This is a genomic window from Paenibacillus uliginis N3/975 (assembly GCF_900177425.1).
Lineage (GTDB): Bacteria > Bacillota > Bacilli > Paenibacillales > Paenibacillaceae > Paenibacillus_AQ > Paenibacillus_AQ uliginis.
Genome location: NZ_LT840184.1, coordinates 6,101,156 through 6,158,826 on the forward strand (window position 1 = coordinate 6,101,156; position 57,671 = coordinate 6,158,826).

The 57,671-nt window shown below is 45.2% G+C and carries 65 protein-coding genes and 1 pseudogene (1 of these 66 cut by a window edge); 11 read left to right on the forward strand and 55 right to left on the reverse strand.

Annotated features, from left to right (window positions below):
• Window positions 1-122: 122 nt before the first annotated feature.
• The 6 genes from B9N86_RS28285 to B9N86_RS28310 all read right to left on the reverse strand — a co-directional run bounded on the left by B9N86_RS28285 (window position 123) and on the right by B9N86_RS28310 (window position 6,520).
• On the reverse strand, window positions 123-392 hold the full coding sequence (locus tag B9N86_RS28285; RefSeq protein ID WP_007133000.1) for an HPr family phosphocarrier protein: 270 nt from the start codon (window positions 390-392) through the stop codon (window positions 123-125).
• Window positions 393-493: 101 nt separating this feature from the next.
• Window positions 494-1,423, reverse strand: coding sequence for a DNA-binding protein WhiA (whiA, locus tag B9N86_RS28290; RefSeq protein ID WP_208920895.1), 930 nt, complete (start codon window positions 1,421-1,423; stop codon window positions 494-496).
• A gap of 5 nt (window positions 1,424-1,428) precedes the next feature.
• A complete protein-coding gene (locus B9N86_RS28295; protein WP_208920886.1) occupies window positions 1,429-2,370 on the reverse strand; it encodes a gluconeogenesis factor YvcK family protein in 942 nt (313 codons plus the stop codon).
• 57 nt (window positions 2,371-2,427) lie between these two features.
• Window positions 2,428-3,333 (reverse strand): RNase adapter RapZ, encoded by a 906-nt coding sequence (rapZ, locus tag B9N86_RS28300; protein ID WP_208916486.1) that lies wholly within the window; start codon window positions 3,331-3,333, stop codon window positions 2,428-2,430.
• Between the two features lie 153 nt (window positions 3,334-3,486).
• The gene (locus tag B9N86_RS28305) at window positions 3,487-4,437 is read right to left on the reverse strand and encodes an ROK family glucokinase (protein WP_208916488.1); all 951 of its coding nucleotides are present in this window, start codon (window positions 4,435-4,437) and stop codon (window positions 3,487-3,489) included.
• A gap of 379 nt (window positions 4,438-4,816) precedes the next feature.
• Complete coding sequence (locus B9N86_RS28310) at window positions 4,817-6,520, reverse strand: glycoside hydrolase family 13 protein (protein WP_208916490.1); 1,704 nt, start codon at window positions 6,518-6,520, stop codon at window positions 4,817-4,819.
• A gap of 262 nt (window positions 6,521-6,782) precedes the next feature.
• Here B9N86_RS28310 and B9N86_RS28315 point away from each other — a divergent pair, with 262 nt between their 5' ends.
• The 5 genes from B9N86_RS28315 to B9N86_RS28335 all read left to right on the forward strand — a co-directional run bounded on the left by B9N86_RS28315 (window position 6,783) and on the right by B9N86_RS28335 (window position 11,209).
• Window positions 6,783-7,709, forward strand: coding sequence for an ABC transporter ATP-binding protein (locus B9N86_RS28315; RefSeq protein WP_208916492.1), 927 nt, complete (start codon window positions 6,783-6,785; stop codon window positions 7,707-7,709).
• A 2-nt stretch (window positions 7,710-7,711) separates the two neighbouring features.
• A complete protein-coding gene (locus B9N86_RS28320; protein ID WP_208916494.1) occupies window positions 7,712-8,455 on the forward strand; it encodes an ABC transporter permease in 744 nt (247 codons plus the stop codon).
• Between the two features lie 12 nt (window positions 8,456-8,467).
• Window positions 8,468-9,616 (forward strand): sensor histidine kinase, encoded by a 1,149-nt coding sequence (locus B9N86_RS28325; RefSeq protein WP_208916496.1) that lies wholly within the window; start codon window positions 8,468-8,470, stop codon window positions 9,614-9,616.
• 32 nt (window positions 9,617-9,648) lie between these two features.
• Window positions 9,649-10,218: a response regulator gene (locus B9N86_RS28330; protein ID WP_244563179.1), complete on the forward strand. Its 570-nt coding sequence runs from the start codon at window positions 9,649-9,651 to the stop codon at window positions 10,216-10,218.
• A 355-nt stretch (window positions 10,219-10,573) separates the two neighbouring features.
• A complete protein-coding gene (locus B9N86_RS28335; RefSeq protein ID WP_208916500.1) occupies window positions 10,574-11,209 on the forward strand; it encodes an NAD(P)-dependent oxidoreductase in 636 nt (211 codons plus the stop codon).
• An 86-nt stretch (window positions 11,210-11,295) separates the two neighbouring features.
• Here B9N86_RS28335 and B9N86_RS28340 read toward each other — a convergent pair whose 3' ends face one another.
• From B9N86_RS28340 to B9N86_RS28360, 5 genes are all read right to left on the reverse strand, one after another.
• Window positions 11,296-11,730 carry a CBS domain-containing protein gene (locus tag B9N86_RS28340; RefSeq protein WP_208916502.1) on the reverse strand — a complete coding sequence of 145 codons (435 nt, stop codon included), beginning with the start codon at window positions 11,728-11,730 and terminating at the stop codon, window positions 11,296-11,298.
• Between the two features lie 259 nt (window positions 11,731-11,989).
• On the reverse strand, window positions 11,990-13,195 hold the full coding sequence (locus tag B9N86_RS28345) for a 3'-5' exonuclease (RefSeq protein WP_208916504.1): 1,206 nt from the start codon (window positions 13,193-13,195) through the stop codon (window positions 11,990-11,992).
• A gap of 244 nt (window positions 13,196-13,439) precedes the next feature.
• Window positions 13,440-14,261: an ABC transporter ATP-binding protein gene (locus B9N86_RS28350; protein ID WP_208916506.1), complete on the reverse strand. Its 822-nt coding sequence runs from the start codon at window positions 14,259-14,261 to the stop codon at window positions 13,440-13,442.
• On the reverse strand, window positions 14,258-15,262 hold the full coding sequence (locus B9N86_RS28355) for a FecCD family ABC transporter permease (RefSeq protein WP_208916509.1): 1,005 nt from the start codon (window positions 15,260-15,262) through the stop codon (window positions 14,258-14,260). The genes B9N86_RS28350 and B9N86_RS28355 overlap by 4 nt, the downstream gene beginning before the upstream one ends.
• Window positions 15,263-15,280: 18 nt before the next feature.
• A complete protein-coding gene (locus B9N86_RS28360) occupies window positions 15,281-16,393 on the reverse strand; it encodes an ABC transporter substrate-binding protein (RefSeq protein ID WP_208916511.1) in 1,113 nt (370 codons plus the stop codon).
• 182 nt (window positions 16,394-16,575) lie between these two features.
• On the opposite strand from B9N86_RS28360, the gene B9N86_RS28365 reads away from it, so the two are divergent.
• A complete protein-coding gene (locus B9N86_RS28365) occupies window positions 16,576-17,217 on the forward strand; it encodes a phosphate starvation-inducible protein PhoH (protein WP_208916513.1) in 642 nt (213 codons plus the stop codon).
• Complete coding sequence (locus B9N86_RS28370) at window positions 17,214-17,819, forward strand: hypothetical protein (RefSeq protein ID WP_208916515.1); 606 nt, start codon at window positions 17,214-17,216, stop codon at window positions 17,817-17,819. The genes B9N86_RS28365 and B9N86_RS28370 overlap by 4 nt, the downstream gene beginning before the upstream one ends.
• 452 nt (window positions 17,820-18,271) lie before the next feature.
• Here B9N86_RS28370 and B9N86_RS28375 read toward each other — a convergent pair whose 3' ends face one another.
• The 16 genes from B9N86_RS28375 to B9N86_RS28450 all read right to left on the reverse strand — a co-directional run bounded on the left by B9N86_RS28375 (window position 18,272) and on the right by B9N86_RS28450 (window position 29,395).
• Window positions 18,272-18,745: a DIP1984 family protein gene (locus B9N86_RS28375; RefSeq protein WP_244562877.1), complete on the reverse strand. Its 474-nt coding sequence runs from the start codon at window positions 18,743-18,745 to the stop codon at window positions 18,272-18,274.
• Window positions 18,708-19,490 carry a class I SAM-dependent DNA methyltransferase gene (locus B9N86_RS28380; protein ID WP_208916517.1) on the reverse strand — a complete coding sequence of 261 codons (783 nt, stop codon included), beginning with the start codon at window positions 19,488-19,490 and terminating at the stop codon, window positions 18,708-18,710. Before B9N86_RS28380 ends, B9N86_RS28375 begins: the two co-directional genes overlap by 38 nt.
• Before the next feature lie 38 nt (window positions 19,491-19,528).
• Window positions 19,529-20,284, reverse strand: a complete 756-nt coding sequence (locus B9N86_RS28385) for a DUF3891 family protein (protein ID WP_208916519.1) — start codon at window positions 20,282-20,284, stop codon at window positions 19,529-19,531.
• A gap of 24 nt (window positions 20,285-20,308) precedes the next feature.
• Window positions 20,309-20,518 carry a DUF4177 domain-containing protein gene (locus B9N86_RS28390; protein ID WP_342193425.1) on the reverse strand — a complete coding sequence of 70 codons (210 nt, stop codon included), beginning with the start codon at window positions 20,516-20,518 and terminating at the stop codon, window positions 20,309-20,311.
• Between the two features lie 41 nt (window positions 20,519-20,559).
• The gene (locus B9N86_RS28395; RefSeq protein ID WP_208916521.1) at window positions 20,560-21,099 is read right to left on the reverse strand and encodes a hypothetical protein; all 540 of its coding nucleotides are present in this window, start codon (window positions 21,097-21,099) and stop codon (window positions 20,560-20,562) included.
• Window positions 21,100-21,146: 47 nt separating this feature from the next.
• On the reverse strand, window positions 21,147-21,602 hold the full coding sequence (locus B9N86_RS28400; protein WP_208916523.1) for an NUDIX domain-containing protein: 456 nt from the start codon (window positions 21,600-21,602) through the stop codon (window positions 21,147-21,149).
• Between the two features lie 161 nt (window positions 21,603-21,763).
• Entirely contained in the window at window positions 21,764-22,198 is a 435-nt protein-coding gene (locus B9N86_RS28405; RefSeq protein WP_208916525.1) for a hypothetical protein, read from the reverse strand.
• 77 nt (window positions 22,199-22,275) lie between these two features.
• On the reverse strand, window positions 22,276-22,698 hold the full coding sequence (locus B9N86_RS28410) for a hypothetical protein (protein ID WP_208916527.1): 423 nt from the start codon (window positions 22,696-22,698) through the stop codon (window positions 22,276-22,278).
• Between the two features lie 13 nt (window positions 22,699-22,711).
• Window positions 22,712-23,293, reverse strand: a complete 582-nt coding sequence (locus tag B9N86_RS28415; protein WP_208916529.1) for a hypothetical protein — start codon at window positions 23,291-23,293, stop codon at window positions 22,712-22,714.
• A 174-nt stretch (window positions 23,294-23,467) separates the two neighbouring features.
• Complete coding sequence (locus B9N86_RS28420) at window positions 23,468-24,559, reverse strand: VanZ family protein (RefSeq protein WP_244562878.1); 1,092 nt, start codon at window positions 24,557-24,559, stop codon at window positions 23,468-23,470.
• A gap of 139 nt (window positions 24,560-24,698) precedes the next feature.
• Window positions 24,699-25,667: a DUF4367 domain-containing protein gene (locus tag B9N86_RS28425; RefSeq protein ID WP_208916531.1), complete on the reverse strand. Its 969-nt coding sequence runs from the start codon at window positions 25,665-25,667 to the stop codon at window positions 24,699-24,701.
• Between the two features lie 2 nt (window positions 25,668-25,669).
• Entirely contained in the window at window positions 25,670-26,233 is a 564-nt protein-coding gene (locus tag B9N86_RS28430) for a sigma-70 family RNA polymerase sigma factor (RefSeq protein WP_208916534.1), read from the reverse strand.
• A 289-nt stretch (window positions 26,234-26,522) separates the two neighbouring features.
• A complete protein-coding gene (locus tag B9N86_RS28435) occupies window positions 26,523-27,950 on the reverse strand; it encodes an erythromycin esterase family protein (RefSeq protein WP_208916536.1) in 1,428 nt (475 codons plus the stop codon).
• 42 nt (window positions 27,951-27,992) lie between these two features.
• Window positions 27,993-28,190 carry a helix-turn-helix transcriptional regulator gene (locus B9N86_RS28440; protein ID WP_208916538.1) on the reverse strand — a complete coding sequence of 66 codons (198 nt, stop codon included), beginning with the start codon at window positions 28,188-28,190 and terminating at the stop codon, window positions 27,993-27,995.
• 22 nt (window positions 28,191-28,212) lie between these two features.
• Window positions 28,213-28,722 (reverse strand): DUF6773 family protein, encoded by a 510-nt coding sequence (locus B9N86_RS28445; protein ID WP_244562879.1) that lies wholly within the window; start codon window positions 28,720-28,722, stop codon window positions 28,213-28,215.
• Window positions 28,723-28,894: 172 nt separating this feature from the next.
• Window positions 28,895-29,395 (reverse strand): YcxB family protein, encoded by a 501-nt coding sequence (locus B9N86_RS28450; protein ID WP_208916540.1) that lies wholly within the window; start codon window positions 29,393-29,395, stop codon window positions 28,895-28,897.
• Between the two features lie 347 nt (window positions 29,396-29,742).
• Here B9N86_RS28450 and B9N86_RS30535 point away from each other — a divergent pair, with 347 nt between their 5' ends.
• Entirely contained in the window at window positions 29,743-30,084 is a 342-nt protein-coding gene (locus B9N86_RS30535) for an RNA polymerase sigma factor (protein WP_244563180.1), read from the forward strand.
• Window positions 30,036-30,674, forward strand: a complete 639-nt coding sequence (locus B9N86_RS30540; RefSeq protein ID WP_244562880.1) for a hypothetical protein — start codon at window positions 30,036-30,038, stop codon at window positions 30,672-30,674. Before B9N86_RS30535 ends, B9N86_RS30540 begins: the two co-directional genes overlap by 49 nt.
• 86 nt (window positions 30,675-30,760) lie before the next feature.
• Here B9N86_RS30540 and B9N86_RS28460 read toward each other — a convergent pair whose 3' ends face one another.
• The 12 genes and pseudogenes from B9N86_RS28460 to B9N86_RS28510 form a co-directional block, all read right to left on the reverse strand.
• On the reverse strand, window positions 30,761-32,410 hold the full coding sequence (locus B9N86_RS28460) for a DUF4179 domain-containing protein (protein WP_208916542.1): 1,650 nt from the start codon (window positions 32,408-32,410) through the stop codon (window positions 30,761-30,763).
• Window positions 32,397-32,930 carry an RNA polymerase sigma factor gene (locus tag B9N86_RS28465; protein WP_208916544.1) on the reverse strand — a complete coding sequence of 178 codons (534 nt, stop codon included), beginning with the start codon at window positions 32,928-32,930 and terminating at the stop codon, window positions 32,397-32,399. Before B9N86_RS28465 ends, B9N86_RS28460 begins: the two co-directional genes overlap by 14 nt.
• A 273-nt stretch (window positions 32,931-33,203) precedes the next feature.
• On the reverse strand, window positions 33,204-34,013 hold the full coding sequence (locus B9N86_RS28470) for an inositol monophosphatase family protein (RefSeq protein WP_208916546.1): 810 nt from the start codon (window positions 34,011-34,013) through the stop codon (window positions 33,204-33,206).
• 176 nt (window positions 34,014-34,189) lie between these two features.
• Window positions 34,190-35,191: a phosphotransferase gene (locus tag B9N86_RS28475; protein WP_208916548.1), complete on the reverse strand. Its 1,002-nt coding sequence runs from the start codon at window positions 35,189-35,191 to the stop codon at window positions 34,190-34,192.
• 54 nt (window positions 35,192-35,245) lie between these two features.
• Window positions 35,246-35,413 (reverse strand): hypothetical protein, encoded by a 168-nt coding sequence (locus tag B9N86_RS30055; RefSeq protein ID WP_210190623.1) that lies wholly within the window; start codon window positions 35,411-35,413, stop codon window positions 35,246-35,248.
• 2 nt (window positions 35,414-35,415) lie between these two features.
• On the reverse strand, window positions 35,416-35,916 hold the full coding sequence (locus B9N86_RS28480) for a GNAT family N-acetyltransferase (protein WP_208916550.1): 501 nt from the start codon (window positions 35,914-35,916) through the stop codon (window positions 35,416-35,418).
• 217 nt (window positions 35,917-36,133) lie between these two features.
• On the reverse strand, window positions 36,134-36,997 hold the full coding sequence (locus B9N86_RS28485) for an alpha/beta fold hydrolase (protein WP_208916552.1): 864 nt from the start codon (window positions 36,995-36,997) through the stop codon (window positions 36,134-36,136).
• Between the two features lie 240 nt (window positions 36,998-37,237).
• Window positions 37,238-37,755 (reverse strand): annotated as a pseudogene (locus B9N86_RS28490) (GrpB family protein).
• A 266-nt stretch (window positions 37,756-38,021) separates the two neighbouring features.
• Window positions 38,022-38,630 (reverse strand): CPBP family intramembrane glutamic endopeptidase, encoded by a 609-nt coding sequence (locus tag B9N86_RS28495; protein WP_208916555.1) that lies wholly within the window; start codon window positions 38,628-38,630, stop codon window positions 38,022-38,024.
• A gap of 280 nt (window positions 38,631-38,910) precedes the next feature.
• Complete coding sequence (locus B9N86_RS28500) at window positions 38,911-39,477, reverse strand: DUF6933 domain-containing protein (RefSeq protein ID WP_244562881.1); 567 nt, start codon at window positions 39,475-39,477, stop codon at window positions 38,911-38,913.
• Window positions 39,478-39,786: 309 nt separating this feature from the next.
• Window positions 39,787-40,803: a FecCD family ABC transporter permease gene (locus tag B9N86_RS28505; RefSeq protein ID WP_244562882.1), complete on the reverse strand. Its 1,017-nt coding sequence runs from the start codon at window positions 40,801-40,803 to the stop codon at window positions 39,787-39,789.
• Entirely contained in the window at window positions 40,796-41,803 is a 1,008-nt protein-coding gene (locus B9N86_RS28510; RefSeq protein ID WP_208916557.1) for a FecCD family ABC transporter permease, read from the reverse strand. The genes B9N86_RS28505 and B9N86_RS28510 overlap by 8 nt, the downstream gene beginning before the upstream one ends.
• A gap of 204 nt (window positions 41,804-42,007) precedes the next feature.
• Here B9N86_RS28510 and B9N86_RS28515 point away from each other — a divergent pair, with 204 nt between their 5' ends.
• On the forward strand, window positions 42,008-43,006 hold the full coding sequence (locus B9N86_RS28515) for an ABC transporter substrate-binding protein (protein ID WP_208916559.1): 999 nt from the start codon (window positions 42,008-42,010) through the stop codon (window positions 43,004-43,006).
• 89 nt (window positions 43,007-43,095) lie between these two features.
• Here the strand turns inward: B9N86_RS28515 and B9N86_RS28520 are convergent, their stop codons facing one another.
• Complete coding sequence (locus tag B9N86_RS28520; RefSeq protein WP_244562883.1) at window positions 43,096-44,145, reverse strand: CotH kinase family protein; 1,050 nt, start codon at window positions 44,143-44,145, stop codon at window positions 43,096-43,098.
• A gap of 162 nt (window positions 44,146-44,307) precedes the next feature.
• Entirely contained in the window at window positions 44,308-44,727 is a 420-nt protein-coding gene (locus tag B9N86_RS31105) for a hypothetical protein (RefSeq protein ID WP_208916561.1), read from the reverse strand.
• Window positions 44,728-45,040: 313 nt separating this feature from the next.
• Here B9N86_RS31105 and B9N86_RS28530 point away from each other — a divergent pair, with 313 nt between their 5' ends.
• Window positions 45,041-45,454 carry a GNAT family N-acetyltransferase gene (locus B9N86_RS28530; RefSeq protein ID WP_425298559.1) on the forward strand — a complete coding sequence of 138 codons (414 nt, stop codon included), beginning with the start codon at window positions 45,041-45,043 and terminating at the stop codon, window positions 45,452-45,454.
• A gap of 121 nt (window positions 45,455-45,575) precedes the next feature.
• Here B9N86_RS28530 and B9N86_RS28535 read toward each other — a convergent pair whose 3' ends face one another.
• From B9N86_RS28535 to B9N86_RS28600, 14 genes are all read right to left on the reverse strand, one after another.
• On the reverse strand, window positions 45,576-46,034 hold the full coding sequence (locus tag B9N86_RS28535; RefSeq protein ID WP_208916563.1) for a hypothetical protein: 459 nt from the start codon (window positions 46,032-46,034) through the stop codon (window positions 45,576-45,578).
• A 169-nt stretch (window positions 46,035-46,203) separates the two neighbouring features.
• On the reverse strand, window positions 46,204-46,422 hold the full coding sequence (locus tag B9N86_RS28540) for a hypothetical protein (RefSeq protein ID WP_208916565.1): 219 nt from the start codon (window positions 46,420-46,422) through the stop codon (window positions 46,204-46,206).
• 169 nt (window positions 46,423-46,591) lie between these two features.
• Entirely contained in the window at window positions 46,592-47,545 is a 954-nt protein-coding gene (gene trxB, locus B9N86_RS28545) for a thioredoxin-disulfide reductase (protein ID WP_208916567.1), read from the reverse strand.
• An 88-nt stretch (window positions 47,546-47,633) separates the two neighbouring features.
• Complete coding sequence (locus tag B9N86_RS28550) at window positions 47,634-49,301, reverse strand: tetratricopeptide repeat protein (RefSeq protein ID WP_208920915.1); 1,668 nt, start codon at window positions 49,299-49,301, stop codon at window positions 47,634-47,636.
• A gap of 143 nt (window positions 49,302-49,444) precedes the next feature.
• Complete coding sequence (locus B9N86_RS28555; protein WP_208916569.1) at window positions 49,445-50,392, reverse strand: ribose-phosphate diphosphokinase; 948 nt, start codon at window positions 50,390-50,392, stop codon at window positions 49,445-49,447.
• Window positions 50,393-50,596: 204 nt separating this feature from the next.
• Window positions 50,597-51,421, reverse strand: coding sequence for a histidinol-phosphatase HisJ (hisJ, locus tag B9N86_RS28560; RefSeq protein ID WP_208916571.1), 825 nt, complete (start codon window positions 51,419-51,421; stop codon window positions 50,597-50,599).
• Window positions 51,422-51,436: 15 nt separating this feature from the next.
• The gene (hisIE, locus tag B9N86_RS28565; RefSeq protein ID WP_208916573.1) at window positions 51,437-52,138 is read right to left on the reverse strand and encodes a bifunctional phosphoribosyl-AMP cyclohydrolase/phosphoribosyl-ATP diphosphatase HisIE; all 702 of its coding nucleotides are present in this window, start codon (window positions 52,136-52,138) and stop codon (window positions 51,437-51,439) included.
• Window positions 52,135-52,893: an imidazole glycerol phosphate synthase subunit HisF gene (gene hisF / locus B9N86_RS28570; protein ID WP_208920917.1), complete on the reverse strand. Its 759-nt coding sequence runs from the start codon at window positions 52,891-52,893 to the stop codon at window positions 52,135-52,137. Before hisF ends, hisIE begins: the two co-directional genes overlap by 4 nt.
• Window positions 52,894-53,059: 166 nt before the next feature.
• Entirely contained in the window at window positions 53,060-53,791 is a 732-nt protein-coding gene (hisA, locus tag B9N86_RS28575) for a 1-(5-phosphoribosyl)-5-[(5-phosphoribosylamino)methylideneamino]imidazole-4-carboxamide isomerase (RefSeq protein WP_208916575.1), read from the reverse strand.
• Window positions 53,792-53,814: 23 nt separating this feature from the next.
• Window positions 53,815-54,435, reverse strand: coding sequence for an imidazole glycerol phosphate synthase subunit HisH (hisH, locus tag B9N86_RS28580; protein ID WP_208916577.1), 621 nt, complete (start codon window positions 54,433-54,435; stop codon window positions 53,815-53,817).
• Window positions 54,436-54,437: 2 nt separating this feature from the next.
• Entirely contained in the window at window positions 54,438-55,043 is a 606-nt protein-coding gene (hisB, locus tag B9N86_RS28585; protein WP_208916580.1) for an imidazoleglycerol-phosphate dehydratase HisB, read from the reverse strand.
• 32 nt (window positions 55,044-55,075) lie between these two features.
• Entirely contained in the window at window positions 55,076-56,374 is a 1,299-nt protein-coding gene (gene hisD, locus B9N86_RS28590) for a histidinol dehydrogenase (protein WP_208916582.1), read from the reverse strand.
• A gap of 48 nt (window positions 56,375-56,422) precedes the next feature.
• Window positions 56,423-57,073, reverse strand: a complete 651-nt coding sequence (gene hisG / locus B9N86_RS28595) for an ATP phosphoribosyltransferase (protein WP_208916584.1) — start codon at window positions 57,071-57,073, stop codon at window positions 56,423-56,425.
• Between the two features lie 30 nt (window positions 57,074-57,103).
• Window positions 57,104-57,671 carry the end of an ATP phosphoribosyltransferase regulatory subunit gene (locus B9N86_RS28600; RefSeq protein WP_208916586.1) on the reverse strand. The gene runs 611 nt beyond the window's last position, so the window shows 568 of its 1,179 coding nt (coding positions 612-1,179); its start codon lies off the right edge, out of view — the gene reads right to left on this strand; its stop codon occupies window positions 57,104-57,106.

A 57,671-nucleotide genomic window follows, 5' to 3' on the forward strand; every position in this document is an offset into this window, starting at 1 on the left:
ATTGGTAAAAGTTGCACTTCTCAAAAATTAATTAAGGCTCCTCCCGAAGCCCCTATAGATGTGTTTTAGCGCATAAAAAAAGCCTTGTTTCCAAGGCTCCCTTTATACGTCCGTATAGAACTTTATTGGTTCTCTAATTCCTCTTTGCTGACCAAATTCACTAAAGAGGTAACTGCTTGCTCAGCGTCTGCGCCTTCAGCGCTAATGTGAACTTCAGTACCAGAACTTATGGCAAGGCTCATAATTCCCATGATACTTTTTGCGTTCACTTTTTTATCATCCTTTTCCACGAAAATTTCAGATGAGTATTTATTCGCTTCTTGAACGAACAGCGCGGCCGGTCTGGCATGAAGACCCGTTTTTAACCGAACGACTACCGGGTGCTTTGTCATGGAAAATTTACCCCCTATTATCAAATCTCAAAACATTGGAAATCGATGCTATTTTATAATATTATACCATTTTACCACATAGGACACTAGAATAAAAAATCTTAACTATTCCGGAGTTTTTCAGCCAGCTCATCGATTTTACGAAGGCGGTGATTAACCCCTGACTTGCTGACAGTCCCCTTCAGCATCTCGCCGACTTCCTTCAAGTTCATATCGGGATGGGCGAGACGGACTTCAGCCACTTCACGGAGCTTGTCCGGCAGCTTATCGAGGCCCATTTCCCTCTGCAGTAGCTTGATGTTCTCGATCTGCCGCACCGCGGCTCCAATCGTCTTGTTAAGGTTGGCGGTTTCGCAATTCACAATCCGATTGACGGAGTTTCGCATGTCGCGCATAATGCGGACATCCTCGAACTTGAATAAAGCCTGATGTGCGCCGATCAGGTTGAGGAACTCGATAATCTTCTCGCCTTCCTTAATGTAGAAAATAAATCCCTTCTTACGCTCAATACAGCGGGCATTCAGATGAAATTCATTCGCAAGATCCACCAGCGCCTTGCAGTGCTCCTCATACATCGAAGCAATTTCCAGATGATACGACGAGCCCTCTGGATTATTAACGGATCCCCCAGCCATAAAGGCACCGCGCAGATAAGCCCGTTTACAGCAGTTTTTACGCACGATTTCCTCATCAATCCGGGGCAAGAATAGAAAACCTTCGGAGACAATCCGAAGCTCCTTCAAAATTCCCTGCACCCGGGCGGGAATGCGGACGATATAAACGTTATTCTTCTTCAAACGCATTTTTTTACGCACTAAAAGTTCCGTATGCGCTTGGAAATGCTTTTTAATTAAGGAATAAATGCGCCTTGCGATCGCGGCATTTTCCGTCGAAATATCCAGCACAATTTTTTTGCTCGAAACCTGAACTGATCCGTTCATACGGATAAGCGCGGACAGCTCGGCTTTTTCACAACAGTTCTGGCTTTCGACCATGGTTAGCTCTTTCTTCGTTTGTGCCGCAAAGGACAAGGGTCTCACCTCTTTCGTAAAATCCAATCTTGCACCAATTGGAAAATATGATTGCTCAGCTTGTCGGCATCATGCCGTAAGTACGTACGAAACAGCACCAGCTTGTCTGCGATCAGCTTATAACCGCGGCTGGTTACTTCATCCCGGTCAAGCTGAACAGGCTTCGCGCCCTTCTCGGCGTATTTGTCCTGCACCTGCGGTGGGATTTCACCATCGTTTACAATAACATAATCAAACAAGTGAAGGCCAATATGGTCATATACGGCCTGCAAATGATCACCGACCGTATAATTATCAGTTTCACCAGGTTGTGTCATTACATTACATACAAAAATCTTGATCGCATCAGAAGCAACAATAGCATCCGACAGCTTAGGCACGAGGAGATTGGGCAATATACTAGTGTACAAACTGCCCGGCCCGATCAATATGGCGTCGGCCTGCTGAATGGCCTCCAACGCTTCAGGCAGCGGCTCCACATTTTCCGGTTCGAGGGAAATCCGTTTGATACGCCCTCCGGCTTCCGGAATTTTGGATTCGCCCGTGACGAAGGTTCCATCCTCCATTTCAGCATGCAGAATAACCGCCTCACCCGCGGCAGGCAGCACCTGGCCGCGAACAACAAAAACCCGACTCATCTCCTTGACCGCCGTGACAAAATCACCGTGTATATCCGTCATGGCAGCCAGGATTAAATTGCCGAGGCTGTGCCCCGCCAGTCCCGAGCCGGTGCTAAAGCGGTACTTCAATATATCGGATAACAGCGGCTCGACATCTGCGAGCGCCGTCACTACATTTCGAATATCTCCCGGAGGAGGCATTTGCAGTTCACTTCGCAAAATCCCGGAACTACCACCGTCGTCTCCGACAGTTACGATCGCCGTAATGTCCAGGGGCTTCTCCTTCAGGCCACGCAGCATAACGGATAGCCCTGTCCCTCCACCCATCACGACAATGCGAGGGCGCTTTCCAGCTTGTTCAGCCACGTTTATCACTTCCCTCTATTAGTGCCGATCCCGATCAGAATCACGGTGGCTGACCGATACCGATTCTGTTTCACTGGCGCCAAGCATCTTGCCGAGATATTCTGCAATCGCAACTGAGCGGTGTTTGCCGCCTGTACAGCCGATACCGATAATAACCTGGCTCTTTCCTTCTTTCCGGTATTGCGGAATAAGAAAATGAAGCATATCCAGCAGTTTCGTTAGAAAAGCCTGCGTTTCTGGCCATTTCATCACATACTCATACACATCGCTGTTTTGGCCTGTATTTGGACGCAGATTTTCCACATAGTGGGGATTGGGTAAAAAACGGACGTCGAATACTAGATCAGCATCAATCGGTATTCCGTATTTAAATCCAAAGGATGTAATATTGATCGACAACGTATTGGTTTCCAAATGGGTAAAGCGGGAGATGATTTTTTCTTTCAGTTTTGCCGGCTTCATATTGCTCGTATCAATGACCTGTGTAGCCGAATTCTTCAGCTCATCCAGCATCTTACGTTCCAGACGGATTCCGTCGAGCGGCATACCTTCAGGAGCCAGCGGATGACGCCGCCGACTCTCCTTGTAGCGCTGGACGAGTACTGAATCCGTTGCATCAAGGAACAGAATTTCGCAATGAATTGTGAAATGATCCTTAATAAAGTTCAGTGATTCCGACAATGCGGTGAAAAATTCACGGCCGCGCAGGTCGATGACCAGCGCTACCTTTCCGATCTTACCCTTCGATTGTTCAATCAGCTCAGCAAATTTAGGAATGAGCACAGGCGGCAGGTTGTCGACACAGAAGAACCCGAGATCCTCCAGGCTTTGCACCGCCAATGTCTTTCCGGCTCCCGACATACCAGTAATGATGATCAGGGTGGCCATTGATGTTGTAGTGCTGCGATCCGCTGCTTCCAGCATCAGCTTCCCCTCCCTTATAAGTTTAAGTCTCAGCCATTTGGGTTGATATGCTTAAAATATAAAAAGTATAAATTTCATATTGTATACTTGGCTTATATTTCTTCGCGAAACGTAAGCTTTGCCTGTCAAAGACGGCGAAGCCGTTTACGCTTGTTAAGAACGCAAGTGAAGACCGGCTGCACCGACAACTCCAGCATCATTACCCAACTCTGCCGCAACAATGCGAACGCCACGCTGCAATGGTTCCGGTGTCAACTTGTTAAACACGGCACGAACTTCACTAAACAGAATTTCGCCTGCCTTAGAGACGCCACCGCCAATAATGAACACTTCCGGATTAAGTACAGCTGAGACCGATGCCATGGATTTACCGAGGTAATAAGCGGCACGGTTTACGATACGCAGAGCCACTTCATCTCCAGCTTTCGCTGCATCGAACACTTCCTTGGCCGCAATGTTGTTAACAAGTGCCAGAGAAGTGCGGTCTCCACGCTCTACAGCGTCTTTCGCCATGCGGATAATGCCTGTTGCCGAGGAAACCGTCTCAAGGCATCCCATTTTGCTGCAGCCGCACTGAATAGCTTCCAGATCAGGTACAACGGTAATATGACCCAGTTCACCAGCCATGCCGCCGAAGCCTTGATAAATTTTCCCGTTCACGATAATGCCACCGCCAACGCCTGTGCCAAGTGTATAGCAGACACAGTTATCGACCCCGCGTCCAGCACCGCTCCAAGCTTCACCCAGAGCTGCTACGTTTGCGTCGTTATCTATTTTGACTGGCTTGCCAAGGCGCTCCTCAAGCAGCGCACGAATTGGCACATCTTTAAATCCTACGTTAGGTGCCAGAATAATGATTCCTTCACGGATGTTCGTAAAGCCCGCAACGCCCGCTCCAACGCCTGCAAGCTGGTCCCAGCTGTATGGGGATTGCTCCACAATATGACGTACATACTTCTCAATATTGCCGATCACGGTGTCAACGCCCTTAGACGTTTCCGTTGGTCCCTCATACGTCTGCAGCAGTTGACCCTCTTCATTGCATATTCCGACTTTAATCGATGTTCCGCCTAAATCGACACCTACGTAGATGTTCTCAGACATGTTACAAGCCACCTTTTTCCTTCTATAATAGATTGCTCCTACTGTACCCACTATAATTGAAGGCACCCTTTCGGTCAAGAGAAGGCAAGGGGATAAAACGCCCCAGGACAATGGCTAAAAAGCCTTATAAACACAGTAACAGTGCGCTTCTGCTTACCGCTGTTCCACTGCGCTAAATAACAGAAAGCGACAGCATCTTTGCCATTCGCTGGTGGTGGATTCCACCTTATCCGTTCATGTAACAATAAATGAAACACGTACTATTTTATGAAAGGAAAAAGCCTCGCTCCCCTCAGGGAAACGAAGCCGGTGAATCAGGCATACGCATGTATACCTATATATGTGGATTTAATGACAATTATGCTCCGCTGTCTTTCTCTCAAGGTTTCACGCAATCGCCCTCCAGCAAATATACCCTCGCCTCGTAAGGCCTTAAAGTCAAATGATACCCATCTTCCCCTTGGCGTGGTTCATAGTTGGAGATCATCAGTTTCTTGTCATCCGTCTTGAGATCTTCCGGCCAATCAAATACAGGTGTCTTATCAAAAAAGTTTAGTATCACAAGCAACTTCTCATTCTCAACTTCCCGCACAAATACATAAATTTCCGTATCCAGCGGCAACAGCAGCTTGTAATCACCGTATACGATCGCTTGGCACTGCTTCCGGATCGCGATCAGCTTGCGGTAATAGTGGAAAATAGAGTCTGAATCAGCCAGCGCCTGCTTCACGTTAATGTCCTGATGGTTCTTGTTCAACTTGATCCAAGGCTCTCCCTCTGTAAACCCGGCATGCGGAGTATCATCCCACTGCATCGGCGTACGCGCGTTGTCGCGGCTCTTCTTGTGAATGGCATTCATCGTAACTTCCTCTGGCTGGCCCTGAAGTCTAGATTGCTCGTAGTAGTTCAGCGTCTCTACATCCCGGTAATCCTCGATAGAATCGAATACCACGTTGGTCATGCCGATCTCTTCACCTTGATAAATATAAGGAGTTCCCTGCAGCATGTGAATAAACGTGGCCAGCATTTTAGCCGACTGTACCCGATATTCTCCATCATTGCCGAACCGGGATACCGGCCTTGGCTGATCGTGGTTGCTCAAATAGTTCGCGTTCCACCCTTTTCGATGCAAAACAGTCTGCCATCTGCTCATGATCTTTTTGAGTTCCATCAGCGTCCATGAACGGATTTCCCACTTCCCCGTACCTTCGGAAGCGGCGTCTAGAAACATATGCTCGAACTGAAACACCATATTGAGCTCATTGCGGTCCTCGCCGACATAATCGAGCGCCTCCTCAGGCCCAAGGCCCGACGTCTCGCCAACCGTCATGATGTCGAATTCAAACAGCACTTCCTCGTTCAGCTTCTTGAGCATCGTATGCACCTGCTCCAGGTTGGAGAAGTAATGATATGCCCGTACGACGGGCAGATTGTCCGGGTTATCGGCATCAGGGAGCCCTATTTCCTTTACAATATGAGCAATCGCATCGAACCGGAAGCCGTCAACGCCTTTGGCAAGCCACCAGCGGATCATTTTGTACAGATCGTTTACCATCGCTTCGTTCTCCCAGTTCAGGTCAGGCTGCTGCTTGGCGTACAGGTGCATAAAAAACTCATCAGTCTTCTGGTCATATTCCCACACCGAGCCGCTGAAATACGATTCCCAATTGTTCGGATACTGTCCGTCCTTGCCTTTGCGCCAAATATAATAATCTCGCTTCGGATTATCCTTAGAAGAACGTGATTCAAGAAACCATGGATGCTCGTCCGATGTATGATTCAGCACGAGATCCATCATAATCTTCAGTCCGCGTTTGTGCGCTTCCTCCAGCAGCTCATCAAAATCCTCCATCGTTCCGTAACGGCTTTCAATGGCACAATAATCACTGATATCATAACCGTTGTCATGACCTGGAGACTTGTAGATCGGACACAGCCAGATCACATTCACACCAAGATACTGCAGATAGTCCAGCTTGGAAATGACGCCGCGGAGATCCCCGACACCGTCGCCGTCCGAATCTTTAAAGCTGATCGGGTATATCTGGTACACTACGCTTTCTTTCCACCACACTTTTTTCACCTGTCTGCTCCTTCCTTGTTTACTCAGCCCCACATCACTACGAATGCGGATCTTTCTTCCGATCACTGTTGTCCCCGGATTTCTTTTGAATCTTTTTGGAATTGTTGAAATCCGGGGACAAAGGCGTCTTTATTTTGTGCAATAGGGCACCACTTTATGCTAAAAATGACAATTGTCATCTCTAAGTCATGACAATCTTTACTAACCAGCCAATCCCACTCCCAATATGATAGAAGCAAGGAAATCAACGGAGGTGCGGAACATGGTTAAACAACAAATTCACGAGCCCATTGTGGAGCTTGTTCAAATCACAAAATCATACGGTGCCAAAAAAGCGGTCAGCAACATTTCTTTCACTATTGAAAAAGGCTCCATCACAGCGATCTTAGGTCCCAACGGAGCTGGCAAATCGACAACTATTTCGATGATGCTCGGTTTGATCGACCCAACCGAGGGAGAAATCCGGTTGTTCGGCAGAAGCCCGAAGGATCGGCAGGTTAAAGAAAAAATCGGTGCCATGCTTCAAGAGGTCAGTGTTATGGACAGCCTGAAAGCACGCGAGATCATTGCGCTCATTCGGGGCTATTACCCCCATCCGATGGAAATGTCTGAGCTAAAGAAACTGTCCGGTCTGACAGATGAAGAGCTGAACAAGCGCGCGACCAAAATGTCTGGCGGACAGAAACGGAAACTTAGCTTCGCTCTGGCGCTGGCCGGAAATCCAGACCTGCTGTTTTTTGATGAACCTACTGTGGGGCTGGACACCACTTCGCGACGTTTATTCTGGCGAACCGTCCGTGAACTCGCTGATCAGGGCAAGACCATCCTGTTCACTACTCACTATCTGCAGGAAGCAGACGATATGGCTAACCGGATCATTCTGTTCAATAACGGAACGATCGCCGCTGATGGCAAACCAGAGGAGATTAAAGCGAAGCTGACGCGGCGTTCGATATCTTTTGTCGTGGAAACAGATCCGCAACTCATCAAGGAACGGCTCTATAAACTTCCAGGCGTAACGGATGTGTATGAACAAGACGCCAAGATGCATGTGGTAGTAGAGAATACAGATCAGATATTGGCTGTTATTTTACGCGAAGAAATGGCTGTCCGTGATATAAGAATCGATGAGGGCAGTCTGGATGAAGCGTTTGACCAGCTGACCCAAAGACAAGAGGAGGCTGTATAACGATGACAGGACGTCTTATTATACTTCAATGCAAAATGGAACTGCTGCGCATTGCGCGCAACCCGTATTTTATATTCTGGTCGCTGGCCATGCCGATATTGTTCTATTTCATCTTCACCCGAGTCGTAAATACCGGAGCGCCAGATGCAGGATTGTGGCAGGCTCATTACTTGATCTCAATGACCACCTTCAGTGTAATGGGGTCAGCCATCATGTCGATGGGCATCCGCCTCGTACAAGAGCATACGCTCGGCTGGTCTGTCTACATGAGAGTGACACCTCTCCCGGGAGGCGTATATTTCTTCGGCAAAATGTTCGGCCAGTCCGTGATGCATTTGCTATCGATTATTGTTATCTTTATCGCTGGTTATCTGATTAACGGTATTCAAATGCCAGCTTGGCAGTGGATTACAAGCGGCCTGTGGATCATGCTTGCCTCCATCCCGTTTCTTGCGATCGGCACGTTGGTTGGAGCAATGAAGCGTGTAGAGACTGCCAGTGGTGTAAGCAACGGTATCTATTTGGCACTGGCTATTACGGGAGGCATGTGGATGCCGATGGAGATTCTGCCTAACTTCCTTCAAGCCATTGGAAAATGGCTGCCATCATATCATTTTGCAAGCGGGGGATGGGAAATTATCCGCGGAAACATGCCGGAACTCAAATCTGTTGTACTTTTAGCAGGATATTTGGTTCTCTTTATGGTAATATCCACCTATATCCGAAAAAAACAGCAAGCTGCGTAAGGATGATGGTGAATGAAACCCATTAAGTTTCAAGTATTTCCGCGTCAATTGGGATTTTTCCCTTATTTATTTCTCTTTTATTTAAGCTTGCCGATCTATCAGTTAGCTACCTTTGAAACGGGCTTGAAGCTTTACATCGGGTATATGATGGTCGGCTTGTTTCTTGTCACATATCGGCAGCTTTATTTTGCAGAGGGAAAAGGCTCTTTCCTTCCCTGGCTGATGCTTCAGATGCTCATTATTTTTATCTTTTGTATGGGGTACAGTACATCTTACTTATTTATGGGGTTTTTTTCGGCTAATTTTATCGGGTGGTATTCAGACAAGCGGAAATTCATGACAGCTTATATACTGTTCGTTCTGGTCGAGACCGTTCCGCTTATCTACCATATGAATCAGATATGGAATCCGGGCCTTCTGTACACCTTGCCCTTCATGATCATTATGATGCTGTCTCCTTTCGGGATCCGGTCCATGAACCGCAGACAGAAGCTGGAGCGGGAACTTGCACAGGCCAATGAACAAATCCGTAACCTCATTAAAGGTGAGGAAAGGATGCGGATCGCAAGGGACTTACACGATACACTCGGTCATACCCTGTCCCTGATCACGTTGAAGAGTCAGCTGGTGGAAAAGCTCGTTGATGTTAATGCAGAGCAGGCCCGGCTTGAAGCAAGGGAAATTCAAAACACCTCCCGTGCCGCACTTCGTCAGGTGCGTGAGCTGGTGTCCGATATGCGGACCGCAACCCTTACAGAAGAAATGAAAGAAGCCCGGATTATTTTGCAAAGCGCAGATATTGAGCTTACACACGAAGGCAATCCGAGATATGAAGGCATTCCGGACACAGTACACAACATTCTGAGCCTGTGCTTACGGGAGGCGGTCACCAATGTAGTGAAGCACAGTGGGGCTTCATGCTGTCATCTTAGCTTCGGCCAGTCTGAGAGTGAATGGATGCTGTCGGTAAAGGATAACGGAATTGGGGTTCCATCCGGTACCGACGGCCAAGCGACAAGGGAGAAAAATGGACTGAAGGGGATGTCTGAACGTCTTGCCTTAATCGGCGGGACGATGAAAATCATTGCAGAGGAGGGTACCCTCCTTACAGTGCGCGTCCCAATCGTCATTAAGAACCGGAAGGAGTGTGAAGCCGGTTGAGCATCCGGGTATTTATTGCAGAGGACCAGCGTATGCTGCGCGGCGCATTGGCGCTGTTACTCGATTTTGAAGAGGATATTCAGGTTGTCGGTCAAGCCGGGGATGGCAAGGAGGCACTTGATTTAATTGCCGAGCTGAAGCCGGACGTCTGCCTGCTCGACATCGAGATGCCGATAAAGAGCGGACTTGAGGTTGCCGAGGAACTACAGCGGCTGCGACTGCCTTGCAGGATCATTATTCTGACGACTTTTGCCCGGCCCGGTTACTTCGAGCGCGCCGTTCAGGCTGGTGTCCAGGGCTACCTGCTAAAGGACGAGCCAAGCGAACGCCTGGCAGAGGCCATCCGCCACATCATGGAAGGACGCCGCGAGGTGTCTCCGGAGCTGGTCTTCGGTACGGTGCGTGAAGTTAATCCGCTGACCGAACGGGAGCGCGAAATCCTGCGACTGGCAGCAGCGGGCAACAGCTCCGGCGAAATCGCCTCCATCCTGCACCTGTCATACGGAACCGTGCGTAACTATATGTCTGAAGTTCTGAACAAGCTGGAAGCCAAAAACAGGATTGAGGCTATTGCCTTAGCGGAGGAAAAAGGCTGGATTTAAACGTGTGGGCAAGTGACGCGTTGCCCATGAAATAGAATCCCCCGTGTCCATCATGAGGACGCGGGGGATTTTTGTAGCGCGCGGTCGGCGTTGCATGCCGGCGCGGCGGTCGACCGTCGACCACATGCGAAACGGACTCACGTTCCGTTATATGGAGCAAATTCGCCTATTAGAGTGAGGCAAAACTCGTCGATTGCAGCACATAGCGGAATGTAAGTCCGGAATGGGACACGCCCGGGGCCTTATCTTGTACTAATCGCTATTGATTAACGGCGATATTGAAAAATCTGGAACGACGGTCAATAAGTAACGTAACATCTAACTATATGCACTCATCAAGATTGGAGGAGATGGAATGGATCGTTCCAAAACAATCGCTATCATCGGAGGCACAGGAAAAGTAGGACTCCATGTGGCAACGAAAGCATTACAAAATGGTTATCAGGTCGTCATGCTGGCCAGAAACCCGGACAAATATATATTTAATGATCCTGGAATAGAAATCATACAAGGGGATGCTCAGAGCACAGATTCGATCCGGCTGCTGCTTAAAGATTGTGATGCCGTAATCAATACGCTGGGACAGCCGGTTAGAGATGACCCGATATACAGCAGCGTTACGAACAACATCCTTACGATCATGAATGAGTATGGAATGAATAGATACATCGGTGTTACGGGAGGGTCACTTCACGTACCCGGTGACAGCAAGAAGTTGATCAACAAAATTGGTGAGAAGCTGTTCGAGCTCTTTTTTTCCAAGATGATGATTGATAAAAAGAAGGAACTGAACCTTCTTCTAAATAGTGATAGAGACTGGACACTTATACGATTACCGTTTGTGGTTGATGGTCCTGAAACAGGGGACATCAAGGTGAAATTAACGGATATGCCCGGAACAAAAATGACGAATGGGGATATTGCGGCATTTCTTATTGATCAGGTGCTGGGCACCCAATATATCCGTAAAACCCCCTGTATTTCGAATTGATATCCTAAATATTTATCACAAAAAACCCGTATGGCCTTCACCTTAAATTAGGAAGAGCCATGCGGGTTTTTCACATTACCCCTATGTTATTGAATCGTTCCCGATCCCTTGGAAATCTGGTTCAAGGCTTCGCCCGATTCATTAATGTAAATATCCCGAACGGCAAGATCGCCAATCGCACAAATGCCGACTAAGCGGCCTTGGTTGTCCACTACAGGCAGACGTCTAATCTGATGCTGTGCTAGCATATTTGCTGCCTCATGAATTTCCGTGTGCGGCTCGCAGCATTTGACCTCGCCTGTCATCAGCTCTTCGCATGTCGTCATTCTTAAATCCTTGTTCTTGGCCACACCACGAAGCACGATATCGCGGTCTGTCATAATCCCAGTCAGCCGACCTGCCTGATCAACAATCGGTACTGCACCGACATTGCCCTGTTCCATGATTTTCGCTGCCTTCTCTACGGGGTCACTCGTTTGGCAGGTCTGTACTTGTCTGGTCATGACTTCAATGATTTGCATGTTAAGTTTAAGTCTCCTTTTAAAAAGTTTACTGATAATATGAGTTTAAAAGGAAGTCTTTATACACCCTGCAAGAACAAGAGTTGCCGTTTCCCAGCGAGGTCTGTAAAGGATATGTCGCATTCCGTCGGTCAATCGACTTCAGCTGAAGAGTCTCGATGTCTGCCACATTATGATAAGCCGGATGTATTGCCAGGGAAATATATGTATGCAGAAAATGTAAATCTATATGTCGAAGTTATATCATGCCCGAACCCGCCTAATCCTGTTTTTTTCGATTGAACCATGCCGCCACATAACCTGCAATCATCGAGCAGACCAGGCCCAAGCTATAGGTGAGAATGTTAATATAAGCGGTGTTTGTGTACTGGTTCCAATATCCCCAGCGGAAGAGCGCCGAATCCAGATTTTCAGGACCTCCACCCAGCCCCTTAAAAATATGACGATAATATCCATAAGCAAAAAAACCAAGAACCCCAGCCATTACAATCAGGAAGGTTATGATTCCACTGGAATACCATCCGTCTTTCATTTTTTCATGAAAGAAGTTTCTGAATGTCATGCCCATCAGATAAAGGAGAGCTATATATAGTGGAATAAGGAGAAACACCACCAGCATGGCAGGATTTCCATTACCCGAAAGATGCCCATTCCACCTCAGCCGGAAAGTTAACATATCGACCAGCCCGGTTAATGATGCCGTAAGCAGAAACAGGACGATGATGCTCAGAAACAAGGAGCGCTGCTGTCCCGTGGGGGCAGGGAAACGCCTTTGATATTTGCTAGATTCCGGCCGATTGGATAATGGCGGAAGCTTAAATCTTTTGACAGTGACAGGATCGCTGAATTGAAGGTGTTCTATTTTTATGGACTCAAGCTCTCTTAACATTTCCAGAAAAATCTGTCCGATCAGCAGGCTCTCTCCCAATGCATCATGTCTTTGCATCCCTTTGCTATCTAATCCGTAATAATTCAGCAGGAAATCCGTAGAAATGATATCTTCCACTTCCGGATGAAGGTACGTAAATAATGCCTTGGTGTCGATACACGGGTTAGTCGGTACAGCCAGGCTTTGACGTAAGCACTCCCTTTGAAGGAGTGGCAGATCAAACTCGTAGCCCGCATGGGTTACAAGAATACAGCCTTCAGCAAAATCCAGAAATTGTCCGTATACCTCTTCTAACCTCGGCGCATTCTCGACATCACCATTGTAAATGCCGGTTAAAGTCTCGATCTCTTGTGAAATCGGCTTGGCAGGTTTGATGTACGTGCTGAATGCCTCTTCTGAATTCACTCCACTGCTGTCCATATAAACAGCCCCAATCTGAATGATCCGCTCGGTATCCACTTGAACGCCGGTGGCCTCTAGGTTAAACACACAGAACTTTTGACGCTGTATGTCCCGAATGCTTAAACCCGATACTTCATAGGCTTGTTCCGATAGCATCTTTACCTGCATGGACATGCTTCGACCTCCCCGCTTATTTTGGATTAGATACGATGTGCCCTTCGCTATTATTCCATCTTCTCTCGTTTCTCAACTCATTGATTAATAAACAATTCTATGCCTTAAGTTAGAGTTCCTTTACTGACATGTATGGATCAAGATCGATATGGTCGCAAAACAAAAACTAAATAAGCTACCTCCGGTAGCGTACCGGAAGCAGCTTATAGCTTAGGTTTTTTATCAATGTCTATAGAAGGGGGTCTTAACCAACTTCTACACCAAAATATTTCGGGATTATAGTTTCGTATTCATATTGATCAACCTTATGATGCACCCTTTTAACTTCGATATTGAAGTAATTTAAAATGTTTTCCTCGGTCATCAACTCAGATACTGAGCCTGTAATAACCGGTTGATCTTTAGCGACCAAGAGCACCTTATCCCCAAAGTAAAATGCATGATTCGCGTAATGAGTATTGATTACACATGCTAACTCACGTTCTTTTACAAGCTTTTTAATCGTTTGTAATATGATTTTTTGCTTATTAATGTCTAGATGTGATTCAGGCTCATCCAATACTAAAATTTTAGGTTCGGATACCAATGTACGAGCAATTAATGCAAGTTGCAGCTCTCCGCCACTAACCGCTGTACATGATTGTTCTGCTAGATGTTGAATACCTACCATGTCCAGTGCATCTAGTGCGGCTTGTCTATCGGTTTCAGACGGTTGTGCATAAGCATGAATTAACGATACTCTTCCCATCGTTACCAAATCTAAAATAGAATACCCAAATGTCATTTTCGATGCCTGTGGTACATAACCAATTGTTTGCCATACTTCTTTTTTACTACAGATCGAGAGGGGCTTCCCATTTAATAAGGTCTCACCCTTCTCCCATTTTAGCAGACCCATAATACACTTTAGCATGGTTGTCTTCCCTGCACCGTTGGGACCCAGAATGGACATGATTTCTCCAGACTGGAGTTCAAAGTTGATATCGTTACGGTATAAATACGTTTGCTCTTTGTTATGTTTTGATTTTTTGTAAAAATAGTTGCCATCTTTTATTTGTAAAATCAACTCCAGCCGCCTCCTGTTCTTCGTAATAAATATGCAAAGAAAGGTGCCCCGACAATTGCCGTTAAGATAGATAATGGGATTTCTGCCGCTGTTAAACTTCGAGCTAAGTTATCAATAAGTAACAAATATATCGCACCAATGGAGATCGATGCAGGCAGTACATATTGATTATTACTACCTACAATCATTCGGGCAATGTGTGGAATAATTAAACCTACCCAGCCTATGATACCGGCTATTGCTACAGCAGCGGACGTAATTAACGTTGCCCCTAAAATGATAAGCCATTTCATCTTCGTTACCGATACTCCGAGCGATGTTGCTTCTTCATCAGAAAGCGATAAAATATTTAAACGCCAACGTAATACATATAGAATAATGATCCCCGTTAAGATCAGTGGACCACCAATCCATAAATCGGAATAACTTGCTGTTCCAAGGCTACCCATAAGCCAATAAGTAATGGATGGAAGCTTTTCTTCGGGATCGGCAAGAAATTTCACTAGTGAAATTAGAGCCTGGAACAAGGCGCTTGTCACGACCCCTGCTAACACCAGCATAAAAATAGGCATCTCTCGTTTGAAACCACTGATCAGGAATGCAAATCCTATAGCTAACATCCCCATGACCAATGAGAAAATTTGCATGGTCACGCCATTACCAAAGAGCAGTATGCCAATAGAAGCACCGAACCCGGCTCCTGCAGAAACACCTAAAATGTCAGGACTAACTAAAGGATTCGCAAACATCCCTTGGAAAGCAGCACCAGCAATGGATAGACCACCGCCGATGAGCATGGCAAGTAAAATACGTGGGAGCCGGACGTTCATGACAACCGTTTCTTCCATATGGGTCCACGTCGTTTCCATAGGAATGATTTGTGATAGCAGTATTTTAATCTGTACGATAAAATCCACATGATAACGACCGATTCCAATGGACATAAGTCCACAGATAAGTGGCAATGTCCAAAGTAATATTTTTATGAACCTTGATTTCAATTGAAAGCCACCTTCAAGTTAGTATTTTGCGGCCTCTGATGGAGGATTTAAGATCTCATGAACTTGCTCGTCCGTTAATTCATAATTATAGAAACGTTTATAATAATCCTTAATTTCCTCACTCATGTCGTATGTAAATAGCTTCGGATAATTTTTCTGTGCCATCCATTTCAGCATCAGAGGAGCATCTCCACTTGGTGGATACCAACGATAGATGCCAAGTGGCATTTTGTACACTTTTTTATCTTGTACTGCTTTTATCTGACTCCAGTCTTGTCCTTCAAAAATATTGTTATATAAATCTTCTGGTTGCGTCTCCGTGAAATTAGTAATGTAAATAATGTCTGGATTCCATTCATAGATTTGTTCCATATTGACTGCTTTAATTCCATTAATCTCATCCGCAGCGACATCAATGCCCCCGGTTGAATTTAGCCATCGGTTCCCATGCATATTAACTCCTGGTACCGAAATTTCCCCGTTACTATGATATTGCAGAAACATAACACGAGGTTTATCTTCTTCTTTTACTCCTGCAAGAGTTTCGTTGATCATGGCTTGATTTGCTTCGCCTTCTTTAATAATTTCTGCTGGTCTTTCGGTTGTACCTGTAATGTCACCGGTTAAATTCAACCAACGATTTATAGTATCAAGCGGGTTCAACGAAGTCGTTGTTGTATCCAAAGCAACGGTCGTTATACCGGTCTCTTCAAGTTTCTTTACAGTCTTTTCTTGGTTAGCAATTTCAAAATATACTTGAGGATTTAGTGATAATAGTTCCTCGACGTTGACTTCGCCATTTTCAATAAAATTCGTTTTTGCATCTAGAATGGATGGAGAAATATCTTTTAGAATCGAATGCGATGCTGCGTTATATGAATTCGGGTGCATCCCTGCAATTTCATCCGTTGAATTGGTCGCAATATACCATGTAGAGAAGTATGGAAGTATCCCCCCCATAACTACACGATCCATTTTTGCGGGGATTTCTACCTTTCGGTTTAATTCGTCGACAATTAGCTTTGTTTCTTGAGTGGGTTCGAGTTCTTTACTCACAGACGTCTCTGCATTGCCGCATCCAGCTAATAAAAACATGAACGCAGTAACAGGTAAAATTAAGTTTCTCTTCATTTTTTCTCCTCGTTATGTTAGTGTTTTAATTGATAATGATTATCATACTCATTTGTATAATGTAACTTAACGAGTTTATTTGGTCAATCTTTAATTCTTAAATTAGAGATTAAGAGGCACTGTCATTCTTTGAATTGTGATTACGAAATTTTGCATTAATTATCGATAGGAGGCCTTTTTTCGTGGCTCAAAATAAAGAAATTTTATGGCTAGATCCAGGACATGCATTTGGTCTACAGAATCGTACAAATCGGTTCATGGTAGAAAACTTTGCCCAACATGATCAGTATGACTTTGCTAAGTTAAATCTGGAACGATTCAAATGTATTATCGTCCATGATTTTATTGATCAAGAATATATGTTCAAGCATAAGGGGAAGATTTCTTCATTTTTAGACGAGGGTAAAATTGTTATTTTCTCTGGACAATTGTTTAAAGAATGGCTGCCTGGCTGTTCAATTTTCACGCCAAAAACAATACATTCTCACACAGATTATGAGATTTCTATTGCTGCACCACACCCTATTTTTAAAGACGTTCAACTAGATGATATGACTTATAACAAAGGTGTTGCAGGTTTTTTCGCTCGTGGTACTCATTCACCTGTTCCAGCCAAAGCCGAAGTATTACTTACACTTCCTGACGATATGCCGGTAACCTATATTGATCGACATTCAACCAAAGGAACCATTTTAGTTCATGCAGGTCGAGACCTTTTTGCCTATCGTATGCAAAATAAATCGACAGATCGTATTAGTACACAACTTCTTCAATGGATTCATGATGAATACGAAGCAATACAAAATTCGGGAGGAAAACAATGAGAAAAATTGCTGTAATTTATAGTGGAAATGCGCCGCATCATCGTACTTTCAACGAACCTAAGTATCGACAATATATTCAAGAACTCATTTACTTTCCTGAATTTTTAAATACCTCTTTAGAAAGTTATGATGTATTGATTGTCCCGTCTCAATTGAACGAAAAATTACTTCTTGAATCTAAGGAGAAAATGAATGATTTTGCACAGCGGGGAGGCATTGTGGTTGCATTCGGTCCGCAACCTTGGGAGTGGATACCGAACCAAAAGTGGGAAGATCGAGAAACGAATTTCTGGTGGTGGTTAGAAAAAGGAGCAAATAGCGGTCTTGTCTTGACTTCATCTGAATATGACCTCTTTAACTACATTACTTTATCGGATGCAACTTGGCATCAGCATGGCGTTTTTTGGCCAATAAAAGGTACACAAAAGCTCATCACAACAGAAGATGGCGGTGCAGTTCTGTATGTAGATAAGATAAGCACACGTGGAACTTGGATTGTTACAACACTAGATCCTGACTATCATTTTGGCTCTTACTTTATGCCTGCAACGGAGCGTTTCCTTGATGGTTTTCTTCCTTGGCTAGCAAACGGGGAAATATAAACAGAAATAGGTCATTTAAACTTGAATTTATTATATTTTTCCCATGTCCAATACTCAGATCCTTGGCATACGATCAATCGAGGAAACTTACCGCTATGATCATCACATGCCCTTAAAATCCTTTCGAGAGGATGTTCCATATTTTCGCTCCTACTCTAATAATCCCTATCACCTATCAACGTGATCTAACCTACAAAAGGCGTGTAGTTCCCCTTGCCCACCCTCACCCTCAACCTTAAATCAGCACGTGGTAGTTACATTAAAAAAATACACTGTACATGATGGCTCGCATCTGTAACAATTCTGGGCTAATTTATAACATTTCAGATATGGCCCTGCATCTGGATCTTTCCAACCTCACCCGTTGGAGGGGTTTGTGCTCACCTTTAAGGAACAAGAGTTACCTGCTCTACACGCTCATGCTTATTTGGTTATATCGTTAAGATTGGTAGTTACTTCGGTGCATCCTCAATTAGATCAATGGTCCAGTTCTTCTCTTGTATGCGGAAATCAAGCTCACGGTAGTTCTTAGCCAGCTCATCCATTTGTTTTTGAAGGGTTGGCACCTCAATGACCGTAAGGAACTTCACCTCTGACCGCGAATAACGTTCTTGACGGATGGACGCCGTTTCCAGCAGTTCGTCCAAAATTTTTCGTTTTTGCATCATGCTGTCCCGCTCTACGAGAACATCCGCAAGGCTCTTCCCGTCAGCGAACACGGTATGTGAATTGGTCTTGTTGATCTTCTTAATCCAACTAGCCAATTCTTCCATCGTGCGGTCGAGTTCAACAAAAAGCTCGGTGGGATTCTCAACTGGCTGTTCTCCCTCCTGCACCTTTACCACTCTATCCAGCCGCTGCTTCAACTGCGCGATCCTGCGCTGACAGTCAGCGCGCAATACCAACGCTTCTGCAAGTTTCATCATGACCCTCCTTTTTATAGCCTTTCATCATAAAGAACAACGGAATTCTTAGTCTCCGTTCATACGTTTCCCGATTACTAAAATGCCGCTCATCCGGCCGTGACTCCCTAACCTGCTCTATCAGAAACCCCGCTCTCTGCAGCGCGGAAAAATAGTCCTCTACCGTTCGATGAAACTTCTTCACCGTTCGGCCCAGCCACTCCTGTTCGCGTCCACCCGCGACAAAGTAATTGTCGACCGTCCAATCCTGCTTCTGTCCTGCCGTTTTCGGCAGTCCATAGGACGATGTCATGACTGGATGCTCTACGGAGAACACAAAGCTCCCGCCGGCCTTCAGTGAAGTATATACATGGCTGAACAGCGCATCGATGTCTTCAATATAGTGAATGACGAGCCGCGAGACGATCAGATCATATGCAGCCTCCGGTGCCTTCCAATCCTCCAAAGCCAGATGGATCACGCATCCGTTCGACATAGGGTCGAGTGTCTTCCGTGCATGCTCCACCATGTTAATAGAGCCTTCTAGCCCGGTATATTGTGACGCACCCAACTCAAGCAACTCACTACCATAGGTAGCGGTACCACAGCCCAGGTCCAGAATCGACTTCCGCCGCACATCGCCCATCATTTCATAAATAATCGGCTTTTCCAGCGTATCATTGGCATTCTCGCTCCAGCTTCTTCGCTGCAAGTAACTTTGCAAAAAAGCTTCCTGATCATAATGGTCTGATCCCCGGTACGCCGTCATCTCATTCTCCTTGTCCGCGTGGCTTCCACATGACTAACTCATACAAAAGTAACCTTAAGCTCTGTCCAACCGCTCTCCTGATAAGCTTCATGGACTCCGACTTCTTTAATCCGCTTTTTCGGAACATGCTTGGTCCGTAACACAGCCGTCCATTCTTGCGCGAAAAGTTGAGGAGTTAAGCGAACTTCATGATCGCTGATCCACACGGCTGAAAACTTTTGACCGTCTACCAAGCTGCTGAAACCCTTTCTGAACCAGGGGTGCTCCTCCTCTTTAGAGACTCCTTCCGGGTTCATGCAGACGTATAAGGATATATCATCACATAGCTGCAACAGCTGAAAATGCCTTGCGATGATCTGCTCATCCGGATAGTTCAGCTTCTCTTTCAATCGATCCTGCCGCGCCAGTTCACGCTGATAGAATGCAAGCTCTGCTTCCTGTCTGGAATCCTGATCCGATTGAAAAAATGACGCATAATGCATGCTGCAGAGCATTGCCGCGTAACGGCTCATCTCCTCGGTTTCGTCCACCCCTATTTGGTACAAGACCAACTTAGGCAACACAGGGTAATCTATGAATGAAAACGGCACGTTACTACGGTCATTCCATATTGGCATGGCATCCAACCGGATCCAGCTCCGATCATGCTCCTGGATAGCCAGCAGACAATCATCCTTGTACTTTCCGTCCAGAAACCATTCCTCCCGGAATCCCCGAGCCACTTCTTCCGAAAAATGTGCATGGTCATCCTGCGTTGTCATCACAAAAGCCTCTTCAGATTCCCGAATAATCATGGGATTCCCTCCTTAGCTTTTACTTCAGCCCCCAACATAGGCTTGTCGCTTAAACACCATAACAACGTCCCTCGACTGTCCCTGTGTTTGGCTCGTATCAAAACACGATACCAGCTCCCAACCTTCATACCCGTGCTTGTTCAGCAGTTCGTCCAGTTCTTCCTCATTCACTTTACCGCCCAAAAAACCGCCGGTCTGATATTTCACCGTTCTATATTCCCACTGGACCATCATGCGTGTCCTCCTTATTTAAAAACCGCTAAACTTGTTAGTACTTAAAAGGCAACGTATTCTTTTACCATCAGCTCGATCTTTTCTTTGTTCATCTTTCCCAGATGATCCTTCCACTCGATCTCCAGGTAAGATAGCTCAATATCTTCACGGGTCGACAGCTGCTCAGGTATGGATGCATCTCCGGAAATAGAGCCAACGTCCGTAACCTTCTGGATAGCCGAGCCACCTTCAGCAGTATGAGCGCTTGCAAGGACACCGATACTGTGTCCATCTTGCTGTTCGTAAAATGTATAAGCAACGTAAGAAATATCTTCAACATCCTCTTCATTACCGAGATACGTCAGCTGCCCGGAGCCTCTCCATATCGACGCGTTGGATGACTTAATGATTTTATAGTTTTCTATTTTCCATGCTGCATCACCGGAATCCTCCCCCTCCAGCACATACATCTCCGTCGGACCCGCGCTTGCACTGGAAACCTTATTATTCTGGGAGTAGAGCAGGTACAGCGTGAGGATGTTAGCTACAAGAAGTCCAGCTATAAGCCAAACAACCCATTTTATCCATCGTGTATTCTGCATATGTCAGAGTCCTTTCTTGTTCCGTTATAGCGTTTAATGGCAATCACCTAATTGGAATCTCCGATATATCGTGGTGTTGAGATCCCCTCCATGAGCGGCTTCACCAGCGCATCCGGATAGACCCGAATTTCGTTCATGCGGGCAAGCTCGATCCATTCCACACCGATCTGGGCATCATCCGGGTTATGGCCGTTAAACACCTCATCCTTGGTCTCCATTTCACATTCAAAATAAAACTCCACCTGATGAATATCCGCATCCCATTCCGCAAACTGATGGTTCTTGCCTATGTATTCCCGGATAAACAGAATATCCTTCACCTTTACGCTGCATCCGATTTCTTCAATACATTCTCTGACGACCGCGTCCTTCAGCTCCTCATATTTCTCTTGCCCGCCACCGGGAAACAAATAGAAAATACCGTCCTGATCCACGTTCTTTGTCAAAAGAACTCGTTCGTTCTGTATGATGACCGCCTTGGCCGAATTTCGGATTGGTTTCATAACAGTTTACTCCTCTATTTATGTATATTCGCAATGAATTTGCTCTGCTAATTCCACCTTAACTTAGAAATGAAGTAACGGCAACTTGGGTCCTATTACTGCGGCTAAATATTCTTGCCATCGAAAAACCGGCAAACAGCGGTCCACCTCAAGTGAAGTCCCTATATCCTCCTATTGTTCAACACCACAGCTGTAATAATCATAAACAAAACAGCAAGAGCTGATAAAAGTACTGTCAACACAATTACGCTGTTATCTTTAATCCCGTTATCTGCTGCCATCTCGCTGTGCTGTTTAGGCTGAATCGTATCGTCACTGCCGCCATATTCACGATCAAAGAGGGCTTTAACGAAGACCAATTCATTAGTTTTTACAGCGATGGCTTCTTCAGGAGGAATCCCTTGAATGGAGTAGTACTTCGTTCCTTTCGGAAAAACATTGGAGAAGTTACCGCCACTGTAGGCTGTTTCGTCACTGGAATAATTGGTTACTTTACCGACGACTTTTCCAAGCAGCACCTCAGCTACAACCTCTTCTGTGATGACAAACACTTTTCCATCGTTGACGACAAAGGCATATGCCCATTTCGCAGACACAGCTGATATGCACAGAAAGAACATTATCAATGCCAAAAGTGGTATTTTTACAAAACGGAGGATTGGAATCATTTCATCTACCGGGCCTGGAGGAAACTTTCATTCTCACCCGGAGGGTCAACGATAGCGATAGAACTTGGAACATGGGCCAGTCTCGTCAACGAAATATTAACGAATTGCCCTTGTTCAAGCTTATGAAGCACTTCAGGCACGAAAACTCTGTACTTCTTCAGATTCCCGTCATTTCTGCTTACATGGATCGTTCTTCCTTGTTTATGGACGATTTGTCCATGAATTTGTCTCGTTGCGGATGTTACTAGATCCGTAATGATGATCACTACAAATCCCGCGAAACATAATATGGTCACAAAATATAAAAAACCGAATCCTGAAGGTTCGAAGCGAGCATGATGCATAGCAAATAAGCCTACCGAAAGAAATAAAAGAATGATGTTTGAACAGAGATGTAAGATCAACCACTTGTTAACGTTTAGATCCATTATCCATTTCTCCTTATTCAAACCTTTTCTTGACCCCATCTTTTTCGATTTCCACACCGACGCTGTTCCTCCATCCTCCAGCGCTAGATATATCTCTGTTCATTATCTTTCCATAAAAAACCATCGACCGATTACTCTGGTTATGAGGGACTAGTGAAATCGTCTGGGGTTCAATTTCAAACTGCATAAACCCGTCATCCAACAGTGGACGAATCGTGATGCTATGCTCTTTACCGTAATTGTACAGGTTAAGCTGGCACTTTATTTTGACTGTTTTATCTTCCGTTTCGTAATTACACTGACTGTCTTTTTTAGAAAAAGCTACAGAAGATACACCAGTTGAATTGAATTTGGTTAAAAAGAAAAGATTCTCTGTTATGAACGGAAAGATCATTATAAACGCGACACAGCCGATAATAAGCCGACTCATGATTTTAGGATAGCGAGATTGATAAATTCTCGACGCTCCGACAACACCAAAGATCAACAGTAGAAAACCGAATAAAACCGGCAGGTGCAGGCCCCTACTTTTCCCATCTGTCCAAGGAGAAATCCCAATCCATCTAAATAGATCATCGCCAAACGAATAACCCAAATGATGAAAGGACAGCAGCAGAAGCCCCAGTACAACAGCTGAGATATATATGATCTTGATCTTCAGTTTATCATCCCCTCCGCCCTTACTCTTCCATATTGTAACAAATAAAACAATTTAGATGTCCACAATATTGAAATTTCCAAGAAAGATATATTCGGGATTGGTTACTTATCACGTGATGGCATGATCTGTTCCGCTTTTCTGTTCATGAAGCAACCGCTGCTTGCGTCCAAACAGGCACACGAGCACATGTACAAAGACACAAGCATCCATAAGGAACAGCCCAACAAGATACATAGGCCCTAAGATGCCTGGAAAATACAAATTCATAAACAGTACATGTACGCCACCGAATACTAGATAAAGTAGCCCGTTCCGTATTCCGATTTCACGCAAACTTAAATGCTCTCCTGCACCAGTTATACGAATACGGACAAGCGCTTTACCAAGGGTTCGGCCCCCGTTCAGGTAAGGAATAAGAACGAAATATACGGATGTTGCAAGAAAATATGCCCCCGGAACATTCAACACGCCCAGCAGAAGTACAACAGGAACCAGTACTATCCAGTCCACCATAAATGCAATCGCCCGGCGTGTATAGCTGACGCGCTTTTGCGAGAGATCTACTTCCTGGTCCAACCGCGGCAGATGCGAAGAAGCCCAGCGAGCCATTACAAAGCCGATCATGCCGCCGAGTGTGTTCAAAAACAGATCATCCACATCAAACAACCGGTAAGGGTAATCATAAAAGCCGTAGATCCCGGTCACCTGCGTTACTTCAAAAAACAATGATAACCCCAAGGAAGCTACCAGACACGTCAACCAGCTCTTCCGCAAATAGTAACGCATAAACATGCCGAACGGCACGACCAGCGCAATATTAAAAACCACCTGTAAAAAAGCTCTTTCCTTTATTAGCCGAACATACGTGGATGGATCAGACCATACAACCCGTGTCTCCGCCATAATATCTTGAATAAAGTTGAAAGGAATCAACTGCGCACAAGACGACATAGGCGCGTTGTGTCTTGAAGCCGGCATAGGCAAAATAACAAGATACAGTGCGTTCATCAGATAAAGTAAAAACAAGTACAACAGAACTCCACGAAATTTATTAAAATAACCGTGCTTCCGGTACTGCAGCACAAGGATTGGAATGGCACACAGCATAGCAGCTATAGGAAAGGTCAAAAACGCATACGATATCGGAAACAAATAATAATCCAGCACGTTGATCACCCGCCCCCACTTTTTGATATACATTTATTGTAGACCCCGAAGGTTAAAAGAAGAGGAGTCCCAGTTTAAAAAAAGTTTAAAAATTCCCTAAGCAAGTAGGTGGCAGCGGCCGTACACAACAAAGAACCCACGCATATGCGCAGGTCCCAGGGTAAGCTTAACATTAGCGAATGGATTCCGCAATTTTTATGATCTCACTAGTTGAAATGGCTTCTTTTCCGTGTATTCCGTAAAAAACATGGTTATATTCCCAGTCCAGATTTCTGTCACCCGTTAAAATCGCATCGATTCCATTAACCTGTACTTGTTCCATCTCCTCGAATGTTCCAATTTCATAGGCATTTTCTTTTATCCCTAACATTTGACTTATAGTAAATGATTTTCCTGAATGCTGATTCGTAAACGAAATGAAGAGATATTGATCAATAACGTTTCCTTGTTCATCTGTGATAAATTTTGCTTGATCAAATGTATATCCTTCAGGTAAGTAACTAGGCAGAATAACATCAAAGCCAGCATACTTATTTAGTTCGCCCGAATCCGTAACAACAAAGTATTGATCATCTTCACGATTCAGCTTTGCCTTTTCGGATTCAGTTATGATTTCATTATCTTCTGAAATTCCTGCGATTTTCTCCCCGTCTGCTGTATACATCTCATGTTGATTATTTGTAAGGACTTCGATAATATGGCCATTCTTATCATATAGTTTGCCTTTTAACTCTTCGGGAACAGCTATCATCTCAGGGCTTTCGCTTTGTGTCCCTCGCAATTGCCCCGCCGAAAAGGTCTGGATAATCCTGTTCACGATCGTTTCAGCGAATGAGGGCTGTACCAGAGTAATTGTACCAAAGAAAAGAATACTGATTGAAGTGGCGATTAAAGTGAATTTTTTTATTTTATTACTTTTTCTCATGTTATACCCGCCTTTATTGGGTTCCATCCTTCTTAAGGATTGCCTGAGCACTGCTTCTTTGTCACTATGCTGACTGAAGTCTTGATTAGCCAACTTTTTGCCTAACCTCAACATTTCTTTATATTCGTCAGAGGCGATTGAATTAGAATGCTTATCTCTATTTAAGTAGTCATCCATATCGTTAAGAAATTGATCTTCCTGCTGTTTTCTATCCATTTTCATTCCTCCTCCATCTCTTTTTTTAACTTTTTCATCGTCCGATAAAGGATCACCCCGACGTTGCTTTCACTTATGCCCATAATTTCGGCAATATCTTTATTTTTTAAATCTGCTCCGAACTTCAGGGCAACCAAATTCCGTTCCCTCATACTCAACACGAGTAGAGCTTTTGCCAGCTTGTTATTCGTATCCGTAATTTCAATGAGCTGTTCGGGATTTTTTTCTTTCGATACCAATGATTTAATGGCATCTAGGGAAAAAAGCTTTTGTTTTTTCAAGCTTCTAAAATGGTCGTTTACCACATTTCGAACAATAGCAAACAACCATACTTCAAAAGGGGATTTCTCCTTCGAGTAAGTATCGAGTCTTAACATAATTTTATTAAAAACCTGACTGGTCAAATCTTCGGATGTGTGATGGCAATGTATTCGATAATAAATATAGTTGTAGACCCTTTTGTAATAGCTCTCGAATATAGCCGTAAGTTCCAGTTCCTGCTCTTTGCATACAGCTTCGGTTTTTTCATTTTCCTGAAATGGATAGACTAAGGCGTGCTGTTTCACTTGTTGTTCACCCCTCCTTCCTCGATTTACTTAGCTAAGTAATCTCACATGTTAATACGGAGGATTTCCTATACCATTACACTGTAAATGTTTTTATTTACACCGTATCGAAAAAATGTTCCGTTGCGGCCTTTTTATTTCATATCAACATTGATTCTTGTACTGTTTGTAATCGTGACAATAGAAAAACTGCACCTCCAATGGTTAGATGGTGTCTAACAATTGGGGTGCAGTTCACACAGCAGTGGTTCTAGTTTGTTCTATAAGCGAATTTATAAAATTATAATAGCTATTCCACAGACTTTGAAGAAGTCGATCTCATATACAACGGAGGTTTCACGTCATCAATAAGCAGAATACCGTCATATTGGTCACGGGCAACCAGACTTTCTGGAATCATGCCCCAGCTGTAGGTGTAACGCGGTTCGAACATCCATGAATTTCCCCGCTCATTAGTACGGTAACGCAAATCAATGAAGGTGTAAGGTGAGCCGCTTGCAGACAGGATCGACTCAACCGATCCGGACGCCAGTGGGAGAACGTCATGCGGATTACCCATGTTGTCTGCGGTTTCGCCGCTTGCAGGGTACAATCCAAGCACGTAGCTGTATTTTTTCATATCATCAGGAAGCATTTCGCCCATTAACTTAACAGGATATGGTGAACCCATCACTTCACTTTGCGCTTTACGGATATGATCATTGTGAGCCCATACGATAAATTTCTCTGTCGGATAGACGTCGGTTGCAAGCCACATCAGATTATCCAGCATCGCCTTATCTCGCAATTCCATTGACTTAAGGAACCAGGTGTATTCACCCTCTCCCATACCAATATTCGATTTAATGGATATTTCCACGTATTCCTTGGCAACGGATATCCGATCATTTAGACTTCTCTCCAGAAGAACTGGCAGCTTATCATTGGTAGGGTACAGCTCTTTCAGGAGGGCTTGGCTCGATTCCGATCCCGTAGCTTTCAGAACATCCTTGTATACTTGGATCAACTGGGCCTTCTCTTTCTGGTAAGCTTTAAGATCCGTTCCGGCGGAATATTCGGATAGCTTCTCCTCTGCCTCTTGCAGGCGCTGGGCCAATTTATCGTCTTTCAGCCAATCCCCGTCCAGAAGGGGAAATTGCAATTGCATATCAAAGCCGGTAAGCGCCAGCGGCTGTTCTGATTTTTGGGTTGTTTTTATGTATTCGAATAACGGCATTGTCTCTTGCGCCCACCATACACCAAAGATGGAATCCTTCATCGTCTGTTCAGCGCTCTGGGTGCCCGATTTACCATAAGCTAGTGAAGCATTGCCCAGACCACTTTCAAAAGCAAGCACATTGTATCCCATCTCCTGGTGCAGGAACTGGATTAGACGTGTCTTCGCCAAATTGAATTCCCTCACACCATGGGAGCTTTCCCCGAGAAAAACTATTCGCTTATCATGCAGCAAAGGCTTTAGCATGTCCAAGTCCTTGAACTGTCCTGCTCCTCCCTTGCTGTCAGCCGGCTGGATGGACTCCAGCTTGTACGCATGATCCTTGGTCCAAGACTCCCATTCGGCAATGGCTTCATTAGATGTACGGACTTCCGTGACCTTGCCTTGAACGGCTTCTGCAGCAGCATATGCGCTGTTGCCTGTGAACACCGTACTTCCAATAACCGAAGCCGTTAGTATAAATGCGGTTAACATATGTTTTTTTGTCTTGTTTTTTAACATGTGTGTCATTCATCCCCTCAATAATTGATCCTGGTCAAGCTATTAATCCTCTTCCCAAAACAAATCGTCTAACGTCCTGGACAGCGCCTTACATATAGCAACACATAAACTCAGTGACGGATTGTACTTGCCTAATTCAATTAATCCAATCGTCTGCCTTGAGACGCCAACAAGATGTGCCAAGTCTTCCTGGGAAAGGTCTTTCTCCACCCGGGCTATCTTCAATTTCATATTTTTCATGCGATATTACCCGTTCCCTCCCTTAAGAATCGAACTGGTCTTTCTGAGATATCTTCTGACTCGTTCTGTTGGCGAGTTGGTGAACAATCAACATACCTCCAGCAAAGAGCGGAATATTGATTACCAGCGATACAAGAGTGACAAGGAAGAAATACCATAATCCCGTTGTCCAAGTACCATCTCCATACAAGACCGCACTTCGAATACCGAAAAACAATGCCAAAAAGCCACCGATTCCTATACCCCAGAGTGTATTTTGAATGTTAAAAGAGACCTTACTTCTGCTGTCATGTACCTCAATCTCGTCTGAATAAATGCCCAGTAACACGCTCCGGATGCCAAAATACAGTCCCCCCGCTATAACAATGACCAATTCTAGCAGAGAAGATTTCCAGTCGCTTAGCATAAAACTTTTCACGACAACTGATATTGTACAGATGCTCATGATCAGTATGTAAACCTCTTTGTAAATCTTGTTCTTCATATTGACGATGCGCTCGTCTTCAACTCTGTTTCTATTGAACCATTTCATGATCAGGTTCCTCCCGCAAGATAGCTGGTTAACATTTCCTAATAAGCCTATTATACTGAATATACGTCATAATGCAATATATATATTGCAAAAAGGTGAGTATATTATGTTTTCACAAAAAAATATAAGCCCGGCAACATGCCGAGCTTTCAATTATATCTATTTTTGAAAGTCATATGAATTGCTTGTTGGCATACTGCTGCACATTCTGTATAAACTCCGCTTCCTCTGCCTGATCAGCGAAAGATCTTCTAGGGACGATCGTGGCCTGAAGATTGTTTACAAAAATATAAATATTCTCCTTATCCTGTCTCAACTCATGAATTCCGTCCCAAAAGCATTTTGACTGACTTCGAGCCGTAGAATCAAACAGCCCCGCACCATTGATCTCAATCAGATGTTCGCCTAAAATTCCATCGTGGGCCTTCACTAATTTCATCGTTCTGCCCTTGATTCTGTACAGAAATAACACATCCGCTAATCCTCCAATGATCACACCGGCAACAATAGCGTAGACCCAGCTGGAACCAAGCAGCTTCGAAATCACAATACAAGAAATCGGGATGCTCAGCAAACTGATGATCATGGATATTTTATACTTTGGTAAATTGAACATGACGTATTTATTAAACTTCCAAAAATCCTCTTTGGTCAGGTCTGCAACAACTTTCATAGGTATGGCTTCCCTCCGATATTATTGATGTATCCTGTCTGGATACACTTTCATCAACCGCTTCTAGTATAAGCGAACTTGTGACATATGAACATTGTCGATTTTGCAGGTTATCAACCATTTTCAAAAAATATCGATCCTTGCGTGGCTTTTTCTGCTTTCCCGGTGTCTAATGATGTGTAAGCTCAAGAGGAGGTTCAACCATGTCAGGAGCTCATGACAAACAACACCCTGTTATTCCGGAAATGCAGGGCAGCTACGAAAATATTGAAATCATATTTCATCAATATTAATTTACATGGATTTTTAAGATCGCTCAAAATACGCTTAAAAATGAATACCGCAGAATATCCCGTACCCTGGAAAGTTCCTCGGATCTTACGGGTTATGAATCACGGCTGATTTCTCTTGATTTTACGAAGCATGTTGAAATTCGATTTGACATCAGTTCCGCTGTGAAAACATTAGGTCCTTTGGACAATCAGATCATTTTATTACGTTTTTTCGTCGACTGCACCATTGCAGAAATTTCTGAAATTGTAGGTATGCGTGAAATCGCCGTGAAGAACCGGCTATATCGAACATTAGACAAATTAAAAGTTGAATTAAAAGAGACCTATTTAACGAGCTTCAGAGAAATGTGGAGAGAATTAATACGAAGTATAAACATGTTCCGTCCACAAAAATAACGATTGAAATCTATCCCGATCTTCCCACATTCCATCAAGCAGTAGGTGAACAGGACGCGCCTAACTGGTTCATGGGAACGATGGAGAACAACATCTTAAAAATCGTTTCACCGCTGAACCCGGGACCTGAGCATACGTATGAATCCATTTTAAAATCAACCGTACACTTATATGCCATGTGGCTCATCAGCGATATCAACCCGGCAGCTCCAAAATGGATGCGCCAAGGTATTGGTGGGTTTGAAGCTAAACAAATGGCAACAAGCTTCATTAAAAGCAGCATCGCAGATTTAATCCATCGGGGCGAAGTGCCGCAGTTTCATGAATTTAATAACGATTCTTGGGATTTTGAAACGATGAAAGGTTTTCAGCTGTCATACACTATCGTCGAATTCATTATTTCGGAATACGGGATCGAAGAGTTGAACAAACTTATTCGGAATCTGGCTGGTTTTCAGGAGATTTTCCATTGTTCAGAATCTAAGCTGTATGAGGAATGGGAAAAAATCAGTGTAGATCAAAAGAAGCTCGGCAGTTTGCCGGGCTTCTTTTTACATGGAGCAGCTATGGATGTTACCCTTACCATATAAGATGAGCTAAAGATTCTCAGCCTGAACGTCACTACGAATGCGAATTATTCTTCCTATCGCACTTTCTTAGAATTAACACCACCATGTTACTTTCCATTCTTAAGCTGAACGCGCAGCTCATCTTCCGGTTTCTCGGTTGTATAATTCATAATATAGATCTCAAGCTCTGACTTGTCGAACTTCTCATACACGTCCATTTCCCTATTGTCTCCATTCCCTAGCAAACTTATCATAGCTGATTTCCCGTAATTCGGCTCCTTGCCGTCAAAATAATAGGTTTGATTTACTCCGCCAAACCTCGGGTCGGAGCTCAAGGACTCCACATAAAGGTTATTCTCCTTCATGTAGTATGTCCATGTGATTGGATATCCCGCAATGTTGGTGGTTAGGCTTTGATGTTTACCCGATATGCCGGTTAGCCTAATCGGATTCTTGTCCCCAGCATGCTCATCGACGCGGTGTTTCGCGATCAAGGAAACGGGTTTATTGGTCAGGGAGGCTGCGTCCAGCCCGGTCATTTCAAAACGCAGCTCCGTCTTGTCGGATTGGTCCGGTACATACCATATACCTCCGTTTAGCAATGTACCGCCTACATCCAGCTGATACTTCATATACGGAACCGTTGTGTATTTCTCTTCATGCGTCAAAATCAAGCGGACCTGGGTCGGGGTGACAATCATTTCATGGATCTCCGTTCCGCCAGGGACCTGGTCCAGAGGGATATTCAATTCTTCCTTAAATGATCCACTCTCCAATTGTTTCTTGGAAAGAGCCATATTTACGCTCCATGTCCCATTGGCTGTTCCCAACGTACGATCATAACCAAGCTGGAACTGAGTGCCTTTTTCCCGTAATTGATCAGACTTAAATATTTGTTGGCTCAAGTATTCTCCGGAATCTCCCGGCGTTCCAGAAATAGGAGTTCCCGCTTCTATAATAGGCTCATTTTTGTCATTCATGGCTTGAATCCGTACCCAGCTTCTGTGTTGGAGCTCAGGATCAGTAAACGTAACGGCCGATTTCAACAGCACCTTGTCCCCGGACTGATCAAAAGACTGCAGTGTCACACTGCCTATACCATCCTTCTGAATCTGGAAGACTTGCGTTTTAGGGTTATGAGGGTCGAAGTTGATGATCTGCTTCCCATCACCGGTGAAACGAATATTCTCCATCGTAAACTCAACGTCGGTAATGCTGCCATCCACGACCCACTCCGTCTCAAAATAGCCTTGGAATACACCAAGCTCCGCATTCCACTGATGGGAATAATATCCATCAATTGGATTTCCCTGATGATCTTTAAGCCCAATGTGATCAAAGCTCACTTGTTTTCCATCCCATGACGAGCCGGGATCCAGGCTATAGAGCAGAAAGGTCCGATTCTCATCCGTAAAAGCCGTATGCAGGGTCAATGTGATGTCGTTGTTCGTAACTGATTGCTCAATCGTTTGGCCAAGACCTTGTTCTAGGGCGGACTGAATACCAGCTCTATACGAAAGGAGACTGGACCAATCATAAGTTAATGCTGCATAGACTGGTGTAGCCATCAGAGCAACGGATATTCCAACGACAATCGCTGTTTGTTTTCGTTTTCGAGGGCGAAGCGGTATCGATTCACTGCCTACGACCTTCAGCTCATTCTGCTGGATACTGCTCCACATCCGGTCAAAATCAGGATAAGACACTGTATTCGAAGCCTTCATCTGGTCTTTCAGATTCTTTTCAATACGTTCCATATTGTTTCTCTCCCTTCAACCAAAAGCTTTGATTTTGTTTGAGCTTTTTGCGCATGATCTTCAATGCTTTGTGAAGCCTTGATTTCACTGTACCTACGGGTATTTCCAGTGTCTCGGCGATTTCCGCCATCGACAACTCGCCGACGTACCGAAGCGTAATCACAGCCATCAGCTTGTCCGGAAGCTGATTCAGCAGTTTCTCCCATTCGGCTGCTGCCTCTTTCTCTAATACGATGGTGTCTACAGACTTGACCGACGCCGTGGTCTGCTCATGAAGCCACTGAACCTGGTTCTGCTTTTCCCGTTTGGTCTGTTTCTTTTTAAGTAAGTTTAAGCAATGATTCATCGTGATGCGCATGATCCAAGCGCGTATATGCTCAACACTTCTCCATTTCTGACGAAATACGGTGACGAATACGTCATGACAGAGATCTTCCGCATCTTGTGCGTTCCGCAGCATGTAATAGCACGTGCGGTACACTTCCTTGTTATAAGAATCGAATAACTCGCGTTCCGTCAATGAAAGGCACTCCTTTCTTAGCGTTATGCAATATAAACAAATGACCCTCTGAAAGGGTTCACATTTTTTTCATGTTGCTGCATCACTACGAAGTGCGGATCATAATCCATTTATATTGAATTATTTCATTTTAACAAAAAGAACACCTGTCTCACTCTATAAAAAGAGGGGCAGGTGCTCTACCGTTATTACCAAAATTAATCTAAGATCTTGCAATTACGGGGAATCTGTCTCGTTCATAATAACTGTTGTCTCTAGATTTTTTTCATGTACTTATAAATCGTTACGTAACAACGAAAGAAGTTCTTCAACAATCCCAGGACTGGCAATCACGACTCCTTCTCCGTACAATTCAACGGGAATTTCGGCAGAGACTTCTCCGATATGACCCGTTATTGCCCCTGCTTCACGAGCGATAAGACCTGCTGCTGCAACATCCCATGGAGCTAAACTTTCTGTATGTGCGTCTAGACGGCCGGATGCTACATAACAAATATCAATTGCCGGTGCGGCCAATCGACGAATATCTCTGCAATGAGTAGCTAAGAGATTGACTCTTTCAAGCGCCAGATGAACTTTGCTTTTATCATGAGGGAAGCCAGTGCCGACAACGGATTCCGATAGTGTATTCACAGGTTGAACTTGAAGCTGCTCACCGTTGCAAAAAGCGCCACCACCTCGAACCCCGACATAGGTTACACCCAGATCTGGCGCATGTACAGCTCCTGCCCAAACAACACCATCTACTGCAATCGCAGCAGAGATAGCAAAATGAGGGAGATTACGAGAGTAGTTTACGGTACCGTCCAAAGGATCAATGATCCAAAGTGGACCTTTAAACCTATCTTTAGCCAAAACCCCTTCCGTCGTTTCTTCCGAAAGAATACCATGTTCAGGGTAAGTACTAACAATAGCGTCACGAATTATATGATCAGAGGCTAAGTCTGCTGAGGTTACTAGCTCTCCTGCGTTTTTCATAGTTATCTCGACACGAGATTCATTTCGTAATTCAATGATTTTTTCTCCAGCTAAGCGGACCATTTTCTCGGCGAATATCGCCCACTCTTGTGCATCCTCTTTCATTTGGTGAACACACCCCATTTTAAGTCAAATGTAATTGCTCAATCTTCGTTACTTCAAATAATCCTTTAATCGAATAGATGCCAATTTGCTAAAACCATCAATTAAATTGAGTTTATTTACATCTTCCTTCTCAAAATTTATACGATGTATGACACCTCATTGAGTTACAATCCAAATCAATTGAGCCTTAACCTTAACGTTTCAATAAGTTCATATTCGTTCTGTTCTATCCATTGTGTTCTAATAACTAGTTGATTAAGAATAAATCGAAAATAATTATCTATCTCTCGCCCTGAATAATACTGACCTATGTAAATACATATCAATGATACATAGTACATCTGCATCAAAAAGGGAATCCATTTAATTTCTTCATCTGTTAATGTCATATGTTGAGAATACTCATCCAAAAATAATTCTAGATTTAAAAGTGAACCATCATCAAATTGAAGAAGATGGTTAATACAAATAGCTAATTCTAATGCACAAACATCATGTGAAGCAAAGTCAAAGTCTAACACTCCATTCATCTTCCTTGTTTTGCTATCAATAAGCAAATTAAAAATTAATATATCATGATGAATAATTTGCTTAGGTAAGGCGTCAATAATAGATTCATTTCTTTGAACGGCTTGAAAAGTATTTTTTAAAATAGACAATTGGTTATGATCAATATCAAAAGGTGGCTGATCAATAAAATGGCTTACAGCTCTTTCATTAGACAGTGAATGAAGATTATATATGTTATAGAATTTTATATCGCGTATTAGGGTATCACTTTTAAATTTCTTAAATGCAGCCGATATTTCACCAACGGTTTTTCCATACTCCTTAATATCTGATATCCGTGTTAAGTCAGGAACTTCTCCTTCAATAAAATGCATCACTGAACCAAATTGACCATTTGATAGCTCGACAAATCGATCCTCTGTCTTGGCAATTAAAAATCCAGGGAGCTTGAATGAAAGATCCTGTTGCTCAAGGAAAGTCGTTAATTCTATTTCGAATTTTAATTTCTCAAGATTTTTTGAGTGGTTGTCATATATTCTTGCAATATATTTCTTATTGTTAATGGTTAAAACTTGAGAGTAATTAGTTAGGCCGAATGGTACTGATTCGATGTTATCAATTTCTTCATTAAAATAATATGTCATCAGTTCTTTAATTAAATCCAACATGGTTTCCTCCTTTCATTGCCATATGTCGTATAACGTTGTTGTATTCACGAACCCTCACTGACTTAAGTGAGCGAAGCGAACGGGTCCGACGGACTTAGCCAGTGCAGGGTTGTCGCCTGATTTCACTCCTCCGAATTGCAACTTGGCGACCGAGGGACTCGCAAGAGGACTGATGCGTGAATAAGGTGTTATCCGATGCCACCACTTCTTCGAATTACTCACGATTATAACTTTATCCAGTAACGACAGATTCCGTCGATTATGGAATCAAGTTTTCCATTATTTCTTTCTGCTACTTTCCTGGAGCGCAAATTGATTTCATCACAAGTGACTAATAATTTATCAATTCCTAATTCTTTTGCTCTCTTTATCATTTCACTTAAAAAAAGCTTTCCATATCCTTTACCCCTCTCAGTTGGCCTAACAATATATCCAACATGGCCTCCGTACATTAATAACTTCTCATTTAATTGGTGCCTTAACTTCCCGTATGCAACAGGTTTTCCATCAACATACATCCAATAAATTGTTTGTGGTACGTGACCTTTAGGGAGGTCTATTCCCTTTGAATACTGAACCAATTGAGGTAAACTTCTCTTGAATTCTTCAAAATCATTCTCGGGAAAATTTGTTGTAAAACCATTCTCCCCCAGCCCTATCTCTTGTATCATCTCGAAGATATCTTGACCATCAATTTCTCTCAGTTCTTCCAATTCAATCTTCATTGAATCAACCTACTTTACAAATGTTTTGGCGGTTTCAGATAACGTTGTCATATTCGCGACGCCCATTCCCCTAAGATAAGATAGCTCCTATCTTATCTTAGGGGATGGATGTATCTGCCTTATGTTCTTCTTCGAAAATACATCGGGCAGATCAAGGCCGAATGGACCGCAGCACGAATATTACGTTATACGACGACTCTCTTAAATAACTCCCAGATTAATTATTAGTATGAAGAAAAGCGAATAGCTCTATATTCATTTCCTCTACTCCTTGTCCAAGCCATATTAGGTGTCCCCATGTATTAAGGATACAAAGTTTGGAATTTGAAATATTATTATGTGCATTATACGCATGCTCGATTGAAACAGCCCGATCATTTTGGCTATGCAGAATAAGAGTCGGGCATTTAATTGATTGCAAATCTGAAAGAGTGATATTACCTGTCTGCGATAAATCTATAAAAAAACCCTGTCCTGAGCGTTGGCGTTCTATCATTTCCTTAAACTTATTGATATCTTCATCACTAATATGGCTTTTTAATTCAGCATATGACAATTTACTAAAAGAAGGAGCCATCTGTTTAAAGATAAATTTGGGGAATATGTTAATCATAGAGCTGAGTAACTTCCATGTATATTTCTCCAGTGAAGGGTGGAAGAGCATTTGGGCTGCTTTATATTCTTTATCTTTAGGTGTAAGCCATTCTTTAGATACAGCAGATTGTAACGTAAGACTTTTTACACGCTCTTGGTATTTAGAAGTGAAATAAATCGCGCTAGGTCCACCTGCAGAAATTCCAATTACATGAACCTTGTCTAGCTTAAGATGATTTAAGAGCTCAATGTATGAATTGCAAGCCGTCGATAGGTTTAACCCATTATTAGGAGATGTTTTCCCGTACCCTGGTCTAGAAGGTGTAAGTATCGAATATCCTTGTTGTTCTAACTCCGTATATCCAAATTCTTCATTACAATTTGAATGCCCTCCGTGCATTACGAGAATGGGACTTCCACCTTTATTAACAATTGAGTATTCAATTGACAATTCATCGTTTTTATATACTTCAGTCGTTCTTTTCATATTTTGAATCACCTTCTTTATTCAACGGTTGGATTAATCTTTTAGAGATATATGTTTACTTCGGTCTGTCATATAACGTTTCTTGTATTCGCGAACCCGAGAACCTTAAAGGAGCGAAGCGACCGGCCGCTACGCGGTTATTCGCAAGGTTGTCCATCTGATCCCACTTCTATCGAAAATCCTTGAGCGGCCAAGGAATTGTCAAACTACGCGGCGTTAATACGGGGTTATGCGTAGTCTCTACCTTCCTCGCTCAGCTTTCAATATGATCTTATTAATAAAATCCGTTTTTGAATCAGCATAGGCCAACTTATTTGTTGAGTTTTCCTTCGTCAATTTTTCTTTTAGTTCTTGATATTTTTTTCTAGCGTTTTCATTGGTTCTTAAATAATCTCTCAACGTCAGTTGCTTATAAAGATATTCGCTTCCGGTCTGATACATATGGATTTGATGTGTTCTTGGTTCTCCTTTATTAGAATAATGGCGATCAGGTAATACATCAGTTCCTTTGTAAGAGTATCCAATCTTCTCTAATCCAGTTACACAACTAATACCTTCTTCAAAAGATTTTTTTCTATTGCAATGTCTATTATGGGTTTTGCACTTAATCCCTTTATTGCGGTACTTCCAATGTGATGAATAGCCAAGATGCTGTCATCTATTTCAACCCTTATTTTTTTCTCTTCTTCTTTAAATTCATTTTCCCATTGTTCAGTCCAAGGAACGAGGAAAACCTGACCTTTAGGTAACCCGAGCACTCGTATCATCCTTTGTTCATTTTAGGTTTTTGATGAATGTATTAATTGCGTATAACGTCTTTGTGTTCACGACGTCCATTCACCTTAAGTTGCCCAGAATCGCACGTCGAGCACGATGCGGTTAGGTGATGGATGTGTTGAGCTGCCACCTGGTCGATTTCATCAGCCATTGACGAACCCGATGGGCTTGCCCCTCAACAATGCTAGAACGCATTGTTAGGAGCATTTCCTGACTTCCCCGATTCGGCATACTATGATCAAATTCTCTAAGTTTTTTTTGCGAAGTATACTGCCAATAAATTAAATTCAATATGCAACAAACACGATAACAAAATCGAATGTGTCAAATCTGTAATGGCCCCAAAAAAGATTCCTCCCATAAAGGCAAAAATCATATATCTTATACTTTGTCGAGATAAGCTATAATATTGCAGATGAGTTATCGCAAATAGCAACGCAGTAATGACCACAGATAAAGTCACCGGCATATACATTACTTGGATTAACACTTCTGAACTAAGGTATTGATTTAAGTAGGAAAGGATTAATCCTCTAAAGATAAATTCTTCAATAACCGGATATGTAATTACAAAATTGATTATGTTGAATTTTCCAATTGGATTATATCCCGAAAATCGAGCTAATACACAATTTGCAATAATAAGTATTAAGAAAACTGGCATAACCTTTATTATGTTATCTGGCGAACTGAAAATATAGTTCCCCTTAGAAAAAGGCACCAAAATCATTGTGCCAACAGCCCAAAAATATAGACTGAATCTTACTAGGCTCTTAGACCGAAAAATTCTGATAAAGATTTCAACAATCTTGTATGAAAAAGTCAAAAATAATGATAATCCCAAGGCTATGAGCATAGTTATCTCCTAGTCTTCGCTATCTTTCTTTATAAAGTAACGTATAATTTCACATGACCTGCATCTACTTCAGGAATTTCACCTAACGTCTGGGTGTTCACGAATCTTCACTGGCTAAGGCGCGAATGCGCCGGGTTCGATGGACTTAGCCAGTGCAGAGTTGTCTGCCTGACTTTACTTCTTTGAACTGCCTCGGGCAGACCAAGGATCGCTTGCGATCAGCTGCGTGAACACGATATTATATGATGCTGGCACCTTCCTGAGATGCCTACAATATGGTTTATAAATACTGTTCTTGTAAAGCTTTCTTAAAGACATTAATAGGCTCTTTGTAATCAATTGGTTTATAGATCATTGAATTTAACCAGGCACTGAGCTCAAAAGTGTTATTAAAATCAGTATCTATACTATAGAAAGAAACTTCATTCATAGTTCCGAGAACGCTCTTATTGTTTGTTTTTCCTATACTAATTTCTCCTGCCTCAAAAAAGTATTGTTCGATTACGTGTTTCCTAATTCCCTCCTTTAACAAATATTCCTTGAGTTCTGACTTAAACTTCTCTTGTAATTTGTCTAGTTGGGAACTTCTTATCCCATCAATAATTAAACATAATCGGCTCAAGTCATTAACAAACAAAATGTGTTTTCTTCTAAGTTGCAATATATTCGCATGCCAACTAAATAGTGAATTAACATCTCCCAATTCAACCGGTGCTACTTTCATGTCTTTTAATAGTTTTTGGGTGAATCTAAGTGCTAACATATTTTCACTCCTTTGTAATTCTCGCACTGATTTTGCATAACTTTTACGAACTTCGAGAATCCTTTCAGATTCTGCTATATTCACGAACTTCGCAAATCCCCCTCATTTTCAAGATATTGACGAACCTCCGACATCCCTCTACATTATATCGACAAATCCACATTGTCCCAATACAAAAAACAACACTTCCCAAAGGGAGTGCCATTCATATAAAACACCACCTATTCCACTAGCTACATTCCCCCACCCGCCGTCATTCCTGCTACAATATATCGCTGCATGAACTAGTACAGAACAATAACCAAGACTCTCATACGCACCACTTCCACACGAAAAAAAGACGCCACATCCCCATCGGAATATGACGCCCTACTATTTAATTTTCTCCCAACACTACAGCTTTTTGTACAACAGGTACAAAAAGAACGGCGCGCCAATCGCTGCCGTGAATACACCCGCCGGGATGTCCAACGGCTGGAACAGCATCCGGCCCGCCAGATCGGCAAGCATTAGCAGAATTGCACCGACCATAGCCGAGACAGGAAGCATCACGCCATGGGCGCTGCCCACAAGGCGTCTTGCCATATGCGGTGCTATTAGACCGATGAAGGACAACGTACCCGCGATGCCGACGGCCGCTCCCGCCAAGGCAATGCTGCACAACATGATGAGCAATCGGTCTCGCTGCACTCGAATGCCGAGACCGATGGCGATCTCATCCCCCATCGCCTGAGCGTTCAGAGAACGGGAGAAGAGAAAGGACAGCGGAATGAACAACAAAAGCCACGGCGTTAGCGCCAGGATATGTTTCCATCCGGTTCCATACACACTGCCCGTCATCCAGTTCAGAACCTGGGAAGCCAGATGGGATGGACCACTGATAAGCAAAAATGTGGTCAGCGCACCAAGCGCTGTTGATAATCCAACCCCAATCAGGACAAGGCGCAGCGGAGATACGCCCTTTCTCCAGGCCAACACATAGTTAAGCAGCCCTGCACCAAAAGCACCCACAACCGCAATTAGCGGGACCCAGTGAATGCTGTAGGCACCGGCTGAAAGTGTCATAAAAGCCACCACTGCCACCGATGCACCACCTGTAACCCCAAGCATGTCCGGGGCGGCGAGTGGGTTCCGAATAACGCCCTGAAGCAACCCACCCGCCAATGCCAGCGCAGCGCCAACGAGCAGTGCAGCCAGCGTTCGCGGCAGGCGGAACTGCAGGACGATCAGGGAACTTCCTCCCTCATTAAGACCGAAGAGCGAGCTCACCACTTCACTGAGCGGTATGGTCGTACTCCCGGCCGAAATGCTGATTAACAATATCAGTAAGATTAAAAGTCCGAGTATGATCACCGTTACTGCGTTTCTTTTTTTACGTATAAATCCCATATGAGAAGTTGAATTAAGCATATTTCCTCCTCCGAACGATGTAGATGAGGAACGGAACGCCAAGCACTGCCGTTGCGACTCCAACGGGCACCTCTTTTGGCATAATGATGAAACGCGATGCCAGATCAGCTACCACGAGCAGAAGTGCACCGGATACAGCGCAGTACGGTAGAAGCCAGCGGTGATCTTGTCCAACAAGCGAACGGCACAGATGTGGAACAATCATCCCGACAAAAGCAATCGGGCCTGCAACCGCAACCGAACTGCCGGCAAGCAGAACGACCACAGCACAAGCGGTTGCCCGTACGTTAAACAGCGACATCCCCAGTCCCTTGGAAATATCATCACCGAGCGCAGCTACATTTAACGAACGTGCAATCGCCATAGACAGCACCAAACCAATAATTACATATGGTAGCACAGTCAGCAAATGTTCTATATCTCGGTCGACTACCGAGCCGATCATCCAGAATAGAGCCTGATCGAGCGACTTCTTGTCCACCAGAATAATCCCCGACGTTATTGAAGAGGCAAAAGCCGCAATCGCGGCACCCGCAAGCGTCAGCTTGATCGGTGCAAAGCCGCTGGCCCCCCGAGAACCCAAGGCGAACACAACCAGAGACGTTATTGCAGCGCCCACAAAAGCAATCCAGATCATAGAGTCCATCGTCAGCCTGCTGCCTAACGCCGATATGCCGATAACCAGGAACAGAACGGCGCCCGCATTAATGCCGAACACCGACGGCGAAGCCAGCGGATTGCGTGTAATGGCTTGCATAACCGCTCCGGCCACAGCCAGGCTTGCTCCTACGACCGCACCGACTAGTGCCCGAGGCACTCTCGTGTCCCGGATAATCATGTGCTCTGTTGAGCCGTTAAAAGATATATATGAATCCACAACCATTTCGATCCGGAAATGCTGCAGTCCGAAGAGAACGCTGGCAATCAGGCCGAGCAGCAGAAGCAGCACCCCTGTAGCTAGTCCCAGTATTCTCGATGTCCTGCTATTAAACAAGACCATACGTATGTAATCCCCCTCAGGTCATGATATAGGGCAAAAAGCTTTATAACATTTTTATTGTAGAGGTGCATCCATATCGTGTCAACGATTATGATAATCATTTTCATTTAGTTGTTGACAGCATCTTGTTCTCTCACTTATATTTACAATGATAATGATTCCCATTATCACATAGTAAACTTAAAAAAGGGGAGAACCATTGTTATGTCATCTGCATTTCGCAAAAAATCGTGGTTGCTTATGCTGACCCTGTCAGCTTTTCTGCTGGTCTTGTCCGCTTGCGGCGGATCCAAGACAGCGGATACACCAGGCTCAACCACCGGTGAAACGAAAGAAAGCACACCTGCAGCAACCGAAGAAAGCCGCACGATTCAGCACGCCATGGGAACAGAAACGCTCAAAGGCACCCCACAACGTGTTGTCATTCTCACCAATGAAGGAACTGAGGCATTGCTGACAGTGGGTGTGAAGCCCGTTGGCGCAGTGCAATCCTGGGTCGGAGATCCGTGGTACGACCATATTAAAGCCGACATGGAAGGCGTCGAAGTGGTTGGTGAAGAAACTCAGCCGAACGTAGAACTCATTGCCGGTCTGAAGCCTGATCTCATCATTGGGAACAAGGTTAGACATGAGAAAATTTATGATCAACTGAAGCAGATCGCTCCGACTGTCTTCTCCGAAGACTTGGCCGGTGATTGGAAGATCAACTTTGCATTATATACAGACGCCGTCAACAAAAAAGCCGAAGGCGAAAAAGCTATCGCCGATTTTGATAAACGTGTGGAAGAAGTGAAGTCCAAGCTCGGGGATAAAGCCAATACCAAAGTATCCATTGTCCGCTTTACCGCCGGCGATGTTCGGACTTACATGAAGCAGACTTTCAGCGGTGTTCTTCTCAATCAGCTAGGTATTGCACGTCCTGAAGAACAAGATAAAGATGAATTTATTGAGAAACTGACCAAAGAACGTATTCCAGCTATGGACGGAGATGTGATGTTCTATTTCACTCAGGACGATCCGGGTTCCACCGAAGCTGAAAAGGCAAGCCAGGAATGGATGAATGAGCCTCTCTTCAAAAGCTTGAACGTTGCTAAGAACAACGAAGTTCATAAGGTGAGCGAGGTAGTATGGAACCTTGCAGGCGGATATAAAGCAGCCAATTTGCTGCTTGATGAAATTTCCACCTATTTTGAAGTGAAATAATAACACCTCACATACTTAAAAAGAGGCACTGCAGCTGATACGCCGCGGTGCCTCTTCATTTTGCCAAAATACAAATATAACAACGTTATTCACGAATCCAGCCTCCGTAACTGGTCCGAGATATCCTGACGTCTATTTTCGATATAATGACGAATCGTATCCGGTTCTCCGTCAAATATTTTATTGCTCCACTTTTGGTTTGGATCCTTATAGACATCATCCGCGATGTTATTATACATACGGTACACAATCGGGAGCTGGCGCCGCACCGTAAATACCGTATCCAACAAATTGGTTAGCAGATTTTTGTATTGCTGCCGATAGGCCTTGTAAGACAATACCTTCTCCGTCAGCTTGTTGTAGCCATGAATTTTTACCAGATTGGAATCCACCAGTTTACCATAGCAGTTCCTGCCCCACGTTCCTTCGTAATCCCATGGTATCATACGGTACACCCTGCGTGAACGATGTTCAAACAACGTGTAGTTCTGATTAAACCCATCATAATTGCCTGTAAGTACAGCCCCGCTAAGCCAGCGCAAAAAATTATTAATATCGAGATGACGCTCTAAATATCGTTGTAATTCTTCTCCCTCATGGACATGTATAGCACGAATGAATTGGGACAGTTTGGCGCGATCTCGCTCTCCACCTTTAATTAGACTATAACCGGAAAAATATGATTTTTTAGACAATCTCTTATCGGTAAAGTCTGCATTATCATTGACAGCATAGATGATGCTTCGCACCGGAATACCCCGCCGATGGAAAAAGGGTGTTTTCACCCCTTCGATCTGCAGATAAACGCCAGCAATTTTATTATTAATATACAGTACACAGTGCTTAGTCCCCGGACTCGGCACATTTATAGATTCGAAGAAACGGAATGAAAGGGCATTCCGCATCATCGAAGGATCATCATATTCAGCATTAAAGTGATAGGTTCTACTCGAAGTGCGGATTTCGTAGGATTTTTTGGGATACTCACGGGTATGTCCACCCCGGTAACGTATACGGATCGGAACTCGTTTTCTCCCGTGCAGCATTTGTGCCTGAACAAAGCTGTCAGACCAGATGTCACTTTTTAATAACTCAAATTCTTTGTTATTAATAAAAACCTGGTAGACCGGCAATCCCACAAAACCACCTCCTTATGACTTATGACCGATAGACTTCCGTTGGTTTTATGCTTTCTCTTATATTGAACCAGTCCCTTTATAGTACGAGACACATATAAATATATAACAGGTAGACGTGATGGACAGACGCCGGAGTTCAGCAATTCCGCTCCCCTTCAGTCATCATGCTTTATCTAAAATAATGTTAGGGAAGGAGAATGAGGCATGGCTTTTAACATGTACCCTAGCTGGATAGGTAGCAATGACTCTTACGGCAACCAATCTCATGGCAACCGCTCTCACGGTCATAAATCTCACGGCCATAAATCTGACGGCCACAAGTCTCACGGCCACGAATCTCACGGCCACAAATCTCACGGTCACAAATCTCACGGCCACGAGTCTCACGGTCACAAATCTCACGGCCACGAATCTCACGGCCACGAATCTCACGGCCACAAGTCTCACGGTCACAAATCTCACGGCCACAAATCTCAAGGCCACGAGTCTCACGGTCACAAGTCTCACGGCCACGAATCTCACGGTCACAAATCTTGGGGCAACTGGACTGGTGGCAATAAATCCAAGAAGAAAAAATCCCAAAAATGCCGCTCCAGAAAACGTAAATCCTGCCGTTGCTAATTAAATACCCTAAGACTGTCTCTGCAAGGAGCATTGGTGGTGATGCCCCCATGCTCCTTGACGGAGCAGGCTTGCAAATAATATATGCTGCAGCCCGATTAATGTGATTCCGGCCCACTAACAATCAACCTAACGATAGGTTGGCTTTATTATTGAAGATTGTTTCGCCTGTCTTGTGTTAAAATAATCCTGTTATTTAATTCTCAATCTGAATGGACAGGAGTTGTAAGATTTGATCACCATACGCAGACTGGAAACAAGCGAATCGCCCCCCATGGAACTACTGTTATTAGCGGATCCATCGGAGCAGCTTGTTCAGGAATACATACATCGTGGACAATGCTTTGTAGCTGAACGGGAGGAGGGAATTGTTGGTGTGTACGTGCTGCTGCCAACCCGGCCCGATACCGTGGAACTCGTTAATGTCGCTGTGGAAGAATCTCTTCATGGGCAAGGCATCGGCAAACAGCTGGTCAACCACGCCGTACAGTCTGCACGGCAGCTCGGCTTCACCACCATTGAGGTTGGAACCGGAAGTACCGGGGTCGGCCAACTGGCACTATATCAAAAATGTGGCTTCCGGATGATCGGCATCGACCGGGATTTTTTCATTCGTCATTATGATGAGGAGATTTATGAGAATGGCATGCGGCTGTACGATATGGTGCGTCTATCTCAAGATTTATAAACTAACAAAGAGCCTATACTGCTTTTTATTAGCAGCATAGGCTCTTTGGTGTTCTCATGCAGTTACTTTTAGCGCCAGCGCAATCGACGCTGCAGAGATAACCACCCGCTAACAGAATTCTCTATGAGGACTTCTTTTTCCCTCTTACAGACTGATATATGAATCCCATAGTGAATACTAACAGCATTACCATATACGAGATGATCACGATCTCCGTCGAGTTGATGTCTCCGGAATACATCATATGAATTTGGGTACCAATGATAATCGTAAGCAGCATATAATACTGCGACAATCCCGCTAGGGCAATACTTCGGGAGGCTTCATCCAGCACGATGAACTGCCAAACGTAGAGCAAAAAGGATATCAGCCATAGCGTATTCCCCAACAAATAGCTGTACACTTTTTTCATAGAGAGTTGTGCAAACTGCCTGCCTCCCCAGAACCAGAACAACACAAAGCCCAGGTTCAGCGTCCATATCAGCACTCCCGAGAACGGCAAATAAAAAATAAGCATGTTAAACAGCCAACCTATAATTAATGGCGCCAACACAATCAGCAAATGTTTATTTTTCTTCATGTAAATACTCAAGACATCTCTCCTCACTCACATCTCATATTCAATAATCCAACAATCGCGATCCTGACCTTCGTAATATGTAAGGACTAGGGGATCACTTACCCAGCCAGCAGGGGAGCATCCGTTTCAGTCAGATATCGAACCGTCAGCTTATCATGCATATAGAGAATCATAGATTTTCCCTACGCTTTTTCTTAATCAACATAGTTAAAGCAATCATATGGCCGACCATAAAAAAAACCGACAGCAGTGTCAAAAGCATAAGTACGTTAACACTACCATGATTCTTATCCAATCTGAATACGTATACGGTAACGATAGCCAGGCCCAGACCTATGAGCCCAAAAAGCGCCGTAATCGCTGCTCTAAACCTGATCGCCTTCTCCATTCAATAGTACCTCCTTCGTATCCGTATCTCCGTTTCGACCTATCTTCCTAGATTATAACAAATATAGAGAGCTCCATAATATACAAAAGTGAATCCATACCAGCCAAAAAGCACAGCCACAACAAAAAGGAGCCGGCTGCCCGGCTCCTTTTGTCTATATACACGATGGTTACTTGTTAAGCGTTTCGCTCCAGTCATGAATCATATGGCCCTCAATGAACTTTTCGCAGTCCATAGCAGCCATACAACCCGAACCAGCCGCAGTAATTGCCTGGCGATAGCGGGTATCCTGTACGTCACCACACGCGAATACGCCTGGAATGTTCGTCTCGGTTGTACCTGGCTTAACGAGAATGTATCCTGTCGGATCGGTTGTAATCTGGCCGCCGAGGAAACCGGTGTTCGGCGTATGACCGATCGCCACGAACACGCCCTCTGCCTCAATTAACTCTTCTGCACCTGTTTCGTTATTGTGGACCTTCAGTCCTTTTACGCCGGTTTCGCTAGTAACCACTTCAAGCGGCGTACGGTTCAAAGCCCATTCTACCTTTTCGTTGTCCCGTGCGCGGTCCTGCATAATCTTGGATGCACGAAGCTCATCACGACGGTGAACCAGCGTTACGCTGGAAGCAAAACGAGTCAAGAAACTCGCTTCTTCCATAGCGGAGTCGCCGCCGCCGATGACAATAATCTTTTTGCCGCGGAAAAAGAACCCATCACACGTTGCGCATGTGCTTACACCCCGACCAACGTTGTCCTGCTCACCAGGAATGCCGAGGTACTTAGCCGATGCTCCAGTAGAAATGATGACAGATTCAGCCAGCAATTCTCCCATTCCCTCTACGTTCACCTTGAACGGACGCTCCAAAAAATCTACGGATTCAACCCAAGCGCTTTTAAACTCGGCTCCGAAACGTTCTGCCTGCTGACGCATGTTGTCCATCAGCTCCGGCCCCATAATGCCCTGCGGGAAGCCGGGGAAGTTCTCCACCTCAGTCGTTGTGGTCAGTTGGCCGCCTGGCTGCATTCCCTCGATCACGAGCGGCTTCATGTTGGCACGTGCCAGGTAGATGGCTGCCGTCAGACCGGCAGGTCCTGTTCCGATTACGATTGATTTGTACATATTGAAGGCCTCCTTTGACATCGTCAGTATACTTATCTTACCCTATAAAGTGTGTGTTCAAAAAATCATCTTTTGAACACACACTTTATTATATATTTTCTGTGAAGGGACGGAAATTGTCATCACTTTGATCTTTATTTCCACACACCTGGTCAATCTGCCGGGCATATCGGCGTACGGTAGATGATGATATTCCGTAACGTAATGCTACCTCTTCATACGTATATGCTCGTCCACGCATTTTTGCCGTCATATATTCAAGCGCAGCCGCCCATCCCGAAGTATTGCGGATATTCGGAATGTCTGGATACAACTTGCTCAAAAATTCAGACCAGAGCGTTTCGAGCTCACGTTTCCAGAAATGATCGGAACGCTTGTCCATCGTCTGAGAAGCTTTGTCCACGACCTCCTGCCAAGTCGGATGCCAGTCGGGCAATACTTCCTTACCTTTTACACCGGCTTCCCGGTCCTGTGTACGGCTTCTCTTACTCTCAAGCTGCTGCAGCACGAGACGCGCCGCATCCTTCAGATCGGCATCCTCGCCCGGCTCCTGCAAGAAGGATTGAAGCGCATGCTGCACTTCATCATCTGCAATGAGCTCAAGTGTCCGGATTACCTGCAGCTTGATATGGGGATCACCGTGACGCAGCGCCCAGAAGAAGGATGAGCGGATGAGTGGATTATGTTTCACTTCTTCCGTCATTACTTCTCCGTCATGTTCCCAACGTTTAAACTGCTCCTCAAAGGGAAGATGATAATGATAGCTTACCTTCATCACCATCGTTCCAGTCTTCTTCCGGTGCTGCAGCTGAGCGAGATAAAAATCCGGAATAACCGACCCCGGATCCAGCTTCTTGGCATGACGCCAATAATTCGCAGCCGATTCATACTGACCGCTGTTGCACGCTGCAACTGCCGTATAATGATAAAGACTCGGATCACTGCTGAACTCTTCATCCTTCAACAACCGGCGGAAATGACTGTAAGCCGCTTCGTGTTTCCCTAGAATGCCCATCGTCGTAGCAAGTTTAAACACATGCTCCTGATGAAAAGGAACGGTGACGACCAGCATTTCCACAAGACGGTTACGCTGATCATTATTTCCCTCATGTTGAAAGAAAATAGCCAAGTTGCATAATCCATGCAAGTTACCCGGCTCCTGCTCCAACACCTCTTCAATGGTTTGCTTCGCTTTAGCGAAGCGGCCCATGTAATAATAAGCAAGTGCCAAATTGTTACGTGCCGCAAGAAAATCAGGATAATCTCCTACAATTTCCTCCAGCAATTTCACGGCCTGAGCGAACTTTCCTTCTTCAAGAAGCTCCCTGGCACGCTCATGCTCAACCATACCTTCCCGGCTCTTGATACGGTTCACCTTCGCTGGACGATTCAGCTCGTAATGGAGAAGTTCCATTAATTCTTCCGCCTCGTCCATAAATTGTCCGCTGGAGTCCTCCTCCAAATACGTAACCAGCGCCTTTTCTGCCTCTTCGAAAAGCTCCATATTAGCGTAATTGTTCGCCATATAGAAATAACATTCCGTCATGGAAGAATCGACTTTATCCAAAATATGCTGCAGCACATCGTTCGAGCCTTCGTAATCACCCGTCTCTGATAATATACCCGCCATGTTGCAGTGGTTCACCGGATTATCCGGTTCATATTCAACAGCTTTGCGAAAATATTTCAGTGCCTTGTCATATTGGTAACGATCAAGCGACTTTACAGCTCGATCAAAGAAAAAGTTGGCGTTCATTTCGATAGGTATAATATTATGCAGGCCATTTGACCCGGATTGATATCCATTCACGGAAGCAAGGCACCTCCTTTAACTTGCTCCTCTATCCCCAACAGTATAACACGTTACTCCGTCATTTGCAGAAAAAAAGACACCGGTTTTCACACCCCGGCATCTTTGAATAATGTAGCTATCGATCCACCCTCAGTAATGATATGCGTGGCTCGAGCCAGCATAGGAGCAACGGAAAGTACCTTCAGAAAATCCTTATGATGACCAGGAATCGCAATAGAGTCCGTAACGACCATTTCCTCGATATGCGCATGGTCCAGCCGATCAAGCGCCTGTCCCGAAAATACACCGTGCGTAGCACACACGATAGCATCCCTCGAGCCGCGTTCCTTCAAGCCTTCAACCACATGAACGATCGTGGAACCTGTATCAATCAAGTCTTCAATAATAATCGGAGTCCGATCTTTCACATCCCCAATGACGTGTGTAATGACCGACTCGTTATGTGCCGGACGCTGCTTGATCATAATAGCAAACGGCGATCCCAAACGACTCGCCAGCTTCTCTGCTGTCGAGGCACGGCCAGCATCCGGAGAAACAATGACCGGATTCTCAATATTTTTGCTCTTTAAATAATCCGTAATGAGGTCAAGCGCCGTCAAATGATCAACAGGAATATTGAAAAACCCCTGGATAGCCGGAGCGTGCAAATCAATCGTAATGACACGGTTTGCACCGGCTGTGGTCAGAACATCCGCTACCATCTTAGCCGAGATCGGCTCCCTTGGTGCCGACTTGCGCTCCTGCCGTGCATATCCGTAATACGGAACGATAATGTTCACTGTCCGGGCAGAGGCCCGTTTAGCCGCGTCAATCATAACCAGCAGCTCCACGAACATCTCATTGATGGGTTGCGAGAATGACTGAACGAGAAATACATCGCAATTGCGGATGCTTTCCTCGTAATGAACATAGATTTCACCACTCTGAAAACGGGAAATTTTGATTTTTCCCAACTCGACGCCTAATTTCTCACTAATGCTCGCGGCCAACTGCGGGTTGGATGAGCCGGCGAATAGCCGAAGTTTACGATACATTTGGTCCTCCCGGGTACCGAAATTGGTTAGTACAGTTCATTGTGCTGTTGCCTGATTGATGTGTTTTCGCAAAAGAAAGCGCTATCGCCAAAGCAGGCTGCCTTCGCATCTGTTTCAACTCTTCATGGAAGATGTCACAGTAACGAAAACAGCCGTATTCACTCGAACTGTATAGTACTTATTTCTATTATACATCGGTTCATCCTATTCTTTCAAAAGAACCATTTCCCTTTTCCGGTTTTGGAAGGTTGCAACCTTCTCCACCCCAAGCTCCGACAGCAGATCGCGTGCTTTATCCAAATGATCACCCAGCTTCTGCGGCTGATGTGCATCTGAACCGAGTGTCAGCGGAACACCGAGTCTAATCGCTTCCTCCAGCATTCTGCGGCTCGGGAACATTTCTTCGCATGCTTTCGAAAGGCCTGATGCGTTCAGCTCCATCGCTTTTCCACTGCGACTAACCGCTGCTAAAGCCGCCTTCTCCATAGCAATCACTTCATCGGTATGTTCTGCCTCCGGACTGAAGCCGAATCGCTTGATCACATCAAGATGACCCATAATATCATACAGACCGGTTGCCGCCGCTTTTTGCACCGCATCATAATACTGACGGTACACCTCCAGCGGGTTCTTTCCTTCCCAGCCATGCGTTTGACGGAAATCCGTTATATCCCATTCTCCGAGAAAATGAACCGAACCGATGACATAATCCCACGGATAATCCTGTATGATCTTTTCGATCTGCTTCTCATAACCTTCGATATAATCTCCTTCAATCCCGACGCGCACTTCGATCTGGCCTTTATAGAACTCTTTCAGAGACAAGCATTCCTCTACATAGCGGGGAAGCTCCTCCATCGGCATAGCCATCTCCGGATAATACTCTTCGGGCTTTATGTGAATGAGAGGCATATGATCAGATAGACCGATCTGGTGCAAGCCCATCTCAATACCCCGCTTTACGTATTCCTCCAGCTCTCCGACAGCATGACCGCAGCGGGCATGGTGGGTGTGGTAGTCGATGTACATCCCTTTCAGCCTCCCCTAGTCGCGGCGGGGCCGTTCATGGCGGCGGCTCAGCTCATCCAAAATGTCATCGAGTGGCAGCTTGCGCTCCTGTAGCAGAACAAGCAGATGGTAGATCAGATCGCTGACCTCCAGGCGCAGTTCATCATTATCGCGATTTTTCGCGGCTATGATCGTCTCAGACGCTTCCTCACCAACTTTTTTGAGGATTTTATCTACGCCCTTATCGAACAAATATGTCGTATATGCTCCTTCAGGACGCTCTACCTCGCGCTTGGCAATGATCTCCTCAAGCTCCGCCAACACCGCAAAACGATCACTTAACGCAGGGGTATCTTCTTGGCCTGATACGCTAGGCTGTCCCTCTACAGTGATTTCGTTATAAAAGCATGTATTTTCACCGGTGTGACAGGCTGGTCCCTTCGGATTTACCTGTACCAACAGTGTATCCCCGTCACAGTCATAAGCGACGGACACAACGGATTGGATATTGCCTGACGTTGCTCCTTTATGCCACAGCTCCTGACGGGAACGGCTCCAAAACCACGCTTCTCCGCTCTCCAGTGTAAGGCGCAGGGATTCCCGATTCATATAGGCCATCATAAGCACCTGTTTGGTTGTCGAATCTTGAACGATCGAAGGCACAAGGCCCGCTTCATCCCATCGGATATGCTCAATAACCTGCTCCAGCGATAAGTCCTGCTTTATATCCTCACTCACCTGATGTCCACTCCCTTTTGTCTTAAATGTTGTTTGAGATCCGGTATGGAAATTTCCTTATAGTGAAATATGGTCGCCGCAAGGCCAGCATCCGCTTTACCTGAGGTGAACACATCGTAAAAATGATCCTCTTTCCCCGCACCACCAGAGGCAATTACTGGAATTCCCACTGCGCCGGATACAGCAGCCGTAAGTGCCAAGTCGAAGCCGTCTTTCGTGCCATCGGCGTCCATGCTTGTTAGCAAAATTTCTCCAGCTCCGAGAGCTTCCGCCTGTTTTACCCATTCCAACGCCTTAATGCCGGAAGCAGTCCGTCCGCCGTGGGTATAAACTTCCCATTCGCCCCACGCCTCATTGTATTTGGCATCTACCGCTACGACAATGCATTGGGAGCCAAATCGGCGCGCACCGGCCGAGATCAGTTCAGGCTGCTTTACAGCCGCCGTGTTGATGCCGATCTTGTCCGCGCCTGCACGCAAAATCCGTTTCATATCATCTACCGACGATATGCCGCCGCCTACTGTGAATGGAATAGCAATTTCCCCTGCCGTTCTTCGTACGACTTCTTCCATTGTAGCGCGACCCTCAACGGACGCTGAAATGTCCAGAAAGACCAGCTCATCGGCCCCTTCCTGGTCATACAGCGCAGCAAGCTCCACGGGATCGCCCGCATCACGGAGATTAACAAAGTTAACTCCTTTTACAACCCGTCCGTCCTTCACGTCCAGACATGGAATAATCCGCTTGGCCAGCATAATCCTCGCCCTCTTCCCTTTATCTTCACTCGCTTTAATCTGTACAATAACCGGCACATTTCCCTATGCCGCAATCTCACCAAACATCCCCGAACTTGATCGAACCGCTAGAAAAAAATTAACCGTCTCTAATTCCTCCAGCAGCCTAACTCAGTCTATCTAATCTCTAACCGATGACGTTTACCGCTTCACTCAGATTAATGCTTCCTGTATACAGCGCCTTACCAACAATAGCACCTCCAACACCGTCCAAACGGTGCTTGCTGAGTGCTTTAAGATCATCCAGCTTGGTCACGCCTCCGGAAGCAATGACCGTTCGTCCGCTCGCCTTGGCCAGCGACACAATGGCCTCCACATTCGGTCCTTGCATCATGCCATCACGCGATATATCGGTGAATATAAACGTCTCTGCACCTTTAGAAGCCAGCTCTTTTGCCAGTATTTCAGCCTGTACCTCGGACGTCTCCAGCCAGCCGCGAGTTGCTACATATCCGTTACGCGCATCAATGCCGATGGCGACCTTATCACCGTATTTGCCCAGTACTTCCTCGGTAAATGCACGGTCTTCAATCGCTGCCGTACCGATGATTAACCGGCTTACACCAATGGACAACAGACGCTCGACTTCAGCAAGCGTACGTAGTCCGCCACCCACCTGCACAGGAACATTTGCTTTTGCCGCGATCTCACCGATAATGGCATCATTCACAGGATGGCCCGCTTTAGCCCCATCAAGGTCCACCAGATGAATGTACTTGCCGCCCTGCTCCTCCCAGGAACGCGCCACATTCAGCGGACTGTCGTTATACACCGTCTCTTGGTTATAATCGCCCTGTACAAGTCTGACACACTTGCCTCCTAAAATATCAATCGCCGGATATATGATAAAAGATGACATGTTCATCCCCGCTTCCTAAGTTATTAAGCTTTTGAATCCGTCAGCACCAAAAAATTACGCAGCAGGCTCATACCGAGTTCCCCGCTTTTCTCGGGATGGAACTGCATGCCGTATACAGAGCCGTTCCCAACAATCGCTGTCACCGGTTGACCGTAATCCGTTACTGCAAGCAGATGGGACTCCGCCTCAGGAAGGACATGATACGAATGCACAAAATACACATGCCCTTCCTCAAGCCCCGCAAACAGCGGATGTTCCGGATTATTGAACTGCAAGCTATTCCAGCCCATATGAGGCACCTTGTAATCACCACCGGTAAACCGCACCACCGATCCAGGCAAAATATTCAGCCCTTCATGACGTCCATACTCCTCGCTTTGGCTGAACAGGAGCTGCATGCCGAGACATATGCCGAGCAGTGGCTTCGGTCCGGATGCTGCCTCTTTCATCACCGCGTCAAGACCTGTCTCACGCAGATGCTCCATCGCATCGCCAAATGCGCCGACACCGGGCAAAATAATACCATCTGCCGCCAAAATGGCCTCCCGCTCCCCGGTAACAAGCGGCTCATATCCGAGCCGCTCTACTGCCTTGCTTACACTGTGTAAATTGCCCATGCCATAGTCCACAATCGCGATGGCCATGGCTACAGCACTCCCTTCGTGGACGGTACTCCCGTCACACGTGGATCAATGCTTGTCGCCTCATCCAAAGCACGGCCAAGCGCTTTGAACACGGCCTCAATCATATGGTGTGTGTTATGTCCGTAATGGACGATGACGTGTAGCGTCATCCGCGCCTCCAGCGCCAGCTTCCACAAGAACTCATGCACCAACTCCGTATCGAACGATCCAACCTGCTGGGAAGGATACTGTACCCGATATTCAAAATGCGGGCGGTTGCTAATGTCGATAACGACCTGCGCCAGCGCCTCATCCATCGGCACAAACACACTCGCATAACGCTTGATGCCTTTTTTATCCCCCAGAGCTTCACGCAGCACCTGTCCAAGGCAGATTCCGATGTCCTCCACCGTATGGTGATCATCAATCTCGATGTCCCCGTTCGCTTTCACGCTGAGATCGAATTGTCCGTGCTTTGTGAACAGATCCAGCATATGGTTCAGAAAAGGAACATCGGTCTCCAGCTCAGATACACCGGTCCCGTCTACGTTAAATTTAAGTGAAATGTCCGTCTCGTTCGTCTTGCGGCTGACACTCGATGTCCGCCCTTTCGCTTCAAAGCTGCTCACGATGTTTTCCCCCTTGTATATGACTCTGGCTCCTACTTCTTCTCCTGCTTCTGCTCTTGCTCCAGCCGAACACTGATCGCCCGTGCGTGACCCTCCAGTCCTTCCCGCCGGGCCAGCTCCATGATCGTCTCACCGTCACGGAGCAGCGCCTCCTTGCTGTAGTAAATCATACTCGACTTCTTAATGAAGTCATCCAGATCTACCGGAGAGGCGAATCTCGCGGTCCCATTCGTCGGAATGATATGGTTCGGTCCGGCAAAATAATCACCTACCGGCTCCGAGCTGTATGGACCGAGGAAAATAGCCCCGGCGTTCTCGATCTGGCCTACAAGAGCCATCGGCTCTTCTGTCACGATCTCAAGATGCTCCGGCGCCAAGCGATTCACTACCTCGATGCCCTCCTTGAGGGTGTCGGTCACGATGATCGCGCCATAACTGTCCACTGATGCTCGGGCAATATCACGCCTTGGCAGCAGTTCAAGCTGACGCTCCACTTCTGCCGATACGGCTTCTGCAAGCGACTGTGACGGTGTTACTAACACCGCTGATGCCATCTCGTCATGCTCTGCCTGTGACAGCAGGTCAGCCGCTATAAACGACGGCTGTGCTGTATCATCAGCCAGCACCACGATTTCACTCGGCCCTGCCATGCTGTCTATGTTGACTACTCCGTACACTTCTCGTTTAGCGAGAGCCACATAAATATTGCCGGGACCGCAAATTTTGTCTACTGGCGAAATACTGTCTGTTCCATAAGCGAGCGCGGCAATGGCCTGAGCCCCGCCAACACGATAAATCTCGGTCACACCCGCTTCCGCTGCTGCAACCAAGATATAAGGATCAATGCCCTCTTTTCCCCGAGTTGCCGGCGGTGTAACCATGACGATCTCAGGTACTCCGGCTACCTGTGCCGGAATGACATTCATGAGCACAGAAGAGGGATAAGCAGCTTTTCCGCCCGGAACATACACACCGACCCGCTTCAATGGCCTGATGATCTGTCCGAGAATGCTGCCGTCCGGTTGAAGATCCATCCAGGAGCTGCGCTTCTGCTTCATATGGAATGTACGGATGTTATCCGCTGCGGCCCGAATCGCGGTCACAAAAGACGGCTCGACATGGTCATAAGCTGCCTTAAGCTCATCCTCTGGTACTCGCAGCTGATAACTCTCCAGCTTCATATTATCGAATTGTTCCGTATAACGAAGCAGTGCAGCATCTCCTTCCGCACGTACCGCCTGAACCACTGCTTTTACCGTTTCGTTCTGTTCCGGCGTTCCGTAATCGCTCTCCCGCTGCAGTTTGAAATCTCGTACCGATACTACTTTCACCGTAGATTCCCCCTTACCTCTCCTCTTCATGCTTTTCGTTTCGTCCATTTACATCTTCTGTCTATTCGCTTCCCCAGCCAGTATCACCTGTTGCAGGCGGTCACACAGCTCCTGAATCTCACGATTCTTCATCCGGTAGCTTACCCGGTTGGCGATTAGTCGGCTCGTAATTTCAAATAGGCTCGTCATTTCCACAAGACCGTTCTCCTTCAGCGTCTGTCCGGTTTCCACCATATCCACAATCCGGTCCGCCAAACCAATGAGTGGCGCGAGCTCGATAGAGCCGTTCAGCTTCACGACCTCAACCTGCTGCCCTTGCTCCCGGAAGTATTGCGATGCCACATTCGGATATTTGGTTGCTACGCGCTGCTGAATATCCGGCGTCCAATCCGGAAGACCAATAACCGACATCCGGCATCTTGCAATTCCGAGATCCAGCAGCTCATACACGTCCTTGTTCTCTTCCATCAGCACATCCTTGCCCACAATACCGATGTCCGCAACGCCATATTCCACATAAGTCGGTACATCAACCGGCTTCGCCAGAATAAATTCCATTCCTGCTTCCGGCAAAGGGATGACCAGCTTACGCGTATCATCGATATCCATGGGAATCGGTAATCCGGCTGAACGGAACAACGCGGATGCCTTTTTATAGATTCGCCCTTTAGGCATAGCCACTTTCAATATATCCGCCATCTAACGCACCTCCTTACATTCAAATCTATTTTACGAAAACGTAATGATTTCCTCATAGCCTTGATGGAGCAGTCCGTGCTCAGGAGCTTGAATCTCACCGGTACCCATTATTAATGTGGTGACAACAACTTTCCCTTCACTACGTAGCAGAGTAGCCTTAGCAAGGCCTTCTTTACGGTAATCGGCTGTGTACTGTACCAGAACCGGAAGCTGCTTAGATGTCTCCTTCACTCGGACACCATCCAAAATGCGGTTTGTTTTCAGTGCAAAGCCTGTTGCAGGAACATTGCGTCCAAACTGCTTCAGCAGCTTGTCGTAACGTCCGCCACTCGCTACAGGTGAACCAATCTCCGCAGCGTACCCTTCAAATGTCATCCCCGTATAATAGGAAAAATCTCCAATCATCGTCAGATCGACCAGCACATGCTCCGAGACATCATACGCCTCAAGTACTTCCCACACCTTGTACAGATGCTCAATAGAAGCACGGGCCAACGGATTGCCGCTCAGCTCCAGAGCCTGTTCACAGATTTCCCTGCCACCACGCAGACGGAGAATCCCCTCTAGCTTATCAGCTTGACTGCTGGACAGCCTCAAG

Excerpts from the sequence above, each read along its gene's own strand:
- B9N86_RS28410 (WP_208916527.1), bottom strand. The coding sequence starts at position 22,698 with ATGGATCTAAACGTTAACAAGTGGTTGATCTTACATCTCTGTTCAAAC.
- B9N86_RS28360 (WP_208916511.1), bottom strand. The coding sequence starts at position 16,393 with ATGAAGAGAAACTTAATTTTACCTGTTACTGCGTTCATGTTTTTATTA.
- hisG (WP_208916584.1), bottom strand. The coding sequence starts at position 57,073 with ATGGCGGATATATTGAAAGTGGCTATGCCTAAAGGGCGAATCTATAAA.
- B9N86_RS28305 (WP_208916488.1), bottom strand. The coding sequence starts at position 4,437 with ATGTCTGAGAACATCTACGTAGGTGTCGATTTAGGCGGAACATCGATT.
- hisH (WP_208916577.1), bottom strand. The coding sequence starts at position 54,435 with ATGGCCATCGCGATTGTGGACTATGGCATGGGCAATTTACACAGTGTA.
- B9N86_RS28370 (WP_208916515.1), top strand. The coding sequence starts at position 17,214 with ATGAGAAAAATTGCTGTAATTTATAGTGGAAATGCGCCGCATCATCGT.
- B9N86_RS28425 (WP_208916531.1), bottom strand. The coding sequence starts at position 25,667 with ATGGATAGAAAACAGCAGGAAGATCAATTTCTTAACGATATGGATGAC.
- B9N86_RS28385 (WP_208916519.1), bottom strand. The coding sequence starts at position 20,284 with ATGATTATTCGGGAATCTGAAGAGGCTTTTGTGATGACAACGCAGGAT.
- B9N86_RS28395 (WP_208916521.1), bottom strand. The coding sequence starts at position 21,099 with ATGCAGAATACACGATGGATAAAATGGGTTGTTTGGCTTATAGCTGGA.
- B9N86_RS28420 (WP_244562878.1), bottom strand. The coding sequence starts at position 24,559 with ATGTATATCAAAAAGTGGGGGCGGGTGATCAACGTGCTGGATTATTAT.
- hisF (WP_208920917.1), bottom strand. The coding sequence starts at position 52,893 with ATGCTGGCCAAGCGGATTATTCCATGTCTGGACGTGAAGGACGGACGG.
- B9N86_RS28505 (WP_244562882.1), bottom strand. The coding sequence starts at position 40,803 with ATGCTTAATTCAACTTCTCATATGGGATTTATACGTAAAAAAAGAAAC.
- trxB (WP_208916567.1), bottom strand. The coding sequence starts at position 47,545 with ATGTACAAATCAATCGTAATCGGAACAGGACCTGCCGGTCTGACGGCA.
- rapZ (WP_208916486.1), bottom strand. The coding sequence starts at position 3,333 with ATGCTGGAAGCAGCGGATCGCAGCACTACAACATCAATGGCCACCCTG.
- B9N86_RS28475 (WP_208916548.1), bottom strand. The coding sequence starts at position 35,191 with ATGTTGGATTTAATTAAAGAACTGATGACATATTATTTTAATGAAGAA.
- B9N86_RS28515 (WP_208916559.1), top strand. The coding sequence starts at position 42,008 with ATGTCATCTGCATTTCGCAAAAAATCGTGGTTGCTTATGCTGACCCTG.
- B9N86_RS28540 (WP_208916565.1), bottom strand. The coding sequence starts at position 46,422 with ATGGAGAAGGCGATCAGGTTTAGAGCAGCGATTACGGCGCTTTTTGGG.
- B9N86_RS28330 (WP_244563179.1), top strand. The coding sequence starts at position 9,649 with ATGCTGCGCGGCGCATTGGCGCTGTTACTCGATTTTGAAGAGGATATT.
- B9N86_RS28295 (WP_208920886.1), bottom strand. The coding sequence starts at position 2,370 with ATGGGTGGAGGGACAGGGCTATCCGTTATGCTGCGTGGCCTGAAGGAG.
- B9N86_RS28445 (WP_244562879.1), bottom strand. The coding sequence starts at position 28,722 with ATGAAATGGTTCAATAGAAACAGAGTTGAAGACGAGCGCATCGTCAAT.
- B9N86_RS28480 (WP_208916550.1), bottom strand. The coding sequence starts at position 35,916 with ATGAAGATTGAATTGGAAGAACTGAGAGAAATTGATGGTCAAGATATC.
- B9N86_RS28440 (WP_208916538.1), bottom strand. The coding sequence starts at position 28,190 with ATGAAAAATATGAAATTGAAGATAGCCCGGGTGGAGAAAGACCTTTCC.
- B9N86_RS28535 (WP_208916563.1), bottom strand. The coding sequence starts at position 46,034 with ATGAAGAAAAATAAACATTTGCTGATTGTGTTGGCGCCATTAATTATA.
- B9N86_RS28530 (WP_425298559.1), top strand. The coding sequence starts at position 45,041 with ATGGAACTACTGTTATTAGCGGATCCATCGGAGCAGCTTGTTCAGGAA.
- B9N86_RS28285 (WP_007133000.1), bottom strand. The coding sequence starts at position 392 with ATGACAAAGCACCCGGTAGTCGTTCGGTTAAAAACGGGTCTTCATGCC.
- B9N86_RS28510 (WP_208916557.1), bottom strand. The coding sequence starts at position 41,803 with ATGGTCTTGTTTAATAGCAGGACATCGAGAATACTGGGACTAGCTACA.
- B9N86_RS28450 (WP_208916540.1), bottom strand. The coding sequence starts at position 29,395 with ATGAAAGTTGTTGCAGACCTGACCAAAGAGGATTTTTGGAAGTTTAAT.
- B9N86_RS28335 (WP_208916500.1), top strand. The coding sequence starts at position 10,574 with ATGGATCGTTCCAAAACAATCGCTATCATCGGAGGCACAGGAAAAGTA.
- B9N86_RS28470 (WP_208916546.1), bottom strand. The coding sequence starts at position 34,013 with ATGAAAGAGGATGCACAAGAGTGGGCGATATTCGCCGAGAAAATGGTC.
- B9N86_RS28400 (WP_208916523.1), bottom strand. The coding sequence starts at position 21,602 with ATGAAACCAATCCGAAATTCGGCCAAGGCGGTCATCATACAGAACGAA.
- B9N86_RS28325 (WP_208916496.1), top strand. The coding sequence starts at position 8,468 with ATGAAACCCATTAAGTTTCAAGTATTTCCGCGTCAATTGGGATTTTTC.
- B9N86_RS28495 (WP_208916555.1), bottom strand. The coding sequence starts at position 38,630 with ATGCTCATAGCCTTGGGATTATCATTATTTTTGACTTTTTCATACAAG.
- B9N86_RS28485 (WP_208916552.1), bottom strand. The coding sequence starts at position 36,997 with ATGAAAAGAACGACTGAAGTATATAAAAACGATGAATTGTCAATTGAA.
- B9N86_RS28550 (WP_208920915.1), bottom strand. The coding sequence starts at position 49,301 with ATGAACGCCAACTTTTTCTTTGATCGAGCTGTAAAGTCGCTTGATCGT.
- B9N86_RS28460 (WP_208916542.1), bottom strand. The coding sequence starts at position 32,410 with ATGGAACGTATTGAAAAGAATCTGAAAGACCAGATGAAGGCTTCGAAT.
- B9N86_RS28345 (WP_208916504.1), bottom strand. The coding sequence starts at position 13,195 with ATGTCCATGCAGGTAAAGATGCTATCGGAACAAGCCTATGAAGTATCG.
- B9N86_RS28380 (WP_208916517.1), bottom strand. The coding sequence starts at position 19,490 with ATGACGGCGTACCGGGGATCAGACCATTATGATCAGGAAGCTTTTTTG.
- B9N86_RS28375 (WP_244562877.1), bottom strand. The coding sequence starts at position 18,745 with ATGATGAAACTTGCAGAAGCGTTGGTATTGCGCGCTGACTGTCAGCGC.
- B9N86_RS28390 (WP_342193425.1), bottom strand. The coding sequence starts at position 20,518 with ATGATGGTCCAGTGGGAATATAGAACGGTGAAATATCAGACCGGCGGT.
- B9N86_RS28555 (WP_208916569.1), bottom strand. The coding sequence starts at position 50,392 with ATGTATCGTAAACTTCGGCTATTCGCCGGCTCATCCAACCCGCAGTTG.
- hisJ (WP_208916571.1), bottom strand. The coding sequence starts at position 51,421 with ATGTACATCGACTACCACACCCACCATGCCCGCTGCGGTCATGCTGTC.
- hisA (WP_208916575.1), bottom strand. The coding sequence starts at position 53,791 with ATGTCATCTTTTATCATATATCCGGCGATTGATATTTTAGGAGGCAAG.
- B9N86_RS28320 (WP_208916494.1), top strand. The coding sequence starts at position 7,712 with ATGACAGGACGTCTTATTATACTTCAATGCAAAATGGAACTGCTGCGC.
- B9N86_RS28315 (WP_208916492.1), top strand. The coding sequence starts at position 6,783 with ATGGTTAAACAACAAATTCACGAGCCCATTGTGGAGCTTGTTCAAATC.
- B9N86_RS28435 (WP_208916536.1), bottom strand. The coding sequence starts at position 27,950 with ATGTTAAAAAACAAGACAAAAAAACATATGTTAACCGCATTTATACTA.
- B9N86_RS28340 (WP_208916502.1), bottom strand. The coding sequence starts at position 11,730 with ATGCAAATCATTGAAGTCATGACCAGACAAGTACAGACCTGCCAAACG.